The organism is Winogradskyella flava (genome assembly GCF_014243395.1).
Lineage (GTDB): Bacteria > Bacteroidota > Bacteroidia > Flavobacteriales > Flavobacteriaceae > Winogradskyella > Winogradskyella flava.
Window position 1 is genome coordinate 288,358 of sequence record NZ_JACLCP010000004.1, and the last position, 54,834, is coordinate 343,191.

45 protein-coding genes, 2 tRNA genes and 1 pseudogene (1 of these 48 only partly in view) are annotated in these 54,834 nt (G+C 34.6%); 12 read left to right on the plus strand and 36 right to left on the minus strand.

The features are described 5' to 3' along the window. Positions 1-171, minus strand: the 5' end (the start) of a protein-coding gene (locus H7F21_RS14050; RefSeq protein ID WP_185789931.1) for a bacteriorhodopsin-like. 579 nt of this gene lie to the left of the window's left edge; only the first 171 of its 750 coding nucleotides appear in the window; the start codon lies at positions 169-171; the stop codon falls past the left edge of the window. A 104-nt stretch (positions 172-275) separates the two neighbouring features. On the opposite strand from H7F21_RS14050, the gene H7F21_RS14055 reads away from it, so the two are divergent. Together H7F21_RS14055 and H7F21_RS14060 are read left to right on the plus strand one after the other, a co-directional pair. Beyond that, on the plus strand, positions 276-1,145 hold the full coding sequence (locus H7F21_RS14055) for a Brp/Blh family beta-carotene 15,15'-dioxygenase (protein ID WP_185789932.1): 870 nt from the start codon (positions 276-278) through the stop codon (positions 1,143-1,145). 45 nt (positions 1,146-1,190) lie between these two features. After that, entirely contained in the window at positions 1,191-2,336 is a 1,146-nt protein-coding gene (locus tag H7F21_RS14060; protein ID WP_185789933.1) for a trans-sulfuration enzyme family protein, read from the plus strand. On the opposite strand, the gene H7F21_RS14065 is transcribed toward H7F21_RS14060, so the two are convergent. Genes H7F21_RS14065 through H7F21_RS14075 form a run of 3 tightly spaced genes read right to left on the minus strand, consistent with a single transcriptional unit; the run spans position 2,317 to position 6,575 of the window. Beyond that, positions 2,317-3,006, minus strand: coding sequence for a DUF2490 domain-containing protein (locus tag H7F21_RS14065; protein ID WP_185789934.1), 690 nt, complete (start codon positions 3,004-3,006; stop codon positions 2,317-2,319). The two genes, H7F21_RS14060 and H7F21_RS14065, sit on opposite strands and share 20 nt — an antisense overlap. A 60-nt stretch (positions 3,007-3,066) precedes the next feature. Then, the gene (gene pckA / locus H7F21_RS14070) at positions 3,067-4,677 is read right to left on the minus strand and encodes a phosphoenolpyruvate carboxykinase (ATP) (protein ID WP_425509965.1); all 1,611 of its coding nucleotides are present in this window, start codon (positions 4,675-4,677) and stop codon (positions 3,067-3,069) included. Between the two features lie 59 nt (positions 4,678-4,736). After that, positions 4,737-6,575 (minus strand): SLC13 family permease, encoded by a 1,839-nt coding sequence (locus H7F21_RS14075; RefSeq protein WP_185789936.1) that lies wholly within the window; start codon positions 6,573-6,575, stop codon positions 4,737-4,739. Between the two features lie 220 nt (positions 6,576-6,795). Between H7F21_RS14075 and bshB1 the strand changes: the two genes are divergently transcribed. After that, positions 6,796-7,518, plus strand: coding sequence for a bacillithiol biosynthesis deacetylase BshB1 (gene bshB1, locus H7F21_RS14080; protein ID WP_185789937.1), 723 nt, complete (start codon positions 6,796-6,798; stop codon positions 7,516-7,518). A gap of 60 nt (positions 7,519-7,578) precedes the next feature. After that, positions 7,579-7,654 (plus strand) — tRNA-His (locus H7F21_RS14085). Positions 7,655-7,710: 56 nt separating this feature from the next. On the opposite strand, the gene H7F21_RS14090 is transcribed toward H7F21_RS14085, so the two are convergent. From H7F21_RS14090 to H7F21_RS14100, 3 genes are all read right to left on the minus strand, one after another. Further along, complete coding sequence (locus H7F21_RS14090; protein WP_185789938.1) at positions 7,711-9,291, minus strand: M28 family metallopeptidase; 1,581 nt, start codon at positions 9,289-9,291, stop codon at positions 7,711-7,713. Between the two features lie 126 nt (positions 9,292-9,417). Further along, complete coding sequence (locus H7F21_RS14095; RefSeq protein WP_185789939.1) at positions 9,418-10,449, minus strand: M28 family metallopeptidase; 1,032 nt, start codon at positions 10,447-10,449, stop codon at positions 9,418-9,420. A 68-nt stretch (positions 10,450-10,517) separates the two neighbouring features. After that, the gene (locus H7F21_RS14100; RefSeq protein WP_185789940.1) at positions 10,518-10,820 is read right to left on the minus strand and encodes a hypothetical protein; all 303 of its coding nucleotides are present in this window, start codon (positions 10,818-10,820) and stop codon (positions 10,518-10,520) included. 164 nt (positions 10,821-10,984) lie between these two features. Here H7F21_RS14100 and H7F21_RS14105 point away from each other — a divergent pair. Further along, a tRNA-Ser gene (locus tag H7F21_RS14105) sits at positions 10,985-11,069 on the plus strand. Positions 11,070-11,139: 70 nt separating this feature from the next. Here H7F21_RS14105 and H7F21_RS14110 read toward each other — a convergent pair. The 5 genes from H7F21_RS14110 to H7F21_RS14130 all read right to left on the minus strand — a co-directional run bounded on the left by H7F21_RS14110 (position 11,140) and on the right by H7F21_RS14130 (position 23,130). Beyond that, positions 11,140-13,299 (minus strand): xanthine dehydrogenase family protein molybdopterin-binding subunit, encoded by a 2,160-nt coding sequence (locus H7F21_RS14110; RefSeq protein ID WP_185789941.1) that lies wholly within the window; start codon positions 13,297-13,299, stop codon positions 11,140-11,142. 10 nt (positions 13,300-13,309) lie between these two features. Then, complete coding sequence (locus H7F21_RS14115; RefSeq protein WP_185789942.1) at positions 13,310-13,771, minus strand: (2Fe-2S)-binding protein; 462 nt, start codon at positions 13,769-13,771, stop codon at positions 13,310-13,312. 38 nt (positions 13,772-13,809) lie between these two features. Next, positions 13,810-14,394: a nucleotidyltransferase family protein gene (locus H7F21_RS14120; RefSeq protein ID WP_185789943.1), complete on the minus strand. Its 585-nt coding sequence runs from the start codon at positions 14,392-14,394 to the stop codon at positions 13,810-13,812. Positions 14,395-14,504: 110 nt separating this feature from the next. Next, positions 14,505-15,437: a PorP/SprF family type IX secretion system membrane protein gene (locus H7F21_RS14125; RefSeq protein ID WP_185789944.1), complete on the minus strand. Its 933-nt coding sequence runs from the start codon at positions 15,435-15,437 to the stop codon at positions 14,505-14,507. Positions 15,438-15,441: 4 nt separating this feature from the next. Then, positions 15,442-23,130 carry a BspA family leucine-rich repeat surface protein gene (locus H7F21_RS14130; protein WP_185789945.1) on the minus strand — a complete coding sequence of 2,563 codons (7,689 nt, stop codon included), beginning with the start codon at positions 23,128-23,130 and terminating at the stop codon, positions 15,442-15,444. 299 nt (positions 23,131-23,429) lie between these two features. On the opposite strand from H7F21_RS14130, the gene H7F21_RS14135 reads away from it, so the two are divergent. From H7F21_RS14135 to H7F21_RS14145, 3 genes are all read left to right on the plus strand, one after another. Beyond that, positions 23,430-24,059, plus strand: coding sequence for an NAD(P)H-dependent oxidoreductase (locus H7F21_RS14135; RefSeq protein WP_185789946.1), 630 nt, complete (start codon positions 23,430-23,432; stop codon positions 24,057-24,059). A 62-nt stretch (positions 24,060-24,121) separates the two neighbouring features. Beyond that, positions 24,122-25,321: a DegT/DnrJ/EryC1/StrS family aminotransferase gene (locus H7F21_RS14140; RefSeq protein WP_185789947.1), complete on the plus strand. Its 1,200-nt coding sequence runs from the start codon at positions 24,122-24,124 to the stop codon at positions 25,319-25,321. An 83-nt stretch (positions 25,322-25,404) separates the two neighbouring features. Continuing rightward, positions 25,405-26,961, plus strand: a complete 1,557-nt coding sequence (locus H7F21_RS14145; protein ID WP_185789948.1) for a glycoside hydrolase family 16 protein — start codon at positions 25,405-25,407, stop codon at positions 26,959-26,961. On the opposite strand, the gene ribB is transcribed toward H7F21_RS14145, so the two are convergent. The 8 genes from ribB to pheT all read right to left on the minus strand — a co-directional run bounded on the left by ribB (position 26,958) and on the right by pheT (position 37,678). After that, positions 26,958-28,106 (minus strand): 3,4-dihydroxy-2-butanone-4-phosphate synthase, encoded by a 1,149-nt coding sequence (ribB, locus tag H7F21_RS14150; protein ID WP_185789949.1) that lies wholly within the window; start codon positions 28,104-28,106, stop codon positions 26,958-26,960. The two genes, H7F21_RS14145 and ribB, sit on opposite strands and share 4 nt — an antisense overlap. A gap of 35 nt (positions 28,107-28,141) precedes the next feature. Beyond that, entirely contained in the window at positions 28,142-30,127 is a 1,986-nt protein-coding gene (locus H7F21_RS14155) for an LptF/LptG family permease (protein WP_185789950.1), read from the minus strand. Positions 30,128-30,144: 17 nt separating this feature from the next. Continuing rightward, entirely contained in the window at positions 30,145-30,786 is a 642-nt protein-coding gene (gene lolA1 / locus H7F21_RS14160) for an outer membrane lipoprotein periplasmic chaperone LolA1 (RefSeq protein ID WP_185789951.1), read from the minus strand. Positions 30,787-30,894: 108 nt separating this feature from the next. Beyond that, positions 30,895-33,312: an FtsK/SpoIIIE family DNA translocase gene (locus H7F21_RS14165; protein ID WP_185789952.1), complete on the minus strand. Its 2,418-nt coding sequence runs from the start codon at positions 33,310-33,312 to the stop codon at positions 30,895-30,897. A 52-nt stretch (positions 33,313-33,364) separates the two neighbouring features. Beyond that, the gene (locus H7F21_RS14170; protein WP_185789953.1) at positions 33,365-34,141 is read right to left on the minus strand and encodes a M15 family metallopeptidase; all 777 of its coding nucleotides are present in this window, start codon (positions 34,139-34,141) and stop codon (positions 33,365-33,367) included. A gap of 68 nt (positions 34,142-34,209) precedes the next feature. Continuing rightward, entirely contained in the window at positions 34,210-34,578 is a 369-nt protein-coding gene (locus tag H7F21_RS14175; RefSeq protein WP_185789954.1) for a diacylglycerol kinase, read from the minus strand. A 36-nt stretch (positions 34,579-34,614) separates the two neighbouring features. Further along, positions 34,615-35,115, minus strand: coding sequence for a thiol peroxidase (gene tpx / locus H7F21_RS14180; protein WP_185789955.1), 501 nt, complete (start codon positions 35,113-35,115; stop codon positions 34,615-34,617). Between the two features lie 136 nt (positions 35,116-35,251). Next, positions 35,252-37,678 (minus strand): phenylalanine--tRNA ligase subunit beta, encoded by a 2,427-nt coding sequence (gene pheT, locus H7F21_RS14185; protein ID WP_185789956.1) that lies wholly within the window; start codon positions 37,676-37,678, stop codon positions 35,252-35,254. 206 nt (positions 37,679-37,884) lie between these two features. Between pheT and H7F21_RS14190 the strand changes: the two genes are divergently transcribed. Beyond that, on the plus strand, positions 37,885-39,099 hold the full coding sequence (locus H7F21_RS14190) for a peroxiredoxin family protein (RefSeq protein WP_185789957.1): 1,215 nt from the start codon (positions 37,885-37,887) through the stop codon (positions 39,097-39,099). A gap of 174 nt (positions 39,100-39,273) precedes the next feature. On the opposite strand, the gene H7F21_RS14195 is transcribed toward H7F21_RS14190, so the two are convergent. Both H7F21_RS14195 and H7F21_RS14200 read right to left on the minus strand, forming a co-directional pair. Continuing rightward, positions 39,274-40,524: an erythromycin esterase family protein gene (locus H7F21_RS14195; RefSeq protein WP_185789958.1), complete on the minus strand. Its 1,251-nt coding sequence runs from the start codon at positions 40,522-40,524 to the stop codon at positions 39,274-39,276. Between the two features lie 102 nt (positions 40,525-40,626). Continuing rightward, a complete protein-coding gene (locus H7F21_RS14200; RefSeq protein ID WP_185789959.1) occupies positions 40,627-41,739 on the minus strand; it encodes a helix-turn-helix domain-containing protein in 1,113 nt (370 codons plus the stop codon). Between the two features lie 83 nt (positions 41,740-41,822). On the opposite strand from H7F21_RS14200, the pseudogene H7F21_RS17610 reads away from it, so the two are divergent. Next, positions 41,823-41,954: pseudogene (locus H7F21_RS17610) on the plus strand (TlpA family protein disulfide reductase); the annotation flags it as partial. 11 nt (positions 41,955-41,965) lie between these two features. Here H7F21_RS17610 and H7F21_RS14205 read toward each other — a convergent pair. Together H7F21_RS14205 and H7F21_RS14210 are read right to left on the minus strand one after the other, a co-directional pair. Further along, the gene (locus tag H7F21_RS14205; RefSeq protein ID WP_185789960.1) at positions 41,966-42,481 is read right to left on the minus strand and encodes a GNAT family N-acetyltransferase; all 516 of its coding nucleotides are present in this window, start codon (positions 42,479-42,481) and stop codon (positions 41,966-41,968) included. After that, complete coding sequence (locus tag H7F21_RS14210; protein ID WP_185789961.1) at positions 42,474-42,710, minus strand: hypothetical protein; 237 nt, start codon at positions 42,708-42,710, stop codon at positions 42,474-42,476. The genes H7F21_RS14205 and H7F21_RS14210 overlap by 8 nt, the downstream gene beginning before the upstream one ends. Before the next feature lie 153 nt (positions 42,711-42,863). Between H7F21_RS14210 and H7F21_RS14215 the strand changes: the two genes are divergently transcribed. Next, the gene (locus tag H7F21_RS14215; protein ID WP_281397806.1) at positions 42,864-43,274 is read left to right on the plus strand and encodes an Lrp/AsnC family transcriptional regulator; all 411 of its coding nucleotides are present in this window, start codon (positions 42,864-42,866) and stop codon (positions 43,272-43,274) included. Between the two features lies 1 nt (position 43,275). Here the strand turns inward: H7F21_RS14215 and H7F21_RS14220 are convergent, their stop codons facing one another. The 3 genes from H7F21_RS14220 to H7F21_RS14230 all read right to left on the minus strand — a co-directional run bounded on the left by H7F21_RS14220 (position 43,276) and on the right by H7F21_RS14230 (position 45,414). Continuing rightward, positions 43,276-44,268, minus strand: coding sequence for a hypothetical protein (locus H7F21_RS14220; RefSeq protein ID WP_185789962.1), 993 nt, complete (start codon positions 44,266-44,268; stop codon positions 43,276-43,278). Positions 44,269-44,349: 81 nt separating this feature from the next. Beyond that, entirely contained in the window at positions 44,350-44,730 is a 381-nt protein-coding gene (locus tag H7F21_RS14225; RefSeq protein ID WP_185789963.1) for a hypothetical protein, read from the minus strand. Positions 44,731-44,832: 102 nt separating this feature from the next. Next, positions 44,833-45,414 (minus strand): magnetosome magnetite crystal formation protein family, encoded by a 582-nt coding sequence (locus H7F21_RS14230; RefSeq protein WP_185789964.1) that lies wholly within the window; start codon positions 45,412-45,414, stop codon positions 44,833-44,835. A 248-nt stretch (positions 45,415-45,662) separates the two neighbouring features. On the opposite strand from H7F21_RS14230, the gene H7F21_RS14235 reads away from it, so the two are divergent. After that, positions 45,663-46,424: a DUF481 domain-containing protein gene (locus tag H7F21_RS14235; protein WP_185789965.1), complete on the plus strand. Its 762-nt coding sequence runs from the start codon at positions 45,663-45,665 to the stop codon at positions 46,422-46,424. Positions 46,425-46,460: 36 nt separating this feature from the next. Here the strand turns inward: H7F21_RS14235 and H7F21_RS14240 are convergent, their stop codons facing one another. The 9 genes from H7F21_RS14240 to H7F21_RS14280 all read right to left on the minus strand — a co-directional run. Beyond that, positions 46,461-47,351, minus strand: a complete 891-nt coding sequence (locus tag H7F21_RS14240; RefSeq protein ID WP_185789966.1) for a hypothetical protein — start codon at positions 47,349-47,351, stop codon at positions 46,461-46,463. 128 nt (positions 47,352-47,479) lie between these two features. Then, positions 47,480-48,646: a serine hydrolase domain-containing protein gene (locus H7F21_RS14245; protein WP_185789967.1), complete on the minus strand. Its 1,167-nt coding sequence runs from the start codon at positions 48,644-48,646 to the stop codon at positions 47,480-47,482. Between the two features lie 149 nt (positions 48,647-48,795). Continuing rightward, complete coding sequence (locus H7F21_RS14250) at positions 48,796-49,254, minus strand: GNAT family N-acetyltransferase (RefSeq protein WP_185789968.1); 459 nt, start codon at positions 49,252-49,254, stop codon at positions 48,796-48,798. A gap of 208 nt (positions 49,255-49,462) precedes the next feature. Then, positions 49,463-50,020 carry a hypothetical protein gene (locus H7F21_RS14255; protein WP_185789969.1) on the minus strand — a complete coding sequence of 186 codons (558 nt, stop codon included), beginning with the start codon at positions 50,018-50,020 and terminating at the stop codon, positions 49,463-49,465. A gap of 138 nt (positions 50,021-50,158) precedes the next feature. Further along, positions 50,159-50,848: a hypothetical protein gene (locus H7F21_RS14260; RefSeq protein ID WP_185789970.1), complete on the minus strand. Its 690-nt coding sequence runs from the start codon at positions 50,846-50,848 to the stop codon at positions 50,159-50,161. A 146-nt stretch (positions 50,849-50,994) separates the two neighbouring features. Beyond that, positions 50,995-51,846 (minus strand): hypothetical protein, encoded by an 852-nt coding sequence (locus H7F21_RS14265; RefSeq protein ID WP_185789971.1) that lies wholly within the window; start codon positions 51,844-51,846, stop codon positions 50,995-50,997. A gap of 217 nt (positions 51,847-52,063) precedes the next feature. Next, positions 52,064-52,705, minus strand: coding sequence for a hypothetical protein (locus H7F21_RS14270; protein WP_185789972.1), 642 nt, complete (start codon positions 52,703-52,705; stop codon positions 52,064-52,066). Positions 52,706-52,807: 102 nt separating this feature from the next. Next, positions 52,808-53,401, minus strand: a complete 594-nt coding sequence (locus H7F21_RS17590; protein WP_185789973.1) for an acyl carrier protein — start codon at positions 53,399-53,401, stop codon at positions 52,808-52,810. A 545-nt stretch (positions 53,402-53,946) separates the two neighbouring features. Next, positions 53,947-54,834 (minus strand): hypothetical protein (locus H7F21_RS14280; RefSeq protein ID WP_185789974.1); only part of this gene is annotated, 888 nt, incomplete at its 5' end.

Genomic DNA, 54,834 nt, shown 5'->3' on the forward strand with positions numbered 1-54,834 from the left:
TCCTGAAACCAGGATTGAGGTTCTCCATTTTCTATCAAAAGAATTCATTGATAAAAAGAAAAATGCCGAAGCGGCCATCATGGCCATACATCCTACAAAGAATGTAAAGCCGACATAGTCATCTGTAGCCATTTTGCCTACATCTGCTAATAAAACGGTTAGTAATTTCATGTTAATTATTTTTTGTTTAAGCAAATTTAAAAATTGTTAAACATAAAATGTTTAAAATTTTCATAAAAAAATTAAACAAAATTTAATATTACTAACTTTGTATTATGAATTTCCCAACTTTTAATCTCATATTAACTGTTTTTCTGTTTTGGTTAACAATACAAATAGATGCATCCCATGAGGAGTATTTATCTTACTTTTTTATATTAACGGTCGGGATTATCCATGGTTCAAATGATATTTCACTCATTAAGGTTCTAACTCGAAATACTGGGTCATTAAAAAAGTATCTTTTATTATATGTTGTTGTAATATTAGCTACTATAGTTGCTTTTGTATCATTTCCATCCTTAGCACTTTTCTTTTTTATAATAGTGAGTTGTTACCATTTTGGTGAGCAACATTTTCATAATCAAGTTCAATCCCAGAATACATTTAGCAGGTTGTTGTTTTTTGGCTATGGTGTTTTAATATTTGGTTTACTTTTTTATTTTAACTCAGAAAATACCTCGATAATTATCAACGAGCTGATTGGTCATACTTTAAATGAAAATTATTTTCTCTGGTTTATGATCGCAGGAGCGATTTTAACTTTGGTATTTTTTATACATAGTATTAGAAACTTTAAATCTAGCTTTAATTATTTTCAGGAATTGTTTCTAATCCTCTTGTTTGCGATACTTTTTAAAATGGCAGCATTATTATGGGCCTTTGCTATCTACTTTATAGTTTGGCATTCCATTCCTAGTTTGGTTGATCAGATCGGAGCACTTTATGGTAAATCCAATAAGCTAAACGTAATTCAGTACATTAAATCGTCATTTGTCTATTGGTTGATCTCCATAGCCGGGTTATATATATTATACTACACTACCAGCTATTTCGAGATACAATTTGTTACGATATTTTTTGCTTTCTTGGCAGCCATCACAATTCCTCATGTTGTTGTTATGTATTTTTTAAATAAGAATTGATTGCTAATGCTCCCATTTTAGATGACAAATTCCTATTTTTAACCTATGAAAAAATTAGGACTAAACACAGTTTGTACGCATGTTGGTGAACTAAAAGATGAACAATTTAAAGGAGCAGTTTCTCCTATGTATCTTAGTTCTTCATATGAGTTTCTAGATGTCGATGTAAAGCGCTATCCACGCTACTTTAACACACCAAATCAAGAGTATTTGTCTAAAAAGATTGCGGCCTTAGAGCATACGGAAGCCGCTATGATATTTGGTTCAGGTATGGCGGCGATAAGTACTATGTTCTTGGCTTTTTTGCAACAAGGAGATCATTTGGTCGTTCAGAATACATTGTATGGAGGAACAGTTAATTTTATTAAAGAGGAATTTCCGAAATATGGTATTGAGTATACTTTTACTAATGGCTACAGGGTTGAAGATTTCGAAAATGCTATTCAACCAAATACAAAATTGATTCATATCGAAACGCCATCAAATCCATTAATGACTATTACCGATATTGAAGCTATTGCTAAACTTGGAAAATCTAAAGACATATTGACATCCATGGATAACACATTCGCGTCTCCCGTAAATCAGAATCCTATAGATTTTGGAATTGATATGGTGATGCATTCGGCAACCAAGTATTTCGGTGGTCATAGTGACATTTGTGCAGGAGCGGTTGCGAGTAATGCCGAACATATAGAGCGCATTTGGAACGTAGGAAAGAATCTTGGTGGAAGTTTAAGCGACATGACCGTTTGGATGTTGGAGCGTAGCATGAAAACATTAGGACTAAGAGTAAAGGCACAAACAAAAAATGCCATGAGACTTGCAAAATGGTTGAATAAACATCCTAAGGTTTCTAAAGTCTATTATCCAGGTTTAAAGTCCCATCCTGAATATAAACTGGCTAAATCCCAAATGAAAGGGTTTGGAGCTATGTTGTCTTTTGAATTGACTGAGGATCTGGATTCCTATCAATTTCAGAAACAACTACAATTGATAAAGTCTTCTATGAGTTTGGCTGGTATAGAAAGCACAGTAATTTCACCTCATCTAACATCTCATGCTTTGCTCTCTCAAGAAGAAAGGGATGCTATTGGTATAAGTGACCAATTGATTCGTTTTTCAGTTGGCATTGAAGATATTAAGGATATTAAACGCGATTTTAATCACGCTATAGCTGCGTTAACGTAGTTTTCGATTTTCTGTAATTGGTTTGAAAATTAATACCGATTTGTATTCGATTAAGTCGATTTTTTCTAATATGCTGACTTAAATAACCAAGTTGAATTTGAGAATTTTTTAAGACATTGATTCCTATACCTGAATAGAATCTGTTTTCATGAAAAACCTGATTTTGAAAGTTTACAAAAGGTTCATCGGATACTAATACAAAGAATGTTTTATTTAAATCATATTTAAGACTTAGTCTATATCTAAATCTGTTTTGCAGTTCGTTTCTGTCATTAAAGTCTAAAAAACGTTGTTCCAATCGTCCACGATGTTGAAGTCTAACTTTCCCAACATTTTGCTTGTAGACATATTGTTCAAAAATTCTATGTTCATGAATATTGGGCATATTATCAAATTCGAAAACAGTATCAATATCTAAATAGGCATAGCCTAAGCCTACAGAGGATTTTGAATCTAAATGGTAGCTGCCACGCAATGATGCAAACACCAGATTATAGTTTGAAGACGCTTCGTAAAACCGCAATTCCCCATAAGGTGTAATACTGAATCTCTCACTCAAACGATGATTACTCCCATAAGTATACCAAGAGCCCAAGGCATCTTCGGAGTGGTTTTGAGAACATAAGATTTGAAAGGTAAGTAGGGCAAATAAGAGTAAAAATCGCTTCACTTTAAAACTATTTGAATTAGAAAAGAGCCCATTTCTGGGCTCTTTTCAGTCATGGAATTATTAAACATGGTCACCTAAATGATGATGCTCATCAATTAAAGGACCGCCTCCTATGATTTGGTCAGAAGCTTCACTTGCAAATTTTTCAAAATTCAAGTGGAAAGAGTGTGCTAACTGAATAGCCTTGCTTATATAACCTCCTTTTTGTAACCAAGTATTCATTGGGTCTAATATTTCAGTTGGAACATTAGGAATGTATTTTGGCATGTTTAGTCCAAATATTGGATGTTGTTCATAATCTACATTGTCTAAATCTCCCCTAAGGATAGCAGTAATCATTGCTCTGGTGTATTTTAGTTTTATACGAGAACCAACACCATAAGGACCGCCACTCCAGCCTGTGTTTAGTAACCAAACATTAACACCTGCTTCTTGCATTTTTTTGCTTAGCATTTCGGCGTATTTAGTTGGGTGTAATGGCATAAATGGCTCTCCAAAACATGCAGAGAATGATGGTACGGGCTCTGTAATACCTGCTTCTGTACCTGCTACTTTAGCTGTATAACCTGAAATAAAGTGATAAGCAGCTTGTCCAGGTGTTAACTTAGATACTGGAGGTAATACACCAAAAGCGTCACAGGTCAAGAAGAAAATATTCTTAGGATTATCTGCGTAAGATGATTCTTGTATGTTATCAATGTGATAAATAGGGTAACTTACACGTGTGTTTTGTGTAATACTACTATCCATATAATCTACCTCGCCATTATCCTTAAAGACTACATTCTCTAGTATAGCACCAGGCTTAATTGCTCTATAGATGTCTGGCTCTTTTTCTTCAGTTAGGTCAATGACTTTTGCGTAACAACCACCTTCAAAATTAAAGATTCTATTTTCAGCTGTCCAACCATGCTCATCGTCACCAATCAATTTACGATCTGGATCTGCAGATAATGTGGTCTTTCCTGTACCAGAAAGCCCAAAGAATATAGCGGTATCACCTTCTTCACCTACATTGGCAGAACAGTGCATTGGCAAAACGTTTTTATCTACGGGTAAGATCATGTTTAATGCAGAGAAAATACCTTTCTTCATTTCACCTGTATAAGCAGAGCCACCAACTAGTGCAACTTTTTTAGTGAAGTTTAAAATTGAAAAGTTGCCTTGTCTTAGTCCATGATTTTTAGGATTTGGGCACTCATAACCTGGTGCGCACAGTACTAACCACTCTTCTTCGAAATTCTCTAATTCCGATTCGTCGGGTCTTAAGAACATGTTATAAATAAACATATTAGACCAAGGATATTCGGTAATAGTTCTTACATTCATTTTGTATGCAGGATCAGCACAAACGTAACCATCTCTTACGTAGATTTCTTTTCCACTTAGATAGTTTTCAATTTCCGTTTGCAAGAAATCAAAATTCTCAGGAGAAATTCCTTTATTTGTTTTTCCCCACCAAACACGATCTTTGGTATAATCGTCTTTTACTAAAAAACGATCTTGAGGAGAACGTCCTGTAAATTTACCTGTGTTAATGGCTAAGGTGCCATTGTTGGTTTCTTTTCCCATTCCTTTTTCTACGGTAATGGCTTGTAATTTTTCTGGAGATAAGTTCCAATGTGCATTGGTGTCTTTCAATCCGTACTTTGTAAGGTCTCTAGTTTTCATAATTGGCTTTTTTAATAATGTTTCCATGATTTAATACTATTATAATTCGACTTTCGATTTTAAAATGGCCATATCAATGGCACTAATACTAATGTTGTTACTAGAAAGAGTAGGAGTAAAGGAGCACCTACTCTGACATAATCTATAAACCTATAACCGCCAGCAGTCATTACCATAGCGTTTGTGGTGGTGCCAACTGGTGTTAAAAAAGCGGTTGAAGCGCTTATGGCAACAGCAATCATAAAAGGTGCTGCAGACAGACTTAGTGTATTGGCTGCTATTATTACAATTGGTGCCATTAATACTGCTGTTGCAGAATTATTAATGACTTGACTAAACGTTGTGGTTAGAAGAAAAACGCCTCCTAGAAGTACAATTGGATGTAGACTTCCCAGTGAATCCACAAGGCCATTTGCTATAAGTTTTGCGGTTCCTGTTTTTTGAAGTGCCAGTCCCATAGGTATCATTGCCGCAATCATTACAACACTAATCCAACTAATACCCTTGTAAGCCTTTGTAATTGGAACACAACCCGTTATTAGAACAATACCAGCAGCGATTAAAGCTGCAATGGCACCTGGTACTATTTTAAAAACCAGTAAAAGGATCATTAGAACTAAAGCAAATACTGCTATATAAGACTTATGGGTAAGGTTGGTTACCGTTTTTGCCATACCTTCTGGACTGCCGCATATAACCAAGTTTTCATGATGCTCTTTTAATTGTTCAATATCACTCCAAATACCTCTGACCAAGAACGCGTCACCTGCTTTCACTCTTATATCTCTCTCAACTAAAGGTTTATTATTACGTGATGCAGCCATTAATTGTACGCCAAAACGTTTAAAGAAGTTTCCAAGCCTAATTTTTCTACCTACTAAAACAGATTTTGGAGTTACTAAGACTTCAGTCATACCAACCTCTTGATTAATAAGGTTATTTCTTAACTCATCTGCAATTGGTTCTAATGGTAATAGACCTAATCTAAATTTGATCATTAATGCATTTATGGCTTCTGTATGCCCTTTGACAGTAATAATGTCGTGATAAAGGAACTCTGTAGAATTTGTTGGAAACTCTATAAATGGTTCATTTCCTTTTATTAGACTAGGATGTCTTCTTTTAATTCTTAGAATAGATACATTATGTTCATTCTCAAAATTCCAATCTCCAATTTTTGTGCGTAATAAGGGAGAAACCGAACGTACTCTGAGTCTATAATAATCATCATCTACTTTATAGGCTTCAATCCATTTATGTAGTGTTGTACTTATATCAACAGGTTTGTTATTGGTTTTGTTACTTGGAAGTAGTCGATAACCTACAAATCTAAAATATATTAGTGCAATAAGAAGAAGTGGTAAACCTATTAATGCGAACTCAAAGAAAGAAAACCCTTCTAAGCCACTGTTTAACATGGTATTATTAACTATAATGTTTGGAGGCGTTCCTGTTAGTGTTAATAATCCACCAGTATTAGATCCAAAAGCCACAGGCATTAAGAGTTTAGATGGTAAAGTTCCAATGCTCCATGCTGAAGATATGGTTACTGGCATTAATGTGGCAACAGTACCAGTATTACTAACAACCCCAGACAGTATACCAGAGCCTAATGTTGTTATTAATAAGAGTTTAGATGTGCTTTTGCCTGCCATTTTAATGAATTTCTGACCTGCTAAAGCTGTCCAACCCGTTTGTGACAGTCCTTCTCCTATAATAAATAAAGCGGCAATCATAATCACGGTAGGATTGCTGAAACCGCTTAGTGTTTCCGTTAAATCTAAGATTCCAAATAGAAAAAGACTTAACATTGAAATCAGAGCAATAATGTCTGGTGTAAATTTGCCCCAAATAAAAAGAACTATTGTAATGATTAGGATTGCCAGCATTAGATTCATAATAGTATGCTCTGTAATTATAGTGTAAAGTTACAGGCTATAGAAGGCAATTATTATGACGAATGTCATGCTTTTATGGAATTACAAATTTTTCAATTTTGACTATTAAATTTTAAAGAAGTTTGGATATAAAATAGACGATAACGTTTGCGAAATAAAAAGAAAGCGAGAATCTACCTTCTTTTTAATATTTTTGACATTAGAGAAAAATACAAATCTTATGAAATTAGACATTTTAGCCATTGGAGCACATCCAGATGATGTGGAATTAGGATGTGGAGCAACCATCGCAAAAGAAGTAGCCAGTGGTAAAAAAGTTGGAATTATAGATTTAACACGTGGAGAATTAGGAACAAGAGGAACTGCCGAAACCCGTGATGAAGAGTCCTTCAATTCGGCTAAAATTTTAGGTGTGCATAGTCGGATTAATATGAGATTTGCAGATGGTTTCTTTGTCAATGATAGAAAACATCAATTAGAACTGATAAAGATGATAAGGTATTACAAACCAGAAATTGTTTTGTGTAATGCTATTGAAGATAGACATATCGATCATGGTAAAGGAAGTCAATTGGTCAGTGATGCATGTTTTTTAAGTGGATTAAGAAAAATAGAGACCGTGCACAATGATGAAACCTCCATTCAAGAACCATGGCGACCAAAGACGATATACCATTATATACAATGGAACGATTTAGAACCAGATATCATTGTTGATGTTTCTGGATTTATGGCTAAAAAGATGGAATCTGTGCTAGCGTACAAAACACAGTTTTATGATCCCAACAGTAATGAACCGCAAACACCAATATCCAGTAAAAACTTTACAGATAGCATTGAATATAGAGCTCGAAACCTAGGTAGGCTCATGGGAGCAGAACATGGAGAGGGTTTTACTGTTGAACGTTATCCAGCTGTCGATTCTTTGTTTGATTTAAAATAAGTAAAGAAAACGTTTTGTAGAAAAACGCAAATAATTTACATTTGCAGTCCTAATTAAAATGGTGGTTGTAGCTCAGTTGGTTAGAGCGTCGGTTTGTGGTACCGAAAGTCGCCGGTTCGAGCCCGGTCTTCCACCCAAAAAGTAAGCCTTTCAGAAATGAAAGGCTTTTTTGTATATCAATAAGAAGGATGTCTATTCAGTCGCTTTATCAACCACTATGCGTTCTGATCTATTAGCCAGTTCCCAAGCGGTATGGAATACTAATCGTGTTCTATTTTCTAATAAATCGTATTCAATTTTATCTGCTGTATCACTCGGTCTGTGATAATCATCATGTGTACCATTAAAATAGAAAATTACTGGAATATTATTTTTAGCAAAATTGTAATGGTCGGACCTGTAATAAAAGCGATTTGGATCATTTTCATCATTATAAGTATAGTCTAGTTCTACGTTACAATATTTAGAATTTACCTCTTCAGATAGGTTGTGCAACTCTGTACTCAATTTATCACTACCAATTAGATATACATAGTTTCTGTCGCCCTCTTTACGTTTAGGGTCTGTTCGTCCAATCATGTCTATGTTTAAATTAGCTACCGTGTTCTCTAAAGGAAAAATAGGATCGTTGTCTGTATAGTGTCTAGAACCTAAAAGTCCTTTCTCTTCACCTGTAACATGAAGAAACAAGACAGACCGTTTTGGTCCATGCCCAGCTTTCTCTGCCATTTTGAAAGCTTCGGCAATTTCTAGGATTGCAATTGTACCAGAACCATCATCGTCTGCACCATTATAGACTTGACCATCTTTAATACCTTCATGATCTAAATGTGCTGAAATCACTATAATTTCATCTGGTTTTACAGATCCTTCTATATAAGCTACGACGTTCTCGGAACCAATAACTTCAGATTTGTTCTCAATGGATAATTTTATGTCCGTTCTAATAACTTTTGGTTTCTCATCTTCTAAGATAGCAGCGAATAATGCTTTACCTAAAGTGTCATTAACCATTAACATGGTTAATTCAGGTGTATTACTCTTTAAAGATAGTCTGCCAGAGCCTCCTGCCATGGCCTGTCTTTGAAAATAAGGCGCATATCTCGCGAAAAGATTATTGTCCATATAAATCAATCCTTTAGCACCATTATCTTTAGCAGCATCCCTTTTACTGGATAAAGATTGACGCCCATTAGTCCATTTGGTATCTTCCATAGTTCCAGAAGTCACATAATTACCATCTGCATCCTTAGGCTCACCTACTTTAGCTAGAACGATTTTATCTTTTACATTAATGTCTTTATAATCTGAATAATTGTCTGCATCGATACCATAACCAACATAAACAATTTCATCAGTTGAAATGTCCATATTGCCAGAGCTTCGTAAGACTATGTGATCTTCATAACTTTTAAAACTTTGTCCATTAATTGAAATTTTAGCCTCAGAAACACTTTGTTTTTCCAACGGGACTTCCTGAAAATAATCATTATCATCTAATGGAGTAGGTATGTCCATAGCTTGGTATTGGGCTTTTAAGTACTCAACCGCCATTTTTTGCCCCTTCTCTCCAGTTTCTCTTCCTTCAAATTCGTCAGAGGCATATTTGTAAAGCATTTCCTTTAGCTCTGCTGAGGTTATGGTTGAAGCGTATTCGGTGGGATCAACTACTTTAGCTTCATTTAGTTGTACTGAAGAAGAATTACTTTTAGAGGATGAACCGCAGTTAATAACTAGGGTAGCAATACTAAAAATCAATAATAATTTTTTCATTATAATAAAATTTGACATTCGTTGTTAAAGTCAGATATTAAGGACTTTTAATTAATTAGGATATAAAATTACGAAAACCGTATTCGGCATAGGTTTGTGCTAAATTTCTTTTAACAAACTTTAACACTAGAGAATAATAGGACTAAGACTTTTAGGTGAATTAGCCAGGTACCATGCCGTTGCAAAAATCAATTTTGTGCGTTTCACCAATAAAGGGTAGTTGATTTTATCTGCGGTATCGGTGGGTTTGGTATAATCCTTGTGTTCACCATTAAAAAAAAATACTACTGGGATATCTTTTAGCGCAAAATTATAATGATCTGATCTGTAATAGTAACGATTAGGATCGCTATCGTCATTATATTTATAATCCAAACTTAAATCTGTAAAACTAGAATTTGCTTCTTGTATTATAAAATGTAATTCTGTGCTCATTCGATCAGCACCTATAACATAAATATAATCTTCATTGTCTTTATGTCTATCATCAACCCGACCAATCATGTCTATATTGAGAGTTGCAATAGTATTGTCAAGAGGGAAAATAGGATTATTGGTGTAATAACGAGAACCATGTAATCCAACTTCTTCTGCAGTGACATGTAAAAATACAATACTTCGTTTTGGTCCATTTCCATTCTTTGCAGCTTGAGAAAATGCTTCGGCCATTTCAAAAACAGAGGCAGTACCAGAGCCATTGTCATCTGCTCCTGGATAAATCTGACCATCTATGATACCTTCATGATCTGAGTGCGCTGCAATGTATATGTATTCATTCGGAAATTCAGAACCTTTGATGTAGGCAATAACATTTTGGGATTCGTTCAGATTTTCTGGTAGAGCGTCCTTGGGAACCTTTTGATAATAGTCAGAATGTGACTCCGGGGCATTAATACCAATTGTTTTGTAGTAACTTCTTATATAATTACATACCTCATTATGACCCTCTTCCCCAGTCATTCTACCATTATACTTGTCTGAAGATATCTCCTCTACATGTGCCTTTAATTCCTCTTCGTTAATGGTACCAAGGTATTTTTTAACGACAGGCTCATCGTTATAGGATATACTATTCTTTAAGTTGTCAATTTTCTCGCTATGTCTTAGTGTAGCGCATGAGCCAACTAGGATGAGTGCAGAGGCAACAAGTACTTTCATGTAACTGTTTGATTTGCGCAAAAATAAGGCAAATCATTGAAATATTTTCTTACTGAAAGAATGAAATTTTATAAGATTTTTTCTGAATCTTCAGAGTGTCTTTCATCTTGTTGTTCGAGTTGACTGCTATTACCTATTTCGGTAGTTGAAAAGATCCCTTTGTAAATGGTAAGACTTAATGAAATAATGACCAACAGGAATATATATTGAATAGTCTTTATTTTAGAATTTTTACCTATAACTAACACACTTACTCCAGCTAAAAATGCAAGAGCAATTGGGATGATTGCAAATTTAAATAAATGCGTGGTCGAAAATATTGTGGCTATTATTGCAGATAGAAATCCTAAAATAATTAATGCTTTTTTCATATTTCTGAAATTAAAGGTTCAGAGTAATTATTACACACATTATGCCAAATAAGATTATGGGCAATGGAATATTAATATTGTTTGAAATAAAGATAATAAGATTTCAAAATTTAGTAAAAAACCTTTGGCTACAAGAAAAAGGGTTTTATATTTGCATCCGCTTAGGAGAAATGGCAGAGCGGTCGAATGCACTGGTCTTGAAAACCAGCGAGGGTCACACCTCCGGGGGTTCGAATCCCTCTTTCTCCGCAAAAGAAAGCCCACAACTTTGTTGTGGGTTTTTTTATTTAATTATTCGTAACTACTTTTCCTATATTAATTAAGCACTCAAGTCCGTTTTCCGACTATTTAACTCTTTTATAAAAGGTTGTTTTGTCAAAATCTGACCTGTAGCAGCTTTAATGGCATTAGCCAAGGCACCACCAGCAGGTGGAAGTCCTGGTTCGCCAAGTCCTGTTGGAGATAATTCATTCTCTACAAAATAGGTTTCAACGATTGGCGTTTCTTTCATTCTAATAAGACGATAGGTATTAAAATTAACATCCTGAGGTTTTCCGTTTTCAAAAGAAAAATCACCATACATAGCATGACCAATACCATCAATAACACCACCTTCAATCTGGTTTTTTGCTCCAGTAGGATTAACTACAATACCACAGTCTACAGCAACAGTTACTTTTTCAACTTTTGGTTTTCCATTTTCTAGACTAATGTCAACAACTTCGGCTACATGGGTATTATGACTATAATATGCAGCAAAGCCTTGATAAATCCCACTACTACTGTTTCCCCAGTTACTTTTCTTAGCCGCAAGTTTTATAGTATCGATCATTCGTTTAGCAGAATATTCTATACTCGGGTCTTTGCCATCTTCAACATTGCTCAATAAATCCAAGCGAAGTTGAACGGCATCTACATTTAACTCTTCTGCCAATTCATCAAAAAAGCTCTGTTCGGCAAATGCTAGGAAATTTGTATAAGGTGCGCGCCAAGCACCAGTAGTAATATTACTTCTATAGTTTCCAGTCTCAACTTTATAATTTTCAATTGCTCCGGCGGGAAAGAAATTAGGTATTAAACCATACATGTTGGAGTTTATGGCAGCTTCTTTTAAATGATATCCTGTTACCTTGCCATCCTTAATGGAAGCTTTGATGCGATATTTAATGGCTGGCCTGTAAATACCTGCCGCCATATCGTCTTCACGTGAAAAGACAACTTTTACGGGTTGCTTTGTAATATTTGAAATTTCTGCAGCTTCCAAAGCAAAATCGCCATACAAGCGTCTGCCAAAACCTCCCCCCATTCTAGTCATTTCGAGATGGATATCCTCTTCATTTCTATCAATGAGATTTGCTATACGTCGTGCTGTGCCAGCAGGTGTTTGAATGGGACCGACCAGATGAACCTTGTCTGTTGTAACGTTGGCATAAAAATTCATCGGCTCCATGCAATTATGAGGTAAAAATGGTGATTCGTAGGTGCGCTCTATTAATTTATCAGCTTGCGCAAATGCTTTTTTCACATTACCATCTTCTCTTCGGACATCTAAGGAGTTACTGTCTAAAATTTTATTGAGTTCTTTATTGTGGTCTGATGTATTTTCTAAGGTACTATCTTTTGCCCAATCTATTTTTAAGGCTTTTTTTCCTTTCATAGCGGCCCAAGTACTAGAGGCTAATACAGCAATTTTATCACCAAATTGTACGACTTCAGAAACGCCATTGACAGATTTTGCAGCAGTAGCATCATATGAATTTATTTTTTGTCCAAAAGCTGGTGGTCTAGCTACTGAAACATATGTCATGCCCTCAGTTTTGTAATCAAGACCAAAAAGAGGTTTTCCTGTGATGATATGTTCCATATCAACGTTTATGGCATCTTTACCAATAATGTTATAATCCTTGGGAGACTTCAATGTAATATTTTCAGGAATTTCAAGTTTTGCGGCATCATTAACCACATCTCCATAACCCAATTCATCGCCATTGGCGTTTTTGATTATTCCATTAGAAGCGTTGCATGTTGACGCATCCACATTCCATTTAGCAGCTGCTGCATTAATTAGCATTTGTTTTGATGTTGCACCAGTCTGTCTTAGAGCGTCCCAACCAAATCTAATAGACTGGCTGCCTCCAGCTACTTGCCTTGTGTAGTTGTTAGTATCCAATATACCTTGTGCAACAGAGACGTGTTCCCATGGCACGTCTAATTCTTCAGCAATAATCATCGGCATGGACGTTTTTACACCTTGTCCAATTTCTGGATTAGGTGAAAAAATAGTGACATAACCGTTATCTGCAATCTTTATAAAGGCATTGAAATCATTGAAATTTAATTTTGTAATATCCACTGGTGGTTGTGCCGTTTCTTTACAAGCCGTAAAAAAATTAAAGCCTATAAGTAATCCCCCACTGGCGAGGGCAGAAGTTCTAATGAAGTTACGTCTACTGAATGTTATTTTATCTTGATTTTTCATAAGTTACTTATTAAGACATTTTCTTTGCAGCTAAGGCCACGGCTTTTTCAATTCTGTTATAACTAGCACATCTGCATATGTTGCCATGCATGGCATTTCGTATATCTTGATTATCTGGATTCGGATTTTGCTTTAAAAATGACGTAGCCGTCATGATCTGTCCAGCTTGGCAATAACCGCATTGTGGCACATCCAATTCTTTCCATGCTTCTTGTACTGGACTCAATTTTTCTGTTGACAAGCCTTCAATAGTGGTGATTTCAGAATCTGTTAAGCTAGATGCTGGCACAGAGCAACTCCGCATAGCAACACCATCAACATGAACTGTACAGGCACCACACTGTCCAATACCGCATCCATATTTAGTACCAACTAAATCAAGTTCATCTCTGAGTACCCACAGTAGAGGTGTGTCGTCATCGATATTGACCGTCTTTTCCTTTCCGTTAACTTTTAAATTATAGCTTGCCATAGTCGTTATATTATTACTCTAAAGTTAAAGATTTTATTTCAATTAATTGATTTTAAGTAAGTTTCATAGTCGTCTTCGGTATCAATGTCAAGTAAATTTTCATTTTTGAACCTAATGATTTCACTTTTGTTTTTATTTAAAAATGATTTAGCACCATTGTCGCCTTTAATTTTTAGAAATTCTGAATAATACAATTTTGGAATAACAACAGGAATACCAAGGTTTTCACCATAACTAGAAGCAACTATTTTATTTGGCTGATTTTTATGACGATTAATCATTTTATTTAAAATAAATGCATCAACAAAGGGCTGATCGGCTAATATCATTAAAATGGCATCGTAATGGCGTGATTGTAAATGCCTAATGCCTTTTTTAATACTTGAGCTTAGGCCTGTTTTGTATTCAGAATTTATAATGAATTGAATATTGTAATGGTTTAGATTAGCTTGAATGACCTCTGCATTAGCACCCAGGACACAATAAATATCCGAGATTTTTGAGTTGATGGCATTTTCAATGCTAATTCCAAGAAGTGTTTTATCACCTACAGGTAATAATTGTTTAGCAACTCCCATTCGTGATGAACTACCAGCTGCAAGGATAAGAATAGCGATATGCATTTAGTCATTTTGAATATGCTAAAGTTATCGAAATTATAATTAAAAGTTTAATGAGATTTGTATTATGAATTTAATAATTGAAATAAAAGTTGGGCTAACTAAAACTACAGTTAATCATTATTGTACCCATTTTTTATCTGATAGCTTAAAATAAGACCATGCGTATTTCCTAAAGGCGAATTGTTAGTAGCGATGTTATAGTTATAAACAACTCTGAAATTATTAAACAAATATAGGCCAGCCAGTATATTGTAAGAATTGCTAGTTCGGTAACCAGCTCCGACTTCAAATTTATTTCTGATGCTAACAGCTAGGTTAAAATCTGCTTGTAAAGGAGCACCTTTTTGATGTTTTATTAACACATTTGGTTTAATGACTAATTCTTGAAATCTATTATTGAAAAAGCGGTATCCAAAATAACCATAATAGGTATTTACAATATTTATATTCTTGTCAGACACAAGCGCATCACCTATAACATTAGGTGAAGAAAGGCCAACATAGAACGTATTATGATTAAATAAAAAACCGAAACCAATGGTTGGCACAGATGCATTTATATCTTCAGCAAAAACGTCATCATTAATAATATTAAGTTCTGTTAAGTTATCCTGATATTGTTGCACACCTGCCGTAACTCCAAATGATAGCACATTAGGAATGTAATTCTGCCAATAAGGACGATCACTATCAAAGTCGAAATAAATTTTATAGGAGTAAGCAGCAAAAAAACTTGTGGACTTTGTGACACCTATCTCATCATTTATTATTCCGGCTCCAACACCCATCTTTTTTTGATTAAAAGAACCATGACCACTTAGAGCGAAGCTTCTTGGGCTTCCTTCAAATGGACTAAAGTAACCTGAATTACTTGTGGAAAATTCTGTGTTTGGCGTAAGTCCAGCATAGGCAGGATTAATAATAAACGGGTTGTAATTATACTCAGCAAACAAAGGTGTTTGTTGGGCAAAAACTGGATTTAATATTGGTAGTGTGAATCCAATAATTGCTACTAAAACAGATATTTTTTTTCTTAAATTCATCTAATTATCTTTTAATAACAACGTATCCTTTTAAGGTTTTAAAATTGTGCTCACCACTAATTGAAAATTGAAAGAAGTAAGTACCATCTGGTAGTTCGCCTGCTCCCATTTTAGTTTTTTTATTAGCGACACCTCTAAAGACATTAGATGTATTGTTATAATCATTAATCTCAAAAACTAAATCTCCCCATCTATTATAAATACTTACGGTGTTATTTGGATGCTCTTCAATACCTTCGATATTCCAGAAATCGTTAACACCATCGGCATTTGGCGAAAATCCGTATTTCACATCATTTTTTGGGACCAAGAGCGTCGTAAATAGGCTTTCTGAACAGTTTTCAGCTTCACCATTATTGTTATAAGGAATAATTGTGACATAATAGGTTGTTATGCTTTCTAAATCATCGTCAAAATTGTAGGTTGTTGTGAATCCAACATCGAGATTATTCACAATATCAGTACCTCCAGATACTGTACCCACTGATAATATATAACCATCAGCATTATCTATAGATTCCCAAGTTAAATCGGTTTCTATGGCAACATCAGTGGCCCCATCAAATGGATTTAATAGCTCTGAGCAAACAGGAGTTTTTACGATTTCAAATAGTTCTGAAGCACAACCAATGGCTTCAACTATTCCGTTTATTGGGATTATGGCTACAGTGACGATTTCATTACTTAAAAATGTATTAGTAAAGTCGTAAAAGGTCTCAGTAGTTTCGAAATTGGAAATATCATTATTTTCTGTACCAGAAATTGTTACTTTATACGATGTTGCATTCGCAACAGCATTCCATGTAATTTGATTAAGATTCGTTGCTACATCGACAGCACCACCTAATGGACTCGATAATGAAGTACAATTCGGTGTTTCAGGAATAATAGTGAAGCTTTCAGAAATACAACCAGTAGCTTCAATTGTTTGATTAATCGGAATAATTGTTACCGTTACAATTTCCTCATTTACAAATGTATTGGAGAAGCTGTAGAATGTATCTGTTGTTTCAAAATCGATAATATCATTATTCATAGTACCAGATACAGTTACTCTGTATGAGGTTGCATTTGTAGCAACATTCCAGGTGATTTGATTTAAATCTGTAGGTACATTAACTGCACCATCCAAAGGACTTGATAAAACTGTACATTCAGGTGTTTCAGGAATGATCGTAAAACTCTCATTAGTGCAACCCAAAGCTTCAACAGTGCCATCAATAGGAATAATGGTTACGGAAACCACTTCACTATTTGTAAACGGATTTGTAAAGTTGTAGAATGTATCGGTTGTTTCAAAATCTGTGACATTATTATCGGCAGTACCAGATATAGTTACTTTATAAGATGTTGCATTTGCAACTGGGTTCCAAGTCATTTGGTTAAAATCTGTTGGTATATTAATTACACCATTTAATGGACTCGATAGGTTAGTACAGTCAGGTATATCAGGAATAATAGTGAAGCTCTCTGATGTACAACCTGTAGCTTCAACAGTTTGGTTAATAGGAATAATGGTTACTGTAACCACTTCATCATTCAAAAATGTATTGGTGAAGTTGTAGAATGTATCTGTTGTTTCAAAATCGGTAATATTGTTATTCGCAGTACCAGAAACAGTTACTCTATATGAGGTTACATTTGTTAAGGCATTCCAAGTGATTTGATTTAAATCTACAGCAACATTAGTGTTACCATTCAAAGGACTTGCTAAAATTGTACAGTCAGGTGTTTCAGGAATGATGTTGAAGCTTTCAGAAGTACAACCCAATGCTTCTACAATACCATCCATGGGGATAATAATTACGGAAACGACTTCACTATTAAGAAATGGATTCGTAAAATCATAGAACGTATCACTAGTTTCAAAATCGGTAACATTATTGTTTGCGGTACCAGAAATAGTCACTTTGTAAGACGTGGCATTTGTAACGGGATTCCAAGTGATTTGGTTTAAATCCGTCGCGACATTTGGAGCAGCATCTAAAGGGTTCGCAAGGGCAGTACAACTTGGTGTCTCGGGAACAATAGTAAAACTCTCCGAAGCACAGCCAGTAGCTTCAACCGTTTGGTTAATAGGAATGATGGTTACTGTAACTACTTCATCATTCAAAAATGTATTGGCGAAGTTGTAGAACGTATCTGTTGTTTCGAAATCGGTAATGTCGTTATTTGCAGTATCAGAAATGGTTACTTTATAAGATGTTGCATTTGTGACGGCATTCCACGTGATTTGGTTTAAATCTACAGCAACATTAGTAGCACTATTCAGAGGACTTGCTAGAGTAGTACAGTTTGGTGTTTCAGGAATAATGGTAAAACTTTCTGAAATACAACCTGTAGCATTTTCAGTAGCATTAAAAGGTATAATGCTTACTGCTACCACTTCACCATTTAAAAAAGGATTGGCGAAATCATAAAATGTATCTGTTGTTTCAAAATTAGTAATATCATTGTTTGCCGTACCAGTAATAGTAATTCTATATGACGTTGCATTGGTAGCAGCATTCCAGGTGATTTGATTTAAGTTTAATGCAACATTAGTCGCACCATCCAAAGGACTTGCTAAACTTGTACAAACCGGACTTGTGGATATCGGATCTTCTGTAGTAAATGTTTCTTCACTACAACCAGTTGCATCACCTACAGCATTATATGGAATAATGGTGACGTAATACGTTCTACTATTTTGCAGGTCATTAGGAATATCATAAGACGTCATATTACCTACATCTATACTATTAGCGATTTCAATACCATTACTTGTGGTACCTATACTAATTAAGTAACCTGTGGCATCTGCAACAGCATCCCAACTAATATCAGTGTTAATAACTACGTCTATTTCATTGTTAACAGGACTGCTCATACTTGTGCATAATGGTGGACGAGGAATAGTTTGTGTTGTAAAATTCTCTATTGCACAACTGTTGGCATCACCTTCATCATTATAAGGTGTAATCGTAACGTCTATTGATGTTTCTTCAGGGAGATCAGTATTAAATTCATATGAAGTCACATTACCTACATCTTCATTATTTAGAATAACAATACCTCCAGGATTTGTAACTACATTTAGTCTATAGCCGTTTGCATTGGTTATTGGTGACCAACTTAAATCCGTCCCTACTTCAACTTCGGTATCTCCATTTAAAGGTAAAGTCAGAGTGGTACAATCAGGAATCGTTGCAGCATCTGTTGATATTGTGAAACTTTCTTCTGTACATGGCCCAATAGCTTCACCTTCATCATTAAAGGGGATAACGGTTACATAAACAGTTTCTCCACCAGTAAAGTCCACTGGAAATTCGTAGGTTGTCACATCACCCAAGGTTTCATTAATAATCGTACCACCTGGTTGTATGGTAATTTCTAATCGATAGCCACTGGCAAATAATACATCTTCCCAGGTTAAGTTGGTATTTACAGGAACGTCTGTGGCTCCATCCAGCGGCAAGACCAGTTGAGTGCATTCTGGAATTGGACAGTCTAAAACATCACCAATTATGGTCCAACCGAAATTGTCGATTATACTTTGTCGCTCTTGTAAGGCGTCGCAGTATAATAATGTCGATGCACCTAGTGTTATTCCAGGTGTAAGGGTAAGGTCCGACCAAGCAATTAAAGTCGCATCATAGTTTTCCCTTGATAAGCCTGAACGATCTAACATGTTCGTAGCATTAGTAACATTACTGATATCCCAAGTCACTAAATTTTGATTAAAAGCAGTGGCATCTCTAAACATACTTCGCATAGTGACCGTACCGATATTCCAAGCATCCATGGATTGGTTATATGCTATAGCGTCCCTGAACATATTCTCCATATTTGCAACACCTGTAACGCGCCAATTGTTTAAAGTTTGATTAAATGCCGTGGCACCATAGAACATATCTTCCATGGTAGTTACAGCACGAACATTCCAGCTATCTATGTTACTGTTAAAAGCTATGGCGTCTTGAAACATGCCTTCCATAGTGGTTACAGAAGCTACGTTCCAACTAGTCATGGCTTGGTTGTATGTTGCTGCACTTCTAAACATTTCTCTCATTGTAGTCACAAATGATACATCCCAGGAATCGATACCTTGATTAAAGAGTGCAGCACCTTTGAACATGGCTTGCATATTTAGGACCTCACCTGTATCCCAATTATCTAAAGGTTGATCAAAAGCAACTGCCTGCTCAAACATGGACATCATATTGGTAACAGAAGCAACATTCCAAGTATTCAATGGATTATTAAAAAGGGTGGCGCCATTAAACATCGAATCTGTAAGTGTCACAGAACTGACATCCCAAGAACTTAAAGGCTCATTAAAACTTGTGGCATCTTGGAACATGGAAGACATTGTTGCAACAGCACTAACATCCCAATCATCGATGGGTTGATTAAAGAGCGTTGCGCCCTCGAACATAGAACTCATATTTACAACAGAGTTAACATCCCATTGATTTAAGGGTTCGTTAAATGCAATTGCATTTTCGAACATACTAGATGTCGTCAGTACGTTGGTAACATTCCAGCTATTAATGTCTTGATTGAACAGAACAGCGTTAAAGAACATACCATTCATGTTCGTTACAGAAGAAACATCCCAAAGATTTAAAGGTTGATTAAAGGATATTGCACTAGCGAACATGCGACTCGTTATTGTAACGCTACTAACATCCCAATCATTCAGTGGCTGATTAAAGCTTGAAGCGTTGGAAAACATTTGACTCATGTTAATGACGTTACCAACATTCCACTGGGCTATGGGTTGATTGAAAGCGGTTGCCGAAAAAAACATTTCTTGCATAGTGTCTACGCTGCTAACATTCCAGCCACTTAAGTCACTGTTAAAAGCTGTTGCGCCATCAAACATTTCTTGCATTGTAGTAACACTGTTAACATTCCAATTACTTAAAGGTTGATTAAAAGCAGTTGCCCCTTTAAACATACTCTCCATAGTGGTTACATTACTCACGTTCCAATTACTTATTGGCTGATTGAATGCAGTAGCTGTTTCAAACATTCTCTGCATAGTGGTCACACTAGAAGTATCCCAAATATCAATATTTTGATTAAATGTGTTTGTTCTAAAGAACATTAAAGACATGTTTGTAACATTGCTCACGTCCCAATTGTTGAGCGGCTGATCGTATATTTCTGTTACACCAAACATTCCAAACATGTTGGTGACATTACTTACATCCCAAGAATTAATATTTCCATTGAAGTTTCTGCAGACTATAAACATTCTACTCATGTCTGTAACTGTAGATAGATTAGGAATATCCGTGGCTAGATATTCCATATTTTCGCAGCCGGCAAAACCACCTTGCATGCTTTGCCAAACTTGGGTTCCCCATTGATCTATGGATAGCAACTTCTGGGCATCACTATTAAATTCTTCATGTCGTGGAGCTGGAAAATCACCAATAATACTAATGGTATAAATACCTGGTACTAAATACGTATGTGTAATATCTCCAGTGACATTGTTGTTGTATTGTCCATCACCCCAATCGACAGAAAAATCATAAGTTATTCCTGATCTTGTTTGGAGTTTAAGCTGGTTAATAGGTGTCGTATTATTATTGTATTGAATCTGAGTATCATAAGTTAATTTAAACGCCTCTGGACTGTTTACCCAACTTTCAACAGTTTTAAAATAAATTTCTTGGCAGCCCACGGCTGGTCCTTCATCATTGTAAGGAATTACTGTAACATACACATTGTCTCCAGGCAAAAACTCATTGGTAAAAGTGACACTAACCACATTACCGACATCTTCATTATCAAAAATTATTTGTAAAATATTACCCATATCATCTTCTCGACGTATGCTTACGAGATAACCTGTTGCGTTAGGAGCAGGATCCCAAATGATATTTGAGTTTGCAGGCACATTAAGGTCGCCATCAATTGGTGAAATTATATTGGTACAGATTACAAAAGAACAATCTACACTATCACCTGTAATAGTCCAGTTATGATTGTCAATAAGGTCTTGTCTTTCGTCGATTCCTTCGCAATAGGTCAAAGTATTGGCGCCTAGTGACACGTTGTTTTGAACACTTTGAGCTGCCCAACCAATTAGGGTATTATCATAATTTTCTAATGTGAGATTAGAATTGCTCAACATATTGATCATATTGGTAACACTTGTAATGTTCCATGTTCCAAGAGTTTGGTCAAAAATAGACGCGTTATTAAATGCGTTACTCATATTTGTAACATTCGCGACATTCCAATTATCTAATGGTTGATTAAATAGAGGGCTATTAAAGAAAATGCCACTTATATTGGTAAGAGCACTCGTTGTCCAGTTGTTTAATGGTTGATTAAATTGTAAAGCAGCATTAAACATACTGCCCATATTGGTGACGTTGGAAACATCCCAAGTATCTATAGTTTGATTAAAATCTGGCGCATAATTAAACATTGAAGACATATTGGTAACGTTACCTACATTCCAATTGCCTATAGGTTGATTAAAATTACAACGTCTAAACATAGCGCTCATATCGGTGACGTTAGCAACATTCCAGTTATCTAAAGGCTGATCAAAAACGGTTCCTCCAAATAAACCATCAAACATGCCTTGCATACTAGTGACATTGCTTACATCCCAGTCGTTTAAAGGCTGATTGAACAATCTCGCTCTTTCAAACAATAAAATCATAGAAGTCACATTGCTTACATCCCAATTACCTATAGGTTGATTAAATACAGACGCTTCTTTAAACATACTATCCATTAAAGTGACATTGGAAACATTCCATTGGTCTAAAGGTTGATTAAACGCATTGGCATCTTCAAACATACGTGCCATATTTATGACATTACTGACATCCCAATTATTTAGAGGTTGGTTAAATACTCTTGCGTCTTCGAACATTTCGCCCATATCTGTAACATTGGCAACATTCCAAGAGTTCAAAGGGGAGTTATATTGAGATGTATTGGCAAACATTCGGAACATAGTAGTCACTTGATTCACACTCCAATTGTCAATATTCTGGTTAAACGATGCTGCTTCGTTGAACATACTGGTCATATCCGTAACGGAGGACGTATTCCAGCTATCCAATGGTTCGTTAAAGTTTCGGGCATCGAAGAATGTTTCAGACATATCGGTAACTGAGCTAACGTTCCAATTGTCTAAAGGGCGGTTAAAGATTCTGGCATCAGCGAACATACCTGAAATATCTATAATGGTAGTCGTGTCCCAATTATTCAGGATACCATTAAAGGCTGTACAATCCCTAAACATGTTTTTCAAGCTTATGACTTGTGATAAATTAGGGGAGTCAATGGCATCAAAGTTTAAGTTTCTACAGCCCCAAAATGCATTTTCCATACTTAACCATTGGGTGGTTCCCCAACTCAGAATTTCTTCTATTTTAAATCGGTCGCCTGTATTATTAAAATAAATTTGAGGAAATGTTCCGGATATATTGATGGTGTAAGCACCAACAGTGGCATAAGTATGGGTAATATTACCTGTAATATTTGTATCGGTATTGCCATCGCCCCAATCTACTGTATAATTGTAAGTCAATGCTGGATTTGTCGGTATCTCAATTTGGTTATCTAACGTAGAATTATTTTCAGTATTAGCTGTATTCCATATAGCACTAAAGTCCTGCGCAAAGACATTAATGCAAAACAATAGTGCTAGTGTAAATAGGAATTTTCTGTTCATATTGTTATGATCTTTTGAAATAGCTGCAAATTTTTGAGCCTAAAAAACGTAATATTATCGATAAAATAACCAAAAAACAAGTTAAACGGTATATTTTTGTGGTATTATTATCCGTTTTATATTTTATTACTTTTGTTTTTTTATTCTCACCTTGCAAATCTAGTTTAGAATATGATCTTATAATACCCTGAAAACCGTTAAATTTTATTTATGTAATCCATGCTTTTAAAGATGATATTTCACTTAAACTCGTCAAACCGACCAATCCATAATTCCTTATTTTTGCAAGAAAAATTAGCATGACAATTATTGATAATTTAAAATGGCGCTACGCCACCAAAAAATTTGATTCCTCAAAGCCTCTTTCCGAAACGCAAATTCAAACACTAAAGGAAGCGTTTAACTTAACAGCGGTATCTTACGGACTACAGACATTAAAAATGGTTGTGGTTGCGGATAAAACTATTCGCGAATCGTTAGTAGAATTTTCATATGGACAGCGTCAAGTAGTAGATGCCTCTCATTTGCTAATACTTTGTATACAGAATGAGATTGATGAAAAAGACGTAGAAGATCATTTTGATGCTGTAAAAGCTATAAGAAATACACCAGACGACATATTAGCCCCATTTAAAACACAAATGAAATCGACTATTGAAGGCATGTCCTCGGATAAAAAAATCAATTGGGCCACTAGACAAGCTTATATAGCTTTGGGTAATTTAATGACAGTTTGTGCTGTCGAAGAGATAGATGGTTGTCCAATGGAAGGTTTTATTCCATCTGCGATTGATAAAGCTTTAAACCTAAATAAATATGGTTTAAGCTCCGTTTTAATGTTTCCAGTCGGCTTCCGAGCCGTGGATGATATGTTTGCCGACTTTAAAAAAGTGAGGAAGCCTATATCAGACACCATTATTGAATTGTAAAACGTCTTCTATAGTCTTTTCAAAGACTTATATTTGTTTAAGAAAACTCAACATTCAAATTTATGCCTGGATTCGAATTATTTAGCGATTTAGAACGCAAAGAAGTTAACGATGTTTTAGATAATGGCGTGTTAATGCGCTATGGATTCGATGGTATGCGCAATGGCCATTGGAAAGCCAAAGAATTAGAGTCTGAATTAACAAAGACGTTTAATTCTAAATACGTTCAGCTTGTTTCTAGTGGTACAGCCGCAGTATCTGTGGCGCTTGCTTCGGCAGGAGTAGGAGCAGGAGATGAGGTTATTATGCCCACATTTACTTTTGTAGCGAGTTTTGAAGCTATAATTATGCTAGGTGCTGTTCCAGTTTTGGTTGATATTGATGATACATTAACATTAGATCCAGACGCTGTCGAAGAAGCTGTGACACCAAAGACAAAAGCCGTAATGGTTGTACAGATGTGCGGTAGTATGGCTAATATGGACGCTTTACGTTCAGTTTGCGATAAACATAACCTTATTTTTGTTGAAGACGCTTGCCAAGCTATTGGTGGTAGCTATAAGGGAAAGCCATTGGGAAGTATTGCAGATGTAGGTTGTTTTTCATTCGATTTTGTGAAGACTATCACTTGTGGAGAAGGTGGAGCAGTAGTAACTAATAAGCAAGATTATTATTCTAATGCAGACCACTACAGTGATCACGGTCATGATCACATTGGCAATGACAGAGGCGCAGAAACCCACCCTTTTTTAGGCTATAATTTTAGAATTTCAGAATTAAATGCTGCCGTAGGTTTAGCCCAAGTAAGACGTTTGTCTGAGTTTATCACTATTCAAAAAAGAAACTATACTATTATTCGAGAGGCCCTATCTCAGGTTCCAGAGGTCACCTTTAGATCAGTTCCAGATGGAGGCGAAGAAAGTTATTCATTTTTAAACTTTTTCTTGCCAAACTTAGAATCTGCCAGACAAGTTTCAAGAGCATTCAAAGATAATGATATTGATGTTTGTTGGAATTACTATGATAACAATTGGCACTACATAAGAAAGTGGGAGCACCTGAAAGACGCAAAATCTTTATATCCTTTAACTTTAGAAATTAAAGATGCTTTGAGAAAACTTAAGACCAAAGACTTTTCCAAATCAGATCATTGGATTGGGCGTAATATTTCTTGTTTGATAAAGCTATCTTGGACGGAAAAGGAGGTGATTGCTCGAGCAGAGAAAATGGTGCAACTCATTAAAGAAGCCTTTAAAAGCTAAGTTATTCTGACTGTATGGCCTTTGTATAGGCTAATAATTCTTTTTTCTGCGTTCAGATACATAACTTTATAAAAAATAAAGTTATGAAGCAGAATTATCTTCTTACCTCATTTTTATTGCTTTTACTTAATGTATTGGTCGCCCAACAAATGCCTATTAATTTCTCATTAGGCTCTCATGGTTTCAATGCTTTTGATAGCAGTAGTTTTGCATTCAATGTAGATCCTGTAGATCCCAATAATCCAACAGGTGAGTTTTTTAATGATGGTAGTGCAGCTTGGCAAGGGTTTTATCTGGATTTAGCTACTCCGATAGATTTGGATACTGAACAAATAATTACCTTATCATTCTACCAGTTTGATCCCAATATGCATTCCATTATGATAAAATTAGAGAATGGTACCAACCCCGATGTGGAAGTTGTTCAAACCAATTCAGGTTCTGGCTGGTCTTATGATATCCAATTTGACTTTTCAAATGCAACACTGAGTGGTGTAGGAACAGCACTGAATGCTACTGGAGCCTATTCAAGATTGACTATTTTTATTGATGGAGGAGAGACCATACCAGGAACATACATCATCGATGATATAAATGATGGTTCCCAACCTAATGATCCTAATGCGCTCGATGTCGTTTATAATGATTTGGTATGGGCAGATGAATTTGATGTCAATGGCGCCTTGGATTCAAATAACTGGTTTCAGCAAACACAGCTTCCTGCTGGAGGTAATTGGTTTAATGGCGAACAACAACATTATACCAATCGCATAGAAAATTCTTATGTCGATAACGGATTCTTGAATATTGTTGCGATAAAGGAAAGTTTTACCGACCAAAACGAAACAAAACAATATACATCGGCAAGATTGAACTCTAAGTTCGCATTTACTTATGGTAGGATAGATGTAAGAGCTAAGCTCCCTGAGGGCGATGGTACATGGCCTGCAATATGGACATTAGGAAAGAATATTAGCGAGGCTGGGGCGTATTGGCAAACTCAAGGTTTTGGCACTACAGGTTGGCCAGCATGCGGCGAGATAGATATAATGGAACATGGATTAGGGGCTGTAAATCATGTAAGTAGCGCTTTGCACACACCATCAAGCTTTGGGAATACCATGAATGTTCAGTCGTATATTTTAAATGATGTCGCCAATGAGTTTCATGTTTATTCCATGAATTGGTCACCAAATCAAATTACGTTTTTAATTGATGGCGTTGGCTTCTACACTTATAATCCTGCGGTAAAAAATGATGATACGTGGCCTTTTGATGAGGATCAGTATTTACTACTTAATGTCGCTATGGGTGGCATTGCAGGTGCCATAGATCCTAACTTTACTCAGAGTAGTATGGTTATTGATTATGTTAGGGTTTACCAAAACACGGGTTTGGGCGTAGACGATGTGTTTGAAAACGAATTTAGTATTTACCCTAATCCTGCATCTAGCACAATTCACATAAAAACAAATGCTCAAATCGAAAGTTTAGAACTATACAATACGCTAGGTCAAAGCGTTGTCTCCAAATATCGAAACACCAAAATATTGAATATTGAAAGTTTAAAATCTGGAGTCTACATTCTCAAGATAAAGTCAAACGGTAGCTCAGTTACTAAACGTGTATTGATAGACTAATAGTTAACGTAGTCAACAATCTCAAGACCATAACCAATCATACCAACACGCTTGGTCTGTAATGCATTAGATAATAACTTGAGTTTACTAATTTTAAGGTCATGTAAGATTTGCGCACCTATACCAAAATCTTTGGAATCCATAGGTATACGAGGCGCCTTAATCAATTTGCCATCAGTTTGTTCACTTTTAAGAATAGATAGACGAGACAACAAGTTCATAGACTCTGCTTGTTGATTAATAAATATAATTGCACCTTTTTCTTCTATGTTTATAGCATTGAACATATCGTCCAGCTTCTGATCGGCATTGTTGGTCAATGTACCAAGAATATCATTATTCACTAGGCTAGAATTAACGCGTGTAAGCACTGGTTCGTCAGATTTCCAGTTGCCTTTGGTCAGTGCAATATGAACTTGATCGTTGGTGGTTTGGAGATAAGCACGTAGTCTAAATCTCCCAAAGCGTGTTTCTATATCAAAGTCTTCTTTCTTTTCGATTAAGGAATCGTATTCCATACGATAGGCTACTAAGTCTTCAATGGAAACAATTTTGAGATCGAATTTTCTTGCAACTTCCATGAGCTGAGGTAAGCGCGCCATAGTGCCATCTTCATTCATGATTTCTACAATGACACCAGCTGGTTCAAAGCCAGCTAATCGTGCAAAATCAATTGCTGCTTCCGTGTGTCCGGTTCGTCTCAATACGCCACCTTCTTTCGCTACTAAAGGAAAAATATGACCAGGTCTTGCTAATTCAAATGGTTTAGTATCGTTATTGACTAAAGCTTTTATGGTTTTTGCTCTATCACTGGCAGAAATACCAGTGCTAACACCATTTCCTCTTAGATCCACGGAAACAGTGAAAGCCGTTTCCATAGGATCTGTGTTATTTCTTACCATCATGTTCAGTTCCAATTCCTCACATCGATGTTCCGTAAGAGGAGCACAGATTAATCCTCTACCATGTTTGGCCATAAAGTTGATCATCTCAGGAGTTACCTTTTCTGCAGCAGCTAAAAAATCGCCTTCATTTTCGCGATTTTCATCATCTACAACAATAATCACCTTGCCTTGGCGAATATCTTCAATGGCTTCTTCTATAGTATTCAAGCGTGTTTGGTTATTCACTGCGTTTGTTGTCATAAGCGTCCTCTTTACATGACAAAGATACGCTTATTTTATTTTGTATTGGATTTCAGTAATTTGGTTATTTGGATCTTTTGGATGAAATAAAATACAAAATAAAGTGGCAGTCCTAACAGTAGGAATAAAACAGCATTCATGCTTTTATTTTCACCTAAGTGCTTATATAAATCGGAATGCCTTGCAAATGATTTAATTAATGCCATAATGAATATAACAAAGATAACGATGCCAATAATGAAAAGCACATTACCTTCTGTTGGAAATTTGTTATTCTCCAATATTCTACCAGGAATCATAAATATTAATGCAATAACATATAGAATTAAGGCTAATTTAGAGTCTTCCTCATATTCATTTTTTAATCGAATCGTCTCTATATAATTCTGATCCGTAAGATTACCGGCAAGTTTTAGTTCTTGTTTTGTAACACCTCTTAGACTCAAAATTGAAATTGCGGAATTCTTATACTCAACAGTATAGTCAAAATCTCTATAGTTTTTAATTACATTAATCAGTTTATCGTTATCATATTCCTGCAAAGTTTTAAAAGCTTCAGAATTCTTTTCTAATTCCAAATTGCTTTCTTCCAATGCCTTACTTTTAATACGGAAGAGCTTTTTAAGTGGGTTTAAAATGGTCTCAATTTCAAAAGCACCTTTGTCGTTTGTGGCTCTGGAAGTTAAATATACACTCAAAGGTAGCATCACAGCCGTAGAAAGCCATGACCCTATAATTGGGCTAAACGTTCCTTTTTCCGCGCTATTCTTGGCAAAAATTCCGAAAAAATGATACGTTAAAAACAGTACAATAGCAATGACCATGGGCAAACCAATACCACCTTTTCTTATCAATGCCCCAAGTGGTGCACCAACAAAAAATAGTATAATACAAGCAAAGGCTAATACAAATTTATCATGCAAAGCAATGATATGTTTATTGAGCCATATGGCTTTGCTTTCAAAATTTTTCTTATTCGAATCAATGATTTGGTTAGTGCTACTTGCAGAATTGGAGGCTAGATTTAAAATTTGCACCTTTTTCGAGGTGTCAAATAGATCTAAAATTTCACCAGTGTAAAGGGTATCTTTTTTTATGGGTTCGAAATTACTATTTAAGGCATTGTAGGTAGTACGATTAAACAAGGTTTTTGAGAGCACTTTGTGATCTTCTTTACGCCTATCTTCCAAGCTATCGATGGTATATGTTAACTGGTCTATATTAAGCATAGAGTGGCGTCCCTTATAATTTTTCTCATCTAAATCTTCATTATTTAAAATCTCCAAGTCTACATTAATAATGTAGCTGTCAAAATAGCTTTTAGCATGAGGTCTATTGACGTTTTTTTGTCTGTCTTTATTTACTATTTCCTCATAATAGTTACCATTAATTAATTCGAGTTGAAGTACGTTTGAATTTATACTACTTTTTAGTTCTCCTTTTTCCGAAACAATGACTTTATAATTGCCATTTTTGGATGTATTCTTGTCATGAATAACAACACTCTCTAAAAATTGCCCTCTATCTCCAGTTTTCTTTTCAACCTTAATATTGATATCTCCAATCTCATTGAATTGGCCTTCTGCAATAGCGAGTGCAGGTTTTACCTTAGCAATATTTCGTCTTAAATTATAGAAGTTGTATTCTCCCCAAGGAATCACGTTGTTGGCAAAGAAGAAACAGGCAATTCCTAGTCCAACAATAAATACGCTAAGACTACGCATGGCACGTTGTAGAGAAATACCTGTGGATTTCATCGCGGCAAACTCATAATTTTCTGCAAAGTTACCGAAGACCATAATTGACGACAATAGAATCGTTAATGGTACTACCAAAGGGATAAGTTTTGGCATGTAATACAAAATGAATTTTGCAGTTACGGAAACATCCAAATCCTTGCCCGCGAGTTCAGCGATGTAGAGCCAAACACCTTGTAGAACAAAGATGAACATGAATATAATAAAGACGCTAAAAAACGTCCTTAAGAATGTGATAAGTATGTACCTATCTAATATTTTCACATATATGGGTTTAAACCTTAATCGATCTTGTTGATAAAGTAATCGCTATACTTACTTTCGTCAAATGTAAATAAGGTTTTTGAGATAGGCTCGTCCGTTTTAAAAGAATTAACGGTTAATGTGGTTTTTGTACCATTTTTACCAACTTCGATTAAATTGTAGATATGTTTTGTTGTAGCGTCTATTCCTAATAAGACATGCTTTATTTCAGAATTGGTGTCTATAGGACTTAACTTTACGTATTGAATTTTTCTTCCCTTTACGTTTTGAATAATATCCATTTTGTAAGCGTACCCGTCTTCATAGAACGATAACATTTTACTTGGAGTAATGGTGCCTTCATCTTCTGTGTTATCTGAAGAAATAGTGACTTCTTCATCCTCTGGGCTAATGGTGTATAGGGTCTTACCATCAAAGATTCTCGTAACACCTAAAATATTAAGTTTGTATTTTTCGCCTTCAATCACCACATCACCTCGAGTTTCTTGCTTTATGTTTTCACTGATGTTGTTCAATTCGTATTTAAAATCCAAACTGATGTTTTTGTACGCCTTTATCTTATTGCTCACTTCTGTCAATAATGCTTCTGCTTTTGCATCACTTTGAGCGAAGCCTATCATTCCCAACGCCAAAAATGTTATTATAAATAATCTTTTCATTTTATGTAAGTCTTTATTTTATTGTTTTTCTCTTGTTTATTTTTATAACAGACAGAGGACTAGCTTTAATATTATTTATTGCAACTGATCTTCTCTTGCCAAATGCCATTATGAACTTTCATTTTCTAAAAGTTGGTCCAAAGCTACTAAATCTGGCACTAATACTTGTCTGGCTTTACTGCCTTCAAAAGAACCTACAATTCCTGCAGCTTCTAACTGATCTATAATTCGACCCGCTCTGTTGTAACCCAATTTTAGTTTTCTCTGTAATAAGGACGCTGAACCTTGTTGTGCTGTAACAATGATTTCAGCAGCTTCTCTAAACAACTTGTCTCTGTCTGAGATATCTATATCAAGATTTGTGCCACCTTCCTCGCCAACATATTCGGGTAACAAGTGCGCATCTGGATAAGCTTTTTGTGAACCAATAAATTCCGTGATTTTTTCAACTTCAGGAGTATCAACAAAGGCACATTGAATACGAATTAAATCATTGCCTTGTGTGTAGAGCATATCACCACGTCCAATAAGTTGATCAGCACCAGAACCATCTAAAATGGTGCGTGAATCAATCTTGCTGGTTACTCTAAATGCAATACGCGCTGGGAAGTTTGCTTTTATAATACCTGTAATTACGTTTACGGATGGTCGTTGTGTGGCAATAATTAAATGTATACCAATAGCACGTGCTAATTGCGCCAATCTGGCTATTGGTGTTTCTACTTCCTTACCAGCCGTCATTATTAAATCAGCGAACTCATCAACAACCAAAACGATATATGGTAAAAAGGCGTGACCGTCATTTGGGTTTAATTTTCGAGCCTTGAACTTAGCGTTATATTCTGCGATATTTCTACAAAAGGCATTTTTAAGCATTTCATAGCGATTATCCATTTCTATACAAAGCGAATTCAGCGTATTAATTACCTTGGTGTTATCTGTAATGATGGCATCTTCGCTATCTGGAAGCTTGGCTAAATAGTGACGCTCAATCTTATTGAATAGTGTGAGCTCTACTTTTTTCGGGTCAACAAGTACAAATTTGACTTCGGCGGGATGTTTCTTGTATAATAACGACGTCAATACAGCATTTAAACCAACGGACTTACCTTGACCTGTAGCTCCAGCCATAAGCAAATGAGGCATTTTTGCTAAATCCACTACAAAGGTTTCATTACTAATAGTTTTACCAAAAGCAATTGGCAATTGCATTTTGGACTGCTGAAATTTCTGCGAAGCAATAACTGATCGCATGGATACGATAGTGGCATTTTTATTCGGTACCTCAATACCTATAGTTCCTTTTCCAGGTATCGGAGCAATAATACGTATACCTAACGCTGCTAAAGAAAGTGCGATATCGTCTTCGAGATTTTTTATTTTGGAAATTCTTATACCTGCATCTGGTACAATCTCATACAAGGTCACAGTAGGTCCAATAGTCGCTTTAATGCTACTTATACCAATCTTATAATTGAGCAGTGTTTCTACAATCCGGTTTTTATTTTCTTCTAATTCTTCTTGATCGATAGAGATACCTTCGTTATCATACTTTTTTAATAAGTCTAAAGGTGGAAATTGATAGTTGCCCAATTCTAACGTTGGATCAAATAGTCCAAAATCTTCAACTAATTTATCGGCCAAGTTATCTGTTTCGGATTTTTCTTCTTTAGTGGCTTCAACTTCAACTTTTAATTCTGGAATGTCAACTGTTTTCTCAACAGGTTTCTTGTCCACTTCCATTTTTAGGGTATCAGTCTTTACTTTTGGTTTTGGCTGACTATCTTCTGTAGGTTCCGATTTATCAAGCGGAATCTCATAAGCGGATTTTATGGCTTCAGCTTCTTCGGTTAAGCTATTGTCAATAATAACAGCAGTGTCCTCATCATTTGACTGAAACGTCACATCATCTTTAATATCGCGTTTCGCGCGCTTAAAAAGATTTACAAATGTATCTCCAGTAAGCTTAAAACGAATGGCCAAATAGGTGATGAGACCAAAGAGTAGAAGCAGTGCCACCCCTATCTTACCTATATAATCTTGAAAGAAATGATTCATTTCAAATCCTATAGTTCCACCAAGGATATCATATTTGTGGGTGAAGAAGCCAAAGAAAATAGATAGCCAAATGACGATTAAAGTACCCCAAATCCAATGTTTTCTTAGTTTTCCTTTTTTGAGATTCAATGTCACATAAATTCCGGAAAGAAAAATTAAGCCAGCAAAAATAAATGATGGTATTCCGAACCCCTTGATTATAAAAAATTCGCTTACCCAAGCACCTAATTGACTTGCCCAATTCTTGTAGGCGTCTGAACGTTCTGGGAAATTAGTTAAGACACTCTGATCTTCCTTACCTGTGAAAATATACGATACAAACGAAATAAAAAGAAGCACACCTAAAATTATCAACAAGCTTCCAAAAACGAGCTTTTGTTGATCGGATAACTTAAACGACAGCTTTTTTGATTTTGCCTTAGGTTTAGCCTTGGTTCTCGTATTTTTTTTTGTGGTTTTTTTTGCCATTTTATGCCGAATTCATTTCGGTAACTATTTTCCGAAAAACCGGAAATCTATTTTACTCGTAATCTTTAGCTTTTTTGGAAATACCATTGACGTAAGCATCAATTATTTTTAATTCTTTTGCTAACTGACAACCCTCAAAACTGTTAATATCTTCGTAGGTTATGCTGGAGTTATAGAATTCTAAATATTGATTTGCCAAAGGTAAATACGACCAATGCCATTTTTCTAAACTATATCCTGTTCTACCATTTTCTTTATCGGTATAGACTTGATAAAAACCAAATGCATTGGCATGGGTTTTAAGCCATTCATAAGCCATAAATCCTTTTCCGCTGTTAAAATACGAATTATTTAAACTATTCAAATCCATATCTGTTCCCCAATGATGTCTCGAAGAACTTGGCATGGAACTATATTCTAAGATTTTCAACGCACGATCAATAGGTTTTAAATCTTTATACCTTTTCCATTTACGTTCCCAAATCGCTTTTTGTTCATTGAAATTTCGTGTTCCTGATAGTATTTTTAATTCAATACCATCTTTATTTGCTGAGTCCACCATTTGAAGAAAAGCTTTGTAAACTTGACTATTTAGATAAATCTCTTTTGTTGAAAATTCTGGACTTACTTTTACAAAAGTAGAGTCACTTTTATAATCGAACTTTCCTAGAACAAATGCTCTCGAGATCATTAATGTATCAATTTGCCTTGTAGGTTTTATAGTGTCCTTTTGAATTTCCTCAAAGTCAATGACAGCAGTGTCCTTTGTTTTAGTATTGCAGCTAGAGATTATTAAACTTATAACAATAAATATCAGTAGTTGCTTCATTTTAAAAAATACGAGTTCGCAAAGGCTTATAATTGCACTTATGTAACGCTTGTTTAATGAGTTTGGTATTAAAAAAACTTAGGTAAATAAATGATCGCTGCAATAATCACTGCCACAATTGAAGCAATAAAAACGGCACCAGCGGAGATATCTTTAATGAGTCCAATCTTTGGATGATGCTCTGGATGAATAAAATCTGCTATATATTCAATAGCAGTGTTTATACCTTCGATACTCATTACCAATCCTATCATGGCGACTTGGGCAATCCATTCTGTTGCAGAAATATCAAAATAAAAACCGGCAATAGTCACAACGACGGCTATAAAGACTTGTATTTTAATACTAGACTCGGTTTTTACAAGAATAAGCATGCCTTTAAATGCATAGCCTACACTCTTGAGCCTATTGATAATAAAAGGTTCCTTTTTTTGCATCAACTTGTATTGAGAAGTGTCCTATGGTGACTTTGATTACTTTAAAGCGTCTAAAGCCGCCTCGTAATTAGGTTCGTCAGCAATCTCGGAAACTTGTTCTGTGTGTAACACAGTACCATCTGTATCAATAACAACTATGCAACGTGACAATAAAGTTTCAAATGCGCCAGTTTTAAAGGTTACGCCATATTCATCTCCAAAGCGACCTGTTTTATAGTCTGAAAGACTTTCAACATTTTCAATACCTTCAGCGCCACAAAAACGAGCCATTGCAAATGGTAGGTCCTTAGAGATACATAAGACTTTAGTGTTTTCTAATTGGCTAGCCTTTTCATTGAATGTTCTAATAGACTGAGCACAAGTACCTGTATCAACACTTGGGAAAATATTAAGTACTAATCTAGCATCTGCAAATTCAGAATTTGCTTTATCTGATAAATCAGTAGCAGTAAGTTTAAAATTAGGTGCTTTGCTACCAACTTCTGGTAAATTTCCTATAGTTTCTACTGGAGTTCCTCCTAGTGTTACGTTTGCCATGTTATGATGTTTTAATTTTTGTTAAAAATAAAAAAAGGGTTTGTGATAATTGTGAATAAAATGATAATGTTTCCAACAAAAAAGCCATATTATAAGGTGTGAATAATATGGCTAAATTTTTACTTTATGAGTAACTCTATCTCAACTCAGCACCAAGTTTACTCTCAAAATTAGATTGTAGCTTAGACATGAGTTTATCAATTTGCTTGTCTGTCAATGTTTTGTTTTCATCTTGAAGCGTAAAACTTACGGCATAACTTTTTTTGCCAGCAGGAAGATTTTTTCCTTCATAAACATCAAACAAGTTCACGTTTTTGAGTAATTGTTTTTCAGTTTGCTTGGCAATGGTATGAATATCTTCAAAACTCACACTATTATTCAATAATAACGCAAAGTCACGTCTCACTTCTGGGTATTTAGGAATAGCGTTAAACTTGATTTTATTGTGCTGTGCCATTTCCAATACATTATCCCAATTAAAATCAGCATATAACACATTTTGGGAAATACCAAAATGTTTCAAGACTGACTTTTTTACCAATCCGAAATCTACCATTGTTTTCTTTCCCAATGAAAGGCTCACGCCCTCGCTAATGACATCAGATTTGGTTGGTGCTGATTTTAGACGCTTTAAACCTAAGCGCTCTAAAGTACTTTCAACCGTACCTTTTAGAAAAAAGAAATCACTTGGTTGTGTTTGTGAATTCCAGCGTTCTTCGTTTTTATTTCCTGTGACGAACAATGAAAGATGTTTATGCTCCGCTCTATTTTCAGCATATTGATGGTAAGTTTTACCAAATTCAAAAAGTTTTAAATCACTGCGCTTTCTGTTAATATTGTGAGCCAAAGCTTCCAGACCAGAAAACAGTAAGGATTGGCGCATTACCTCCAAATCATTACTCAAGGGATTGAGCATCTTTACATTATGATCTTCATTTAAATCATTGCTTAATGCCATATATTTCGGAGAGGTCAATGAATTGGCCATAATTTCAAAAAAGCCTTGAGAAGCTAATTGATTACCAATAACATTTTGAAGCTTGTAATCTTCAAAACGAGAAGAGTTGGATATTGATGCATTTAACTTTTCTGTTGTACCAACATTATTATAGCCATAAACTCTTAAGATTTCTTCAATGATATCCGCCTCACGCTGTACATCATTGCGATAAGCAGGAACTGTTAAGCCTAATCCAGTTTCCGTAACATTGTTCACTTTAATGTCCAAGGAAGTTAGAATACTTTTTATAGTTTCTCTTGGAATCTCTTCTCCAATCAATTTTTTGGCATTATCAAAACTCAAGCGCACCTGAAAATCTTCAATCTTGATCGGGTAGGAATCAGAAATATCACTACTGATTTCACCTCCAGCGATTTCAGTAATTAAAAGTGCTGCACGTTTTAATGCAAATTCAGTAATATTTGGATCGATACCTCTTTCAAATCGAAAAGAAGCATCTGTATTAAGACCATGGCGTTTAGCTGTTTTTCTGATACTTACAGGATCAAAATAGGCGCTTTCCAAGAAAATATTATGCGTGTTTTCAGTAACACCAGAATCAATACCTCCAAAAACACCTGCAATGCACATTGGTTTTTCGTCATCACAGATCATTAAATCATCTTCATATAATTCTCTGACAACACCATCTAAAGTTGTAAACTTTGTGCCAGGTGCACAAGTTTTAACAACAACTTTATTTTTGGATATTTTATGAGCATCAAAAGCATGGAGCGGCTGTCCCAATTCATGAAGTACATAATTAGTAATATCTACTATGTTATTTATAGGTGATAGACCAATAGATTTTAAACGACTCTGTAGCCAACTTGGAGATGGTTCTACCGTAACATCAGAAATGGTTACACCAGAGTATCTTGGACATTTCTCCTTATCTTGCACATCGACATCTATTTTAAGTGACCTCGCATCGACATGATAAGCACTCAAAGATGGTGTTATCAATTCCAGAGGAATCTCCTGTTGTAATAAACCAGCTTTAAGATCGCGAGCAACGCCATAATGACTCATGGCATCTGCACGATTTGGTGTTAATCCGATTTCGAAAATAGCATCATTTTCGATATTAAATACTTGTGCAGCAGGAATACCGACTTTAAGTTTAGGATCTAGGACCATAATGCCATCATGCGACTCACCAAGACCTAACTCGTCTTCGGCACAAATCATTCCGTGGCTTTCCTCGCCACGAATTTTACCTTTCTTTATTTTCCAAGCCTCACCTTCAGCAGTATATAAGGTCGTGCCAATAGTCGCTACAGGTACTTTTTGTCCTGCTGCTACATTAGGTGCACCACAAACAATTTGTAAAGGGGTGTCAGCACCAATATTTACTGTGGTCACTTTTAAGCGATCTGCATTGGGATGTTGTTCGCAAGTCAATACTTCACCGATAATAATACCATGCAATCCTCCTTTTACGGATTCGTAGCGTTCAATGCCCTCAATCTCAAGGCCTAGATCCGTAAGAAGTTCTCCGGTTTTCTCAGCGTCCCAATCTATATTTATAAACTGCTTAAGCCAGTTATATGATATCTTCATGTCTCAAATAATCAAGGAACAAAGATAATAATAGTTGTTTCCTAATGAAACATCCATTACTAAAATTTAATCACAATATTAATGGGCTTACATGGATGTTCAACATAGTCATTAAAATGATGAATTATAAACGCGTTAAATATGATTTTGCCTTTTTTATGTAAGGACATTGTTATAATTTCGAACTTTAAAGAAAACGATTTGTTATGAGAAAATTGATGGTATTGCTTTTGGTGGTTTTGGTGTGGAATTGTGAAGAAGAAAAAAAGCTAAAGTATTTACAGAATGGAACTTATAGAGCAGTTTTAGAAGTTCAGGATAATGAGGCTTTGCCATTTATTTTTGAAGTAGCGTCGAAAGACAAATTGAAAATATTTAATGCTGATGAAGCCATTGAAGTTGATGAAATAGCGTACAGAAACGATTCTGTTTTTATAAAAGCGCCTGTTTTTGAAGGTTATATTGCCGCAAGGTTTGAAGACAATAATCTGAGCGGAAGCTTTATCAAGGAAAGTTTGGATAGAGTAGTGCCATTCTCTGCTGAATTTGAAAATAGTAATCGTTTCGCTGTTAACTTAAAACCGACTCAAGATGTTTCGGGAATTTGGGAAGTCGTATTTAGCAAGGGTATTGCTGGTGACGAGTATATTGCCAAAGGCATTTTTGAACAAAATGGTGATAAAGTTATAGGAACCTTTAGAACTACAACTGGTGATTATCGTTATCTTGAAGGTGCTATGGAAGGCGACCAAATGAAGTTATCTACTTTTGATGGTGCTCATGCTTTTTTATTTACAGCCAAAGTTTCTGACTCTACTTTGGAAGGTACCTTTTATTCTGGTAATCACTGGAAAGAACCTTTCGTAGCTAAACGGAATGACACTTACGAATTGCCAAGTGCCAATGAACTCACTTTCTTAAAGGATGGTTATGATAGTTTAGAATTTTCATTTCCGGACGAAGATGGTAATATGGTATCCCTAAGTGATGAGCGATTTGATAATAAGGTCGTCATTGTACAGATTATGGGAACATGGTGCCCTAACTGTTTGGATGAAAGTAAATACTATACCAAATTCTACGAAGCTAATGTAGAGCGTGGAGTAGAGATTGTTGCATTGGCTTTTGAGTATGCAAAAACTGAAGACAAAGCCTTTGCAAGTATTAATAGACTAAGAAGCAAACTTGATATTGCCTATCCAATTCTTTTGGCACAATATGGCACTTCCGATAAAGCTAAGGCACAAGAAAAACTGCCAATGCTTAATCATGTGTTATCATATCCAACTTCTATTTTTATAGATAAAACAGGTAGAGTTCGTAAAATCCATACGGGTTTTAATGGTCCTGCCACTGGTGAAAAGTATACTGAGTTTAAGACTGAATTTGAAAGTTTTATTGATGAATTGTTAGCTGAGTAAATTTTGATAGGCTTAACTTTGTGATATGAGTCCGTTTCAATGACTAATATCAAACGTTAAGCGACGTTAGATTTTTATATATTAAAAATCAATGGTTTAGAGTGTTAAAGAATTCATAGTTTATTAACATCCAAGAACTAAAAGGAGTGACTAATACAGCTTTTATTTAATCTATCAATCGTATGTTGGGATTTCGGAAAACTTAACAGACAAGATGCCATCAAAACGATGGGTAGGAATAAAAGAGATGGCACCTCCATTCTCAAGTTCAAAAGCGGTATTGGTTTCAAAGAGCCACTGTGTATAATTGTTTGATTTTAGGCTTGATAAATCTAAAAAAGGAGCCGTTTTTCCTGTTTTAAAAAATCGATTTTCAATGGCTGTACTGTCATTATTCTTAAAGGGAATCGCGTCTTTAGTCCAAAATTGATACGCATTGCCTTCATAAGCAAAGAGTCCTAAAGCATAATAATCTTCTTTATACTTTTCTTTGAGATAATGTCCCATGAGTTTTGAATTATAGTCTTCTTGAGAGTTCTTCTCAACATGCGCATTATGTGCCCAAACAATAGTTTTTTTATCTGGATACATTTCGTCTAGCAGCCAAATTAGATTTTCTGCCATAAGTTCATCTCTAAGTTCTATTGCCTTATAGCGATCTGCGTAACTTAGATTAGTAGATTTTACAAACATTTCTAATGTTCTTTGAATTATTTGGTAATCTTCCTCGGTAATTGCTTTTGCTTGTATAAGTGAATCCTTGTTTTCTTTTATCAATAAATTAGCCTCATTCGCATTTTTAATAAAAATATTACGATGCTTTATATATGTAATAGAATCATTATTCCGTGCTGCTTGAAACGATTTTTGAAAAGAATAAAGACGAGTACTAAAACTATCAGACATAGTTTTGTTTATAGGAGCCAATAAACGTACTATTTTTGTGATAAAATAATTTGATGAAAACTGTGTGTCATAACCAGCATATATCAACGGTTTATTAGACGAGTGAGTTTCTTTTATATAACTAAAGAGCGTATCTACTTCTTGTGCTTTAAAGTTTCCGAAAAGTGTATAATCTCGCAAATTTTTAGGTGAAATAGTATCAATATCTGCGTAAGCTAGATTAATATCACCAAGACCTCCTTCCATGGCAAGGACTTCGTAACCTAATTCTTTGTGTAGATACATCACTAACTCAGATTTCATTTCATAGTATTTTCCCAACCCATGAGAGCTTTCTCCTAAAGCAACAATCCGTCTGTTTTTTAAAACATCTTTTAATTTAGAAAAATCATAAACTCCATTTGGTTGTAATTCAATGGTATTCTCATTAAGCCAATCCGGTGGCGATACTTGTTTTTGACTGCAAGCCAATTTAATAGAGCCTAATACAATAAGTAAAATAATGATATAGCGTTTCATAAAAGACGTTTAAAATTAATTGCTACAAATATGAAAGGAAACCTTTAAAAAAAAGTGATTTTGAAGATAGACATGTCCAGAAAACAGCATCTTGGACATATTTCACAAGCCCTTTATTTTCTTTTTATATGCAGAAGGTGTATCTCCTGTTACTTTTTTGAAGGTTTCATTAAAAGAAGATTTTGAACTGAATCCGGCTTTTTCTGCTAAAGTTACTAAGGTGTATTTTGAAGCTTCTTTAGAGGCCATTAATGCTTTAACCTCTTCAACGCGATACGCATTGATATATTCCGAAAAATTCTTACCTAAGACATCGTTTATATGTTTTGAAAGTTCTTTGGGTGTTACCTTAAACTGTACGGACATTTCAGATAATGTAAGATTTGGATTAAGATAGACTTTATCTACGTTGATTGCTTGTTTTAATTTTTTTGAAATAGCAGATGTTGAAATTTCCGATAAGTCTTTAGAGTATTTAAAAGTATTAAAGAGTAGTTTTGATTTTGTGAATCCCATAAAACCAATCCAATAAATAAAACCTGCATTTATGAGTAAAGTCGCATAATAAAACCCGAAAGTTTCTATACCTGAATTAATAATTAAATCTATTGCGTATAATAATATATCGATACAGCTAATACTAATAAAGACTAGCGTAAATATCTTAAGCCATTTAAATGCTAATAGTGATTTGGATGGTATACTATGTGCATTTTTCTTTAGGAAACGTAAAGAAGCAACACCCATAAAAAAAGTAAAAAACAAGAAAAAAAACTCATTAATTCTAAAAAAGCCTGAGTATACTACAACGGCTACAATTCGATAACTATCTTCTTTAACAGCAATAGAGAACCAGTAAATTCTCAAAATCATATAAATAAATGCAGGAGCAAGTAAATACCATTCTTTCTTGTGATAAGGTGGTTCGTTTTCTGTAACAGGAAATTGATTTTTTATATAAAAATAAAAACCAACACCTATAAGCCATTTATAAGGAAATGGAAACACATGTAATGGTCTGTAATATTTAAACAAATCCATGTCTAAAAAGGCATAGATTAAATTAAAGAACGACAATGAAAACAGAAATAATAAAAAGAAATCTACTGCCAACGCATTCGTAGTCCTTTTTTGGCGTAAAAAAAAGCAAAGAATAATACCTTGGATGGCTCCAAATAGAATGAGGATATTAAATGCGTTATACTGTAAGTCCATATAATTTAGGTTAAAGATAATAGACTTACGGAAACAAATAATATAGTTGTTGTTTTTAGGGGTTTGTTTCTTATGAGATCTAATCCGTTTTCATTGATAAAACAGGTAGAGTTCGTAAAATCCATACGGGTTTTAATGGTCCTGCCACTGGTGAAAAGTATACTGAGTTTAAGACTGAATTTGAAAGTTTTATTGATGAATTATTGGAGGAATAATACTCGTGAGACTATAACCTTTTTGAGAAAATTATATTTTCATATCCTTTTCCATTCACTATAAAATTTAATTCACCTACGTTTTTAAATTTGTTTTTTTCATAGAACCTTATGGCTCTTTCATTTTTTATATAAACCGTAAGCCACATGGTGTCTAATTGTAATGACTTCGCTTTTTCTTCAACAAAAGTTAGTAGCTGTTTTCCAATTTTTAAAGGTATAAAATCATTTAGGATGAAAATACGTTCTAATTGAACACTGTTTTGCGAAGCAATATTTTCATTCAATGCATTTACTACTAATTTCGCATAACCTACTGGTAAATCATCTACATAAATAATACAGAAGATGAGTTTAGGATTGTCGAGGTTTTGTTTCGTTTTGGTAACCGAAAAATGCTCGTTAAGGTATTTTAATACATCGTTTTTATCTTCAATATAATGACCGTGAGATTCAGCCCACGTGAGTCGACCCAAAAGTGCTAGAACTTCTGTATCTGCTTTTGTAGCTATTTTTATTCTAACCATTACTATTCTTATTAATTCGTAATCTTTTGATGTGATAGCCATGTAGAAATACAGCTATTGTACAACCAACAATTATTGGTGAAGCACTAATTAGTGCGCCGTATAATATGTAAATGAGATTTGCGATTAAAGAGATTAATCTCAGTTTGTACTCACCTTTGGTAGACATTGAATATAAGTTGATGACTAAACCTGCATAACCAATACAATCGATTAAAAATGGACTCATAGTTTGTGTTTTTGTCGTTTTAAATAATTCTAATTCAAAACTGATGATACAAATATAGAATGCAAAATCTGATTTTTACTTTATAAACGAATTAATAATTATATATTTGCATTCGATTATTTCCAATATTAATTAATATAATTTTGATTACAAATGGATGTGTTAGATAAAAAGATACTTGAAATGCTTAAAACTAATGCAAGGGAAAGCTTTGCTAATATTGGTAAAGAAGTTGGTCTTTCTGCTCCTGCAATAGGTAAGCGTGTTAGGCAAATGGAAGATGAAGGCATCATAGAAGGTTATGCCTTAAAAGTGAATCATGAAAAATTGGGTATAGAAACTAAGGCTTATATTACTTTGGTGATGCATCGAGAAGCAAGAGGGGCTTCTGATGCATTAGAGAAAATACATGCCATGGAAGAGGTGCGTCGTTGTGATCGCATCACTGGTGATGATTGCTTATGTATTCTGGGTTACTTTAAAAACAATAGGCACCTGATTGCTTTTCTAGAAAGAATATCGCAATATGGAGCAACGAAGACTAGTATTATTTTAGAGGTGTGATTTATTGTTCATATACCAAAAACTCTTCAGCCTTAGTATCAAGAATTAAAACACTTTCATTAAACGGTTGATTTCCTAACCAACCACCAATTCTTGTAAAGGGTGTCACAAGTGGTTGGGACCAAGTATACATATCAATATAACTAACCCGTTTTAGGCTCAATTTAGTGTTTCCGATATCAAATAGTTGATTGCTTGTTTTACTAGTTATTGGTATGCTGCTATCCCAACTTTTGGCATCATAGGCAATAGGTTGTGTTTTCTCATCAGTATACTTATCAAATCGGCTTTTGATGGTGATTAAACCAAAGGCACTACAACCAGAGTCATAAAATAATTCATAGTCTTTGTTATTTATTTTTACTGGTAGCATAATACGTCTACCTGCAAAATCAAAAGGTTGAAATTCAGGCAAGGTATTCATCCATTCGGGACGTTGGTTATAGAGTTCAAGTGTTTGGTTCTTAAAATCTACAGCCGTAATTCTATTGGCAATAAAATCACTACCAATGGTTCCTATACTGATATTAGATATCGTATCATTTTTATCAAAAGAGTTGCCGTAATTCTTTAGTACTCTAATCATTCTGGCATCTATATTAGTGTTGTCTAGTCTAAACTTTAGCTGCTCTACATAGTGCTCTTCGCCTTTTGTGATTTCCTTTATATCCATACCTAGCGCGCGTAAGGATTTTAAATCATTTTCGTAGATAAAGGAATGTGGCGCACCAGTATCAAATTGCATGTAAAATTTGTGTGAAAAATCATTGAGTTTTATGGGCACTAAAATTGCGGCTTGAGGCTCGTGATATCCTTCCGACCCAGTAGAATTTGCGGCCCATTTAAAATGAATGGGTTTGGATTCATAAGTATATTCTAGGTAGGCTGACTTTTCTTTAAAAAAAGCGTTGTTAAACTTTCTGATGTAGTAAAAGCCAACAGAAATTAGGATTAAAAAAAGAATGAGCAGGGTGTAACCGATTTTTTTCTTCATGATTGTGTGATTTTGATGTGATGAAATTGTTTGAATTTATAAAAAAGCCCAGTGGTCTAAAGCAAGTTTAAGTCTTATGGTTTAACCTTTCCTTTTGCCGTTAGTAACATAGCTTTCCGCTGGTCCTATAGTTTGCCCTTTAAATTCGTCTTCGATAAAAACGCCTTGAAATTCAAAAAGAATACCCTGAACATCAAACGCACAAGACAATTTTCCATGTTCTAAAACAAGATTAGACATGGTATAATCGCCCATCATTGATGTAAGTGCGCCGATGAAATTACCGGCTTCGTCTTTGGCAATAGTCATTGTTATGGGCACGTCTCCTTGAGGAGTAGCTTCAGCAACCAGGCTCCAGTCGCCGATGAGTTTATCATCAGGGTTGATAGTACTCTTGGTAGAACCACAGCTTAGAACCAATCCTATAAGTAGAAAGAGTGGTATAATGTGTTTAGTTTTCATAATAAGCGGTTTTATAAATGAACACCACTAATTAAGCCCAAAAAGCCGATATTAAAAGGTTTTAAATGCCGCCAATTTTACGACATTTACAGTGTCTTATAGCTATATGAAACGAATTGGAAGGTTGAGAACGTCAAGATCATTACGTTTTAATTTCATGGCAGTCACAACAACAACGACAACATTAAAGGCATAACCTACAAATAACACATACAATATAATTTGCGTATTGGAGAAAAATTGACGACTCATAAATGGTGAAATGGCTAAAAGTAATGAGAGGATGATCCACCATATAATTTGAAAATTAATGATACGTCTTCCGATGTCATCAACAATTTTGGACTTACGATTTCTATACCAGATTATGAGTGGGAAAATGATGTTGCCAAAAGGAATACCTATAAACGATATAATTGATAGATTGATCAATTGAATAGAAGTCTTCTCGGAATTTTTTGTGCTTTCAATACGCTGAAACTTGTCTTGAAGCACCTTAGGTTCCATATTGAAAACATTGGATAGTACTTTCAATGTGTGGCCTTTAGGTTCTTTATTACTAGATTCTAAACGCTGAATGGTTCTAAGAGACAACCCAGATTTATTGGCTAACTCAGCTTGAGTAAAACCTAATTGTTCTCTGATGTTTTTAATAATTGTCAAAATATCTGTAATAAGATCCACTACTAATTTAGTGAAAGAAAACGTTATCGTAGAATTCTACGCACTTTTAAGTATAATAATTAGCAATTAAATAATTTTGTAAGCCAAAAAGAATGTCATTTCGAGTGATTTTTGAGGAAAGAAAAAATTATACTTCGATAAGCGGAGCGGAGCTATTAAGAACGCTTTGAATTTGAGTTATATTTCCTTAATCATTTTCACTTGGAGAACAGATGAACAAAGTTGTTTAATATCAGTTTTAAAGACTTATGCTAAAGAAGTTTATATATATTTTCTTAATACTACCAACAGTCCCCTTTGCCCAAATCAATGAAAGCGATTCATTAAAAGTAAAGGCAGACTTATCGGTAACTGGCTTTTGGCAAGGTGGTAACGTGGAGACCTTAATTTTTAGAGCGAAATCTGGCGTAACTTATAAACCATGGAAAAAATGGGTGGTAAAGACACAGAATTCATACGTATATCAGGAGTTTGGACGTGAAAAAGCAGATGCTGATATTTTAAGTCTTAATTTTTTATATTTCAACCCTGAGAAAAAAATATACCCTCAAATTTTAGGTTTTTTTAGTACCAATTTTAGGCGCGAAATTAATTCGCGGTCATTGCTTGGTGCTGGTGTCACTTGGCAAGCATATAAAAAAGATAAAGATTGGCTAAAGTTCTCGTTGACGAGTGAATACGAACAGACCAATTTTAATAATACCAACTTTAACCTTAATGAATATGACGGCAGCGACGAGATTAACACCTTTCGCGCTACGGTTTGGGTGAATGGGAAATACTACATGTTTAAGGATAAAGTGATTCTGAGTCACGAAAGCTATATACAACCCTCGTTAGAAGAAAGTAATAATTATCGTTGGCGTGCCGATTTTGGCCTGGAATTCCCGATCTGGAAATTCTTAAACTTTAAAATCAACTACCTGCATACCTTTGAGAGTATCGTTGTAGAAAACCAAAAACGAGAAGATAAATTCTTGACGTTTGGGTTGACACTAAAGAGTTATTAACTTATCTATTTATTATTTGCTACAAGCTGTTCTTGTCTAGTTTGAGTATAATTTAAAAAAGTCATCTACATCTTTAATATCTTGTATATCCAAGATCCAGCAAACTTCAGATAAATCGGAGAAGTCCAGCCCTCCTGCGGCAACAGCTTTATTATTATAGCGGCCGTCTTTGCCATTATAGGTATTGGACAAGTCTATAGTGTGTTGCCAAATTTTAATCACTTGAGGATTGTCTATTTTACCTTTCCAGTCAGTATATTCAGCATCTTGAAATCCAGGAGTTCCGTTTCCAACAAAATTTCCATCCGCTATTTTATGATAATTCGAATTTGTCTTGACGAAATCTAAACTTTTTGGAGTAGTTGTTTGTTCGTTCCAATCACTATGTTGCACTACATGAATACGCTGCAGTGTATTCACTTTTGGTAAACCCAGCTGAATAGCCTTAACTATGCGAGCTGTAAAGTCTGATTGCCCAGCTTCAGCAATCCAGATATCACCTTTTCCTAAGAGTGTTGATTTAACTTTGACCTTAACTTTTTCAATTGCCGAGATGACATCGTCATGTGCATCCGTCCAATTGTCATCGAAAACGAGCTGAAACAAGGTATTAGGTGGAACATATAATCCATCCTGAATGCCATAAGTTCCAGCTACAGCGTGATACTTTAGTTTAGAATAGGTTGTGTCTGTTAATAAAGTTGCTAAAGCGGCAATAGAGTGCAGGTCATCTACATCAGTTTTGCAATCAAACTGCACTAATAGTAAGTCCTTTTCTATATTGAACCTTTTAGTATGTGAGTTCCTATTATTTAACACCTTGTCATCAAAAGATGTGGAAATGGTCCTCATTTCGATATTGGAGTCTTTGTCAGAGTTTTTACATCCAATCAAAACCATAAGAACTAAAACAAATACAATTTTCATATTTACAACTTTAATTCACATAACAGCATGTGTGCCTAGTAAAGCAACTAAGTTAGTAAATACAAATTGAATAGAGGCTAACGAGCGAACTGGTGCAGGCAATTACATATAGCCATTGTTATACCCAGTTATTTAATCTTTAATAACGGAATTATTCTGTCCTGTAAAACTTTTCGAGTTGACTTTTCAGGGGCGTCATTAATATTCCAACCATTAAATACAATTATTAAATCGTATTCTAGCGCTATCATTAGGTATTGTCCACCATATCCAATTCCAGCAACAATTTCACTTTTCCCATTATAGTGATGAGGAATCCACCATTGATAGCCATATCCAATTTTACTATTGTTGTCAGGGTCGATGCTTTCTATTATTGGACTTGTCGAGGATAAAACCCAACTTTCAGATACAATTTGTTTGTCATGCCATTTTCCTTTATTAAGAAAAAGAGTCCCTATCTTAGCTAAGTCTTCTGTTCTCAGAAATAAACCGCCCTCTGTATCAATTTCTCCATCTGGTGTTTCTTTCCAATAATAATCTGTAATTCCAAGTGGCCCAAATAATTTTTCTTCAGCCCATTTGTCAATACGTTTTCCAGTAATATTTCTAGTGATTTTACCTAATAGAACACTTGCTCCGCTATTATACTCGAATTTGGTGCCTGGAATTGCATCTGTAGGTTTGTTGAGAACGTATTGTATCCATTCATCACTTTTCTCTAATAAGTTACAGTCATTTATTGGATCTGTATAATCATCTTCGTTCCATTCCAAACCACTTCTCATTGTCAATAAATCTTCAATAGTAATATCATTTTTTCTTGAGTCTTCAAAGTTGAATTCATAATTTTTGAAAAAGGACATTCCCTTTGTCTCAATAGTATAATCTTCATTTAAATCTAGAGCTATGCCTAAGAGAATAGAAGAAACACTTTTGGTAATAGATTGTAATGTGTGTAGTTCACTCTGTTTGTAATAAGGATGCCAACTGGGATGATTGTAATTATATTGATGATTAGTAGTATCATATTTTTGTGCAATCGATTCATAGTCTTGTTTATACTTGAAATCTGCCAATACCTCATCATTTTGTATAACCATAAAACGGTCAATTAATCCGTATTCTCCATTATTTATTTCTAAATTAATAGAATCTATTACTGCAGAAAGGACATTTAGGGAAGTTAACTTTTCTGCGTCATTAGTTGAGTTTTTATTTTTTGAGTTACAACCAATAATGACAACCATAAACGAAATTGAAAATACTATTGTAATATTATTTATTGTTCTCATAATTTTGTTCTATTTGGGTATAAAGGTCTTGGCTATGGTTTCGTTGCGGAATGGCACGCGAGTAATATTCCGTCGATAAGAGCGAAGTGAACTGGCGAAGCAATTCCTACTAGGAATTTCAGACTAGTGCGCCACACACACACACAATGTTAGTTACTAGCATTTAGATGCCACCTAAATATTCCCTTTTCCGTTATCTTTGCGCCAAGTCTATTGTAGAATTCAATTGCTTTGACGTTATCCTTTTCCACTTCCCATCGAATTAGACTTATATTTTTTTCTTTGCAAATATTTTTTGCGTGTTCCATTAACATTAAGCCAACTTTTTGACCTCTAAATTCTTCCCAAACAAATAAATCATCCAAGTTCATATATTCACAGCCATTCCATATTGAATAATTCCAGGTATAAGAAAGATACCCAGCAACCTTACTATTGAAATCCGCTATTATAGCGCCGAATTTAGGTTCGTTATTAAAACCTGAATTCAACATTTCCTCCTTATTTGTTAGAACATATTCTTCTTGATTATGAAACTTTGCAATTCCCAATATCAAATCAAATAATGTATCAATATCATTTTTTGTTGCGTCTCTTGTTGTAATCATTGTTGTGTTTTTAGCTTGTAGCTAAAGGTTTTATGTATGGTTTCGTTATTTGTTCTAGCAACTAATTTAGCAAATACAGATTGAATAGACACGAACAAAATGAACTGTTCGTAGTGGAAATCCTAAAGATACCAACGTAACGAACTGGCGCAAGGAGTTTTCGAAAGTTGGCCAGTATAAGCAGCGAATTATATGCGATATCATATTTTTATTCTAATTCTGCTTTAAAATCACCTTTTATTTCAATTTCTCCACTACAATCCGATTCACAAATTCCTTTAAAATAAAATGTTCCAAAAATCATTTCTCCTTTTTGTTTAGGAATTGATTTAATAATTAATTCCTGTTTAAGTGTTTTTACTTTGGGGTCAATTGGTGGTCCAGACATCCAATACTTAAAATTCGATTTGAATTGATTGTCAACTATTTTTATGGTCAAATTTTGACTGTACGCTGGATTAGTCTCAAATATTTTCAATTCAAGAGTGTCAGAGTCAATTCGTTTTAATTTCGCAAACCTCATTAGTCTTAAACTATCGCTATTTACAATCGCGTTGGATTTAATAATATATTGAGTTGAATCAGGAATATTGTCATAGCCAAATTCCGTTTTTAAAGTCAAAGGATTAAGCATAAATTCAGTTGAGCTGAATAAATTACTACGCAATTCCTTGTCAATAGCTACTTCATCAAATTGCGTTTTGTTCTTTTGAATTCCACAAGAGACTAAAATCGTACAAAGCACTATTATCAGTAGTTTTTTCAATTCAGAGTTAGTTTTACAGATGACATACAACGCGTTCGCTTACAGCTTTTGCTTAGTTGAGCAACTAAGTTAGAAAACAAATCACAGATAGGAAATTCCAGCAGAACTTTCGTACGTTGTCGGTAATCAAGCAATGAATTATACAAGCTGTTCTTCGCTGTTTTTTTCTTTCCACAATTTTATAATATCAGTTATATGCGAATATATTACAATAGGAACTATTGTTGCTGGCAATAAAATGAAAGGAAAATAATTAGGTGCTTTAGTTGGCTTTTCAAATCCGAACATTTGAATTGGTAATTCGCTCGATAAAATTCCATTTGCAAATACAAATAGAATTAAGAATAGACCAATCATGTTCCAAATAATCAAAATATTTCGACCAATAATGTTCTTTAAGAATAATATTCCAATTATAGGTGCTGAAATTCCTGCCAAAATATCAAAGTTCCGCCCCTCAAATGTCATTAATTCAGGCATCATATTGTTCAGGTATAGATAAAGAAGAACAATTTCGACTGGCAATCTAATTGTATGTATAAACGTATTTAATTTTTTATTTTCAATTATCCAATTCAAAGGTCTTTTTGTAAGCCCATAAATAAGAGTTATAAAAACTGGAATTAATACAATCAAAAATCTTGGCGGAATTAAATCAGTTTTTTCATAAAATCCTGAAAATGCCAAAATTGATTGAATTAAACTCCAAATTATTATCAGATAGGTTAATTTATTCGGTTTTCCATTTGTGTAATGAAAAATGCCGATTGTTAAAACTGCAGTTAATAAGAACAACCAATTAATCCAATTCGGTAAGTTTTCAATCATAATTTATGGGTTTGTCCAAATAGCACACAACGTTTTTGCTTAGTTAAGCAACTAATTTAGCAAATACAAACCGAATAGACACGAATGAAGTAGATTGATGTAAGTAATTCAGCCTAATGAGCTAGAGCCGTTGTTCTGAGGCATTTTTATTCCACCTTAATCGAAAAATCATCAACGAACAACTCTATATTTCCTGCTGTTGGGTTTGCTGTGGCTCCAATCTGTACACGTTCATAAAAGGTAGGCTCTTGTAATGAAAAATCAATTCCTTGGTTTAAGAAAACATCCCTGAAAACCTGTGCATTTGGCATATTCATTCCAGCCTGGTTAATAACTTCCGTTTCGTTAATGATTAATCTATTACGGCCATTTTCATTATCTGACATGGTCATTTCCCATTGGACTGAAACCCATTGATTTCTTGGAAAAGCAATATTTGTTTGTTGTATTGTTGTTCCTGATATTTTTCCTCTTTCAATTGAAAGATAATCATTACCACCAGACATCATAAGTCTCACACCTGGACACTGATTTTCTGAACCATAATTATCTCCAACAGTTGGATCCCAACAAGAACAGCATTCTAAATCTATAAGAAGCAAATTTTCGAGAGATTCTGTTCCCACTATATAGAAGTCAGCTTTTATCGTGACCTTACTACCTGAAACTATGTTTAATCCATTTTTCTCAATATCTACTTTTGATAAATCAGAATCTGACTGATTTGCAAAAATGTAAAGTGCATTCTGTCCCTCGTTAAATTCAGTAGTGGAAATTGATATTTCATTAGTAGCGTTTGAAGGGTCGGTTTGTTGAATAGTTGACCATCTATTGCCATTTGACAGAAAAAGTTCGTCTAACAAGTTATTTTGAGTTTCAAATCCATCTTCAAATATGAAACTCTCCGTCAAAGGTTCTTCTATGTTATTTTCATCTGTGTCACAGGCAATAAAAAGAAACATAGCGATGATATAAAACAATAATTGAGCTCTTTTCATAATCATTTAACGTTCAGAATATTGTCTTGTTGTGATAGTTTTCTAAAATGTGCTACACAGGCGTATTCGACATCATCGGTTTCGTGTATGATTTCGTTGTGTGTTTTAACACCAAAGTTAGAAAAAATCACAGATAGAAAGTCCGCAATTACTTTCGTAAGTAGGCAGTCAACTAGCAATGAATTATACACGTTGTTGGCAGCTGATTTTTGTTAGATTACATATAAAAATATTTCCACAACCAAATTCCAGAATAATTTGTAATACACATATCTTTAATTTCAAAGTTCATTATTCTATCTTCGGTTAATGGTTTTAACTTTTCCTTTTTCATAAATTGTTTAAAGAGATAAGATTTCTCCTTAAACCAATTTCCCTTTTGACTTTTCGAAACTGCATATACTTTTAAATAATTTTTATTTTCATTTAATTCAGTCACGATATCTTCTAGAAAATCAGTTGAGTTATCTTCGAATTCAGAATTTGATTCTTTATCAATCCATCCATTTTCCTTTAAAGTCTGAATTCCGTTGTTCGAGTTCGAATCAAATTTTAAATTAATTTCAAAGTTGATGTCAATTAATCCATATTTAGCTATTGTTCCTTTTATGCTGTTACTTTTATTTGATTTTACTTGAACATTAAGTTTTTCTTGTATCAGAAATTTTAATTCCTCCATAATTTCTTCTCCACTTTTCGATATATCAATAGGAATTTCTATTCCAATATAATCAGTAATTGAGTTATAACTCAACTCTCGATGGATTGTTCTTAATGTCTTAATGTTATTCTTATTCACGGTCATTTTCTCAACTTGCTGCCAACGTGTTTGTATATGGTTAGTTGCGTGTTTCAGCAACTAATTTAGTAAACAAAAACGAACGCGAGAAAATTCCGAAGGAATTTTCCAAATAGGCAACGACCAAAGCAATGAGCTATACACGTTGTTGTAAAACGTTTTTTAATCAATTCCTAAATCGTTTGTTATTGTATGTCTTAATTCAATTTCCGCTATTGGAATTCCCATATTTTCACTTATGATTCCCGAAATTATTCTTTCAACTTCATATTTATTAGTGATTTTTTGAATGTCAATTGTTTTCTCGAAATTCAGAGATATTGTCCAATCAATTAACTCTCTGATTGTTCCTTTAGTCACAGGCGTATTTCTTTTGATAGTTTTAATTCCAAAAATTTTTACGTGCGAGTCTAATTTTGGATTAAAGTCAATAGCAACTAATTCAGGTAATTTCAATTCAAGTTCTGTTTCTAATCGATTCCAATTTGTTTTCAATTCCGATTGAGTGAGCAAATCCGAAATTTTGCTATTCGGCCTTATTTCCAATTCAGTCAAGTTTAAGTCTTGAAATGCTTTTCTAATTCGGTAAAATATGATTTGTGTCAAGCACTTATCTGTCGGATTTACTATAATTTTGTTATAAACAGTGTCGGCAAAGTGTTGTACAGTAGCAATTTTTTCGGCTTCGGAATCCTCAATTCGTATTCCAAATTTATCCTCAACTGACATAAGTAATTCGACTGAATCTAATCCCATTTTCGGTTTGTGTTAAATGTTTTACAACGCTGCGCTATGTGCAGTTGTCTGTTTTTTTGTGAAGATAATGAAAAATCGAGTCGATGATTTGCAATAGTTATCCCTCGGTATGTTTTTTAATTGCCAATTATCGACCTTAAGCTAGCTGGCAAAGCGAGCGTTAGCTTTGATTTTTCTTTTATTGGGAACAAAAAAAGAGCAACCACCGAGCGAAGCGACCGATGAATTCTTATTTTTAAAATATAGATGTCATGAATAATTGGATCTAGCGACCTGATATGTTGAGTAAATCAGCCGCAGCGGCGAAACTTGCTGATATGTACTTGATAAATGTTATGTTGCAATTGGCATAGCGCAGCAATGATGTCGCACTGCTTTTGGATATATAGTCTGCGAAGCAGCATAGACAAAAGTACGCCGTAGGCGTATTCGATATCATCGGTTTTGTGTATGATTTCGTTGCGTGTTTAAGCACTAAATTTAGCAAACAAATCACAGATAGAAAATTCCAGCGGAATTTTCGTAAGTCGGCAGTGATCTAGCAATTAGTTATACACGGTGTTGGCAATAGTTTTTATTTCTTTTCCTTTTATATTCCGAGGGTCAATTCCTTTAGTTTTTAATATTCTATAAATCCTAATAGGTAATGTATCAGGATAATGTTTGTTAAGTTCAGATTTCTTTTCCGCTATTGAAACCTTTAATTTATTGGTAATTATTGAATCTGGAATACTCTTGTCAGCAAAAATTCGCAAATGGAATCGTTCATCTGAGTACATTTCGTTTTCCCCAGGTATATATTCCTCCAAAGGTCTAATACTATCTTTAAACTTCTTAATGTCAAACCCCAAATTATTTAGATTTTCGGAAAGCTCTGTTCTAGCGACAATTTTGTCATTTGAACTTCTCATAAAGATTTTTAGTCCATAATTAGGGTGTAGTTTCTTACCACCAATTGTTGAATGATACATTTGCCCTAAATATATTCCACTACTATCTTTTGGTAATGTAAAATCAATTCCAAACTTTTTATTTAGATACTCAACATAATTTTTTGCTTTTAGTAAACCGAATTTATGTGTACCAAAATTATTTTTAAAAGTTACATAAAGACTGTCTTTTTTATCCGAAAGTTGGTAATCAATTCGAACTTTGTATATAGTATCAACAATTTTTTCATCTGAATTCCAATCGGAAGTTTGAATATCAAATTTAATTTCTGATTTATTTCCTTTCCAATTGACCTTTTCTTCTGTATCTCCATTTATTTTGAAAACAAGACTATCAGGGTAGAAGTGCCAAGTACTATATTCATTTTCAATTTCACGCCAATTTCCATTCAGTTCTTTTTCAGATGAATTTTGTCCACAAGAAAAAGCTAATAGAATAAGCAGAAAGTTCAATATGTAAACGGATTTTTTCAAATTATTGCC

Bases quoted from the DNA above. Each gene is read 5' to 3' on its own strand.
- H7F21_RS14100 (WP_185789940.1), bottom strand. From the start codon at position 10,820: ATGAAAAAAGCATTAATTATTTTAGGATTTCTATCTGCAATAATAGCC.
- H7F21_RS14250 (WP_185789968.1), bottom strand. From the start codon at position 49,254: ATGATTACAACAAGAGACGCAACAAAAAATGATATTGATACATTATTT.
- ribB (WP_185789949.1), bottom strand. From the start codon at position 28,106: ATGACAACAAACGCAGTGAATAACCAAACACGCTTGAATACTATAGAA.
- H7F21_RS14240 (WP_185789966.1), bottom strand. From the start codon at position 47,351: ATGAAAATTGTATTTGTTTTAGTTCTTATGGTTTTGATTGGATGTAAA.
- H7F21_RS14195 (WP_185789958.1), bottom strand. From the start codon at position 40,524: ATGAAACGCTATATCATTATTTTACTTATTGTATTAGGCTCTATTAAA.
- H7F21_RS14215 (WP_281397806.1), top strand. From the start codon at position 42,864: ATGGATGTGTTAGATAAAAAGATACTTGAAATGCTTAAAACTAATGCA.
- H7F21_RS14075 (WP_185789936.1), bottom strand. From the start codon at position 6,575: ATGAATCTAATGCTGGCAATCCTAATCATTACAATAGTTCTTTTTATT.
- H7F21_RS14205 (WP_185789960.1), bottom strand. From the start codon at position 42,481: ATGGTTAGAATAAAAATAGCTACAAAAGCAGATACAGAAGTTCTAGCA.
- H7F21_RS14060 (WP_185789933.1), top strand. From the start codon at position 1,191: ATGAAAAAATTAGGACTAAACACAGTTTGTACGCATGTTGGTGAACTA.
- H7F21_RS14120 (WP_185789943.1), bottom strand. From the start codon at position 14,394: ATGCATATCGCTATTCTTATCCTTGCAGCTGGTAGTTCATCACGAATG.
- H7F21_RS14200 (WP_185789959.1), bottom strand. From the start codon at position 41,739: ATGGACTTACAGTATAACGCATTTAATATCCTCATTCTATTTGGAGCC.
- H7F21_RS14265 (WP_185789971.1), bottom strand. From the start codon at position 51,846: ATGAAAAGAGCTCAATTATTGTTTTATATCATCGCTATGTTTCTTTTT.
- H7F21_RS14095 (WP_185789939.1), bottom strand. From the start codon at position 10,449: ATGAAAGTACTTGTTGCCTCTGCACTCATCCTAGTTGGCTCATGCGCT.
- H7F21_RS14110 (WP_185789941.1), bottom strand. From the start codon at position 13,299: ATGAAAAATCAAGATAAAATAACATTCAGTAGACGTAACTTCATTAGA.
- H7F21_RS14245 (WP_185789967.1), bottom strand. From the start codon at position 48,646: ATGAGAACAATAAATAATATTACAATAGTATTTTCAATTTCGTTTATG.
- H7F21_RS14260 (WP_185789970.1), bottom strand. From the start codon at position 50,848: ATGATTGAAAACTTACCGAATTGGATTAATTGGTTGTTCTTATTAACT.
- H7F21_RS14225 (WP_185789963.1), bottom strand. From the start codon at position 44,730: ATGAAAACTAAACACATTATACCACTCTTTCTACTTATAGGATTGGTT.
- H7F21_RS17590 (WP_185789973.1), bottom strand. From the start codon at position 53,401: ATGGGATTAGATTCAGTCGAATTACTTATGTCAGTTGAGGATAAATTT.
- tpx (WP_185789955.1), bottom strand. From the start codon at position 35,115: ATGGCAAACGTAACACTAGGAGGAACTCCAGTAGAAACTATAGGAAAT.
- H7F21_RS14210 (WP_185789961.1), bottom strand. From the start codon at position 42,710: ATGAGTCCATTTTTAATCGATTGTATTGGTTATGCAGGTTTAGTCATC.
- bshB1 (WP_185789937.1), top strand. From the start codon at position 6,796: ATGAAATTAGACATTTTAGCCATTGGAGCACATCCAGATGATGTGGAA.
- H7F21_RS14090 (WP_185789938.1), bottom strand. From the start codon at position 9,291: ATGAAAAAATTATTATTGATTTTTAGTATTGCTACCCTAGTTATTAAC.
- lolA1 (WP_185789951.1), bottom strand. From the start codon at position 30,786: ATGAAAAGATTATTTATAATAACATTTTTGGCGTTGGGAATGATAGGC.
- H7F21_RS14170 (WP_185789953.1), bottom strand. From the start codon at position 34,141: ATGAAGCAACTACTGATATTTATTGTTATAAGTTTAATAATCTCTAGC.
- H7F21_RS14165 (WP_185789952.1), bottom strand. From the start codon at position 33,312: ATGGCAAAAAAAACCACAAAAAAAAATACGAGAACCAAGGCTAAACCT.
- H7F21_RS14220 (WP_185789962.1), bottom strand. From the start codon at position 44,268: ATGAAGAAAAAAATCGGTTACACCCTGCTCATTCTTTTTTTAATCCTA.
- H7F21_RS14175 (WP_185789954.1), bottom strand. From the start codon at position 34,578: ATGCAAAAAAAGGAACCTTTTATTATCAATAGGCTCAAGAGTGTAGGC.
- H7F21_RS14140 (WP_185789947.1), top strand. From the start codon at position 24,122: ATGCCTGGATTCGAATTATTTAGCGATTTAGAACGCAAAGAAGTTAAC.
- H7F21_RS14055 (WP_185789932.1), top strand. From the start codon at position 276: ATGAATTTCCCAACTTTTAATCTCATATTAACTGTTTTTCTGTTTTGG.
- H7F21_RS14130 (WP_185789945.1), bottom strand. From the start codon at position 23,130: ATGAACAGAAAATTCCTATTTACACTAGCACTATTGTTTTGCATTAAT.
- pckA (WP_425509965.1), bottom strand. From the start codon at position 4,677: ATGAAAACTAGAGACCTTACAAAGTACGGATTGAAAGACACCAATGCA.
- H7F21_RS14145 (WP_185789948.1), top strand. From the start codon at position 25,405: ATGAAGCAGAATTATCTTCTTACCTCATTTTTATTGCTTTTACTTAAT.
- pheT (WP_185789956.1), bottom strand. From the start codon at position 37,678: ATGAAGATATCATATAACTGGCTTAAGCAGTTTATAAATATAGATTGG.
- H7F21_RS14190 (WP_185789957.1), top strand. From the start codon at position 37,885: ATGAGAAAATTGATGGTATTGCTTTTGGTGGTTTTGGTGTGGAATTGT.
- H7F21_RS14135 (WP_185789946.1), top strand. From the start codon at position 23,430: ATGACAATTATTGATAATTTAAAATGGCGCTACGCCACCAAAAAATTT.
- H7F21_RS14235 (WP_185789965.1), top strand. From the start codon at position 45,663: ATGCTAAAGAAGTTTATATATATTTTCTTAATACTACCAACAGTCCCC.
- H7F21_RS14125 (WP_185789944.1), bottom strand. From the start codon at position 15,437: ATGAATTTAAGAAAAAAAATATCTGTTTTAGTAGCAATTATTGGATTC.
- H7F21_RS14115 (WP_185789942.1), bottom strand. From the start codon at position 13,771: ATGGCAAGCTATAATTTAAAAGTTAACGGAAAGGAAAAGACGGTCAAT.